General features: G+C 63.3%; 54 protein-coding genes, 1 tRNA gene and 2 pseudogenes (1 of these 57 only partly in view). 33 read left to right on the top strand and 24 right to left on the bottom strand.

From position 1 onward, the window contains the following. Positions 1–1,219: 1,219 nt before the first annotated feature. The 5 genes from trxA to ACPFL9_RS20915 form a co-directional block, all read right to left on the bottom strand. Positions 1,220–1,546, bottom strand: coding sequence for a thioredoxin (trxA, locus tag ACPFL9_RS20935; protein ID WP_426004988.1), 327 nt, complete (start codon positions 1,544–1,546; stop codon positions 1,220–1,222). Positions 1,547–1,579: 33 nt separating this feature from the next. Continuing rightward, positions 1,580–2,536, bottom strand: a complete 957-nt coding sequence (gene trxB / locus ACPFL9_RS20930; RefSeq protein WP_426004986.1) for a thioredoxin-disulfide reductase — start codon at positions 2,534–2,536, stop codon at positions 1,580–1,582. Between the two features lie 239 nt (positions 2,537–2,775). After that, positions 2,776–4,488 carry an ABC transporter substrate-binding protein gene (locus tag ACPFL9_RS20925; protein ID WP_426004985.1) on the bottom strand — a complete coding sequence of 571 codons (1,713 nt, stop codon included), beginning with the start codon at positions 4,486–4,488 and terminating at the stop codon, positions 2,776–2,778. Positions 4,489–4,627: 139 nt separating this feature from the next. Beyond that, positions 4,628–6,631, bottom strand: coding sequence for a murein biosynthesis integral membrane protein MurJ (gene murJ, locus ACPFL9_RS20920; protein WP_426004984.1), 2,004 nt, complete (start codon positions 6,629–6,631; stop codon positions 4,628–4,630). A 26-nt stretch (positions 6,632–6,657) separates the two neighbouring features. Continuing rightward, on the bottom strand, positions 6,658–7,161 hold the full coding sequence (locus ACPFL9_RS20915; RefSeq protein ID WP_090822121.1) for an NUDIX hydrolase: 504 nt from the start codon (positions 7,159–7,161) through the stop codon (positions 6,658–6,660). Positions 7,162–7,357: 196 nt separating this feature from the next. Here ACPFL9_RS20915 and ACPFL9_RS20910 point away from each other — a divergent pair, with 196 nt between their 5' ends. From ACPFL9_RS20910 to ACPFL9_RS20890, 5 genes are all read left to right on the top strand, one after another. Continuing rightward, positions 7,358–8,821, top strand: a complete 1,464-nt coding sequence (locus ACPFL9_RS20910; RefSeq protein WP_426004983.1) for a CCA tRNA nucleotidyltransferase — start codon at positions 7,358–7,360, stop codon at positions 8,819–8,821. Further along, a complete protein-coding gene (locus ACPFL9_RS20905) occupies positions 8,822–9,403 on the top strand; it encodes a histidine phosphatase family protein (protein ID WP_426004982.1) in 582 nt (193 codons plus the stop codon). A gap of 611 nt (positions 9,404–10,014) precedes the next feature. After that, on the top strand, positions 10,015–10,164 hold the full coding sequence (locus ACPFL9_RS20900) for a hypothetical protein (protein WP_426004981.1): 150 nt from the start codon (positions 10,015–10,017) through the stop codon (positions 10,162–10,164). Positions 10,165–10,310: 146 nt separating this feature from the next. Then, complete coding sequence (locus ACPFL9_RS20895; protein WP_426004979.1) at positions 10,311–11,822, top strand: glycosyltransferase family 87 protein; 1,512 nt, start codon at positions 10,311–10,313, stop codon at positions 11,820–11,822. Beyond that, entirely contained in the window at positions 11,815–13,260 is a 1,446-nt protein-coding gene (locus tag ACPFL9_RS20890; protein WP_426004978.1) for a phytoene desaturase family protein, read from the top strand. The genes ACPFL9_RS20895 and ACPFL9_RS20890 overlap by 8 nt, the downstream gene beginning before the upstream one ends. Here the strand turns inward: ACPFL9_RS20890 and ACPFL9_RS20885 are convergent. Continuing rightward, complete coding sequence (locus ACPFL9_RS20885) at positions 13,257–13,862, bottom strand: NAD(P)-dependent oxidoreductase (RefSeq protein WP_426004977.1); 606 nt, start codon at positions 13,860–13,862, stop codon at positions 13,257–13,259. The two genes, ACPFL9_RS20890 and ACPFL9_RS20885, sit on opposite strands and share 4 nt — an antisense overlap. An 84-nt stretch (positions 13,863–13,946) precedes the next feature. On the opposite strand from ACPFL9_RS20885, the gene ACPFL9_RS20880 reads away from it, so the two are divergent. Next, positions 13,947–14,342 (top strand): winged helix-turn-helix transcriptional regulator, encoded by a 396-nt coding sequence (locus ACPFL9_RS20880; protein WP_426004976.1) that lies wholly within the window; start codon positions 13,947–13,949, stop codon positions 14,340–14,342. A gap of 48 nt (positions 14,343–14,390) precedes the next feature. Here the strand turns inward: ACPFL9_RS20880 and ACPFL9_RS20875 are convergent, their stop codons facing one another. Both ACPFL9_RS20875 and ACPFL9_RS20870 read right to left on the bottom strand, forming a co-directional pair. Further along, complete coding sequence (locus ACPFL9_RS20875; protein WP_426004974.1) at positions 14,391–15,089, bottom strand: ABC transporter ATP-binding protein; 699 nt, start codon at positions 15,087–15,089, stop codon at positions 14,391–14,393. Positions 15,090–15,112: 23 nt separating this feature from the next. Beyond that, positions 15,113–16,189, bottom strand: a complete 1,077-nt coding sequence (locus ACPFL9_RS20870; RefSeq protein ID WP_426004973.1) for an ABC transporter permease — start codon at positions 16,187–16,189, stop codon at positions 15,113–15,115. Positions 16,190–16,383: 194 nt separating this feature from the next. Here ACPFL9_RS20870 and ACPFL9_RS20865 point away from each other — a divergent pair, with 194 nt between their 5' ends. Next, on the top strand, positions 16,384–17,694 hold the full coding sequence (locus ACPFL9_RS20865) for a sensor histidine kinase (protein WP_426007628.1): 1,311 nt from the start codon (positions 16,384–16,386) through the stop codon (positions 17,692–17,694). Here the strand turns inward: ACPFL9_RS20865 and ACPFL9_RS20860 are convergent. After that, a pseudogene (locus ACPFL9_RS20860) lies at positions 17,658–17,750 on the bottom strand (LuxR C-terminal-related transcriptional regulator); the annotation flags it as partial. The gene ACPFL9_RS20865 and the pseudogene ACPFL9_RS20860 sit on opposite strands and share 37 nt — an antisense overlap. 166 nt (positions 17,751–17,916) lie before the next feature. Between ACPFL9_RS20860 and ACPFL9_RS20855 the strand changes: the two are divergent. The 5 genes from ACPFL9_RS20855 to ACPFL9_RS20835 all read left to right on the top strand — a co-directional run bounded on the left by ACPFL9_RS20855 (position 17,917) and on the right by ACPFL9_RS20835 (position 27,648). Then, complete coding sequence (locus ACPFL9_RS20855; RefSeq protein WP_426004971.1) at positions 17,917–21,762, top strand: NPCBM/NEW2 domain-containing protein; 3,846 nt, start codon at positions 17,917–17,919, stop codon at positions 21,760–21,762. Positions 21,763–21,880: 118 nt separating this feature from the next. Continuing rightward, a complete protein-coding gene (locus ACPFL9_RS20850; RefSeq protein ID WP_426004969.1) occupies positions 21,881–23,863 on the top strand; it encodes a penicillin-binding transpeptidase domain-containing protein in 1,983 nt (660 codons plus the stop codon). Between the two features lie 43 nt (positions 23,864–23,906). Next, positions 23,907–25,589, top strand: coding sequence for an ABC-F family ATP-binding cassette domain-containing protein (locus ACPFL9_RS20845; protein ID WP_426004968.1), 1,683 nt, complete (start codon positions 23,907–23,909; stop codon positions 25,587–25,589). A gap of 101 nt (positions 25,590–25,690) precedes the next feature. Continuing rightward, positions 25,691–26,458, top strand: a complete 768-nt coding sequence (locus ACPFL9_RS20840) for a DeoR/GlpR family DNA-binding transcription regulator (protein ID WP_426004967.1) — start codon at positions 25,691–25,693, stop codon at positions 26,456–26,458. Then, positions 26,455–27,648, top strand: a complete 1,194-nt coding sequence (locus ACPFL9_RS20835) for an MFS transporter (protein WP_426004966.1) — start codon at positions 26,455–26,457, stop codon at positions 27,646–27,648. Before ACPFL9_RS20840 ends, ACPFL9_RS20835 begins: the two co-directional genes overlap by 4 nt. Here the strand turns inward: ACPFL9_RS20835 and ACPFL9_RS20830 are convergent. The 3 genes and pseudogenes from ACPFL9_RS20830 to ACPFL9_RS20820 form a co-directional block, all read right to left on the bottom strand. Continuing rightward, positions 27,593–28,297: a phosphatase PAP2 family protein gene (locus tag ACPFL9_RS20830; RefSeq protein WP_426004965.1), complete on the bottom strand. Its 705-nt coding sequence runs from the start codon at positions 28,295–28,297 to the stop codon at positions 27,593–27,595. The two genes, ACPFL9_RS20835 and ACPFL9_RS20830, sit on opposite strands and share 56 nt — an antisense overlap. A 35-nt stretch (positions 28,298–28,332) precedes the next feature. Next, positions 28,333–29,255 (bottom strand): annotated as a pseudogene (locus ACPFL9_RS20825) (cation diffusion facilitator family transporter). 101 nt (positions 29,256–29,356) lie between these two features. Continuing rightward, positions 29,357–29,734, bottom strand: a complete 378-nt coding sequence (locus ACPFL9_RS20820; RefSeq protein WP_426004964.1) for an ArsR/SmtB family transcription factor — start codon at positions 29,732–29,734, stop codon at positions 29,357–29,359. A 69-nt stretch (positions 29,735–29,803) separates the two neighbouring features. Here ACPFL9_RS20820 and ACPFL9_RS20815 point away from each other — a divergent pair, with 69 nt between their 5' ends. From ACPFL9_RS20815 to ACPFL9_RS20780, 8 genes are all read left to right on the top strand, one after another. Next, positions 29,804–31,309 (top strand): bifunctional phosphatase PAP2/diacylglycerol kinase family protein, encoded by a 1,506-nt coding sequence (locus ACPFL9_RS20815; RefSeq protein WP_426004963.1) that lies wholly within the window; start codon positions 29,804–29,806, stop codon positions 31,307–31,309. Positions 31,310–31,452: 143 nt separating this feature from the next. Next, complete coding sequence (locus ACPFL9_RS20810; RefSeq protein ID WP_426004962.1) at positions 31,453–32,397, top strand: ABC transporter ATP-binding protein; 945 nt, start codon at positions 31,453–31,455, stop codon at positions 32,395–32,397. Positions 32,398–32,399: 2 nt separating this feature from the next. Beyond that, a complete protein-coding gene (locus ACPFL9_RS20805; RefSeq protein WP_426004961.1) occupies positions 32,400–33,248 on the top strand; it encodes an ABC transporter permease in 849 nt (282 codons plus the stop codon). 18 nt (positions 33,249–33,266) lie between these two features. Then, positions 33,267–34,556 (top strand): sensor histidine kinase, encoded by a 1,290-nt coding sequence (locus tag ACPFL9_RS20800; RefSeq protein ID WP_426004959.1) that lies wholly within the window; start codon positions 33,267–33,269, stop codon positions 34,554–34,556. A 53-nt stretch (positions 34,557–34,609) separates the two neighbouring features. After that, complete coding sequence (locus ACPFL9_RS20795; protein ID WP_426007626.1) at positions 34,610–35,248, top strand: response regulator; 639 nt, start codon at positions 34,610–34,612, stop codon at positions 35,246–35,248. Positions 35,249–35,310: 62 nt separating this feature from the next. Next, positions 35,311–36,201: an intradiol ring-cleavage dioxygenase gene (locus ACPFL9_RS20790; RefSeq protein ID WP_426004957.1), complete on the top strand. Its 891-nt coding sequence runs from the start codon at positions 35,311–35,313 to the stop codon at positions 36,199–36,201. 52 nt (positions 36,202–36,253) lie between these two features. Continuing rightward, on the top strand, positions 36,254–37,561 hold the full coding sequence (locus ACPFL9_RS20785; RefSeq protein WP_426004955.1) for a M18 family aminopeptidase: 1,308 nt from the start codon (positions 36,254–36,256) through the stop codon (positions 37,559–37,561). Positions 37,562–37,797: 236 nt separating this feature from the next. After that, positions 37,798–39,210, top strand: coding sequence for an amino acid permease (locus ACPFL9_RS20780; protein WP_426004953.1), 1,413 nt, complete (start codon positions 37,798–37,800; stop codon positions 39,208–39,210). Positions 39,211–39,315: 105 nt separating this feature from the next. Here the strand turns inward: ACPFL9_RS20780 and ACPFL9_RS20775 are convergent, their stop codons facing one another. Continuing rightward, positions 39,316–39,474 carry a hypothetical protein gene (locus ACPFL9_RS20775; RefSeq protein WP_426004952.1) on the bottom strand — a complete coding sequence of 53 codons (159 nt, stop codon included), beginning with the start codon at positions 39,472–39,474 and terminating at the stop codon, positions 39,316–39,318. A 125-nt stretch (positions 39,475–39,599) separates the two neighbouring features. On the opposite strand from ACPFL9_RS20775, the gene ACPFL9_RS20770 reads away from it, so the two are divergent. Then, positions 39,600–39,682: transfer RNA gene (locus ACPFL9_RS20770), tRNA-Leu, on the top strand. A gap of 76 nt (positions 39,683–39,758) precedes the next feature. Here the strand turns inward: ACPFL9_RS20770 and ACPFL9_RS20765 are convergent. Next, positions 39,759–40,097, bottom strand: a complete 339-nt coding sequence (locus tag ACPFL9_RS20765; RefSeq protein ID WP_426004951.1) for a YnfA family protein — start codon at positions 40,095–40,097, stop codon at positions 39,759–39,761. A 231-nt stretch (positions 40,098–40,328) separates the two neighbouring features. Here ACPFL9_RS20765 and rpsF point away from each other — a divergent pair, with 231 nt between their 5' ends. The 4 genes from rpsF (at position 40,329) to rplI (ending at position 42,051) form a co-directional block, all read left to right on the top strand. Then, positions 40,329–40,634: a 30S ribosomal protein S6 gene (rpsF, locus tag ACPFL9_RS20760; RefSeq protein WP_021473324.1), complete on the top strand. Its 306-nt coding sequence runs from the start codon at positions 40,329–40,331 to the stop codon at positions 40,632–40,634. Positions 40,635–40,683: 49 nt separating this feature from the next. Further along, positions 40,684–41,277 carry a single-stranded DNA-binding protein gene (locus ACPFL9_RS20755; RefSeq protein ID WP_426004950.1) on the top strand — a complete coding sequence of 198 codons (594 nt, stop codon included), beginning with the start codon at positions 40,684–40,686 and terminating at the stop codon, positions 41,275–41,277. Positions 41,278–41,340: 63 nt separating this feature from the next. Beyond that, positions 41,341–41,580, top strand: coding sequence for a 30S ribosomal protein S18 (gene rpsR, locus ACPFL9_RS20750; protein ID WP_003800144.1), 240 nt, complete (start codon positions 41,341–41,343; stop codon positions 41,578–41,580). Positions 41,581–41,598: 18 nt separating this feature from the next. Beyond that, on the top strand, positions 41,599–42,051 hold the full coding sequence (gene rplI / locus ACPFL9_RS20745; RefSeq protein WP_426004949.1) for a 50S ribosomal protein L9: 453 nt from the start codon (positions 41,599–41,601) through the stop codon (positions 42,049–42,051). Positions 42,052–42,194: 143 nt separating this feature from the next. Here rplI and ACPFL9_RS20740 read toward each other — a convergent pair whose 3' ends face one another. Beyond that, the gene (locus ACPFL9_RS20740) at positions 42,195–42,617 is read right to left on the bottom strand and encodes a DUF1801 domain-containing protein (protein ID WP_426004947.1); all 423 of its coding nucleotides are present in this window, start codon (positions 42,615–42,617) and stop codon (positions 42,195–42,197) included. 57 nt (positions 42,618–42,674) lie between these two features. Between ACPFL9_RS20740 and ACPFL9_RS20735 the strand changes: the two genes are divergently transcribed. The 3 genes from ACPFL9_RS20735 to ACPFL9_RS20725 all read left to right on the top strand — a co-directional run bounded on the left by ACPFL9_RS20735 (position 42,675) and on the right by ACPFL9_RS20725 (position 44,934). Next, entirely contained in the window at positions 42,675–43,526 is an 852-nt protein-coding gene (locus ACPFL9_RS20735; RefSeq protein ID WP_426004946.1) for a PhzF family phenazine biosynthesis protein, read from the top strand. A gap of 93 nt (positions 43,527–43,619) precedes the next feature. After that, a complete protein-coding gene (locus ACPFL9_RS20730; RefSeq protein WP_426004945.1) occupies positions 43,620–43,979 on the top strand; it encodes an iron chaperone in 360 nt (119 codons plus the stop codon). A gap of 55 nt (positions 43,980–44,034) precedes the next feature. Continuing rightward, positions 44,035–44,934, top strand: a complete 900-nt coding sequence (locus ACPFL9_RS20725; protein ID WP_426004944.1) for a diacylglycerol/lipid kinase family protein — start codon at positions 44,035–44,037, stop codon at positions 44,932–44,934. Between the two features lie 2 nt (positions 44,935–44,936). On the opposite strand, the gene ACPFL9_RS20720 is transcribed toward ACPFL9_RS20725, so the two are convergent. Further along, positions 44,937–45,809 (bottom strand): hypothetical protein, encoded by an 873-nt coding sequence (locus ACPFL9_RS20720; protein WP_426004943.1) that lies wholly within the window; start codon positions 45,807–45,809, stop codon positions 44,937–44,939. 97 nt (positions 45,810–45,906) lie between these two features. Between ACPFL9_RS20720 and ACPFL9_RS20715 the strand changes: the two genes are divergently transcribed. From ACPFL9_RS20715 to ACPFL9_RS20705, 3 genes are all read left to right on the top strand, one after another. Then, positions 45,907–46,365, top strand: a complete 459-nt coding sequence (locus ACPFL9_RS20715; RefSeq protein WP_426004942.1) for an SRPBCC family protein — start codon at positions 45,907–45,909, stop codon at positions 46,363–46,365. A gap of 98 nt (positions 46,366–46,463) precedes the next feature. Continuing rightward, on the top strand, positions 46,464–47,087 hold the full coding sequence (locus ACPFL9_RS20710) for an FMN reductase (RefSeq protein WP_426007624.1): 624 nt from the start codon (positions 46,464–46,466) through the stop codon (positions 47,085–47,087). Positions 47,088–47,136: 49 nt separating this feature from the next. Next, positions 47,137–47,481, top strand: coding sequence for a zf-TFIIB domain-containing protein (locus ACPFL9_RS20705; RefSeq protein WP_426004941.1), 345 nt, complete (start codon positions 47,137–47,139; stop codon positions 47,479–47,481). On the opposite strand, the gene ACPFL9_RS20700 is transcribed toward ACPFL9_RS20705, so the two are convergent. Beyond that, positions 47,478–48,053, bottom strand: a complete 576-nt coding sequence (locus ACPFL9_RS20700; RefSeq protein WP_426004939.1) for a hypothetical protein — start codon at positions 48,051–48,053, stop codon at positions 47,478–47,480. The two genes, ACPFL9_RS20705 and ACPFL9_RS20700, sit on opposite strands and share 4 nt — an antisense overlap. Positions 48,054–48,059: 6 nt before the next feature. Then, the gene (locus ACPFL9_RS20695; RefSeq protein WP_426004937.1) at positions 48,060–48,515 is read right to left on the bottom strand and encodes a hypothetical protein; all 456 of its coding nucleotides are present in this window, start codon (positions 48,513–48,515) and stop codon (positions 48,060–48,062) included. A 619-nt stretch (positions 48,516–49,134) separates the two neighbouring features. On the opposite strand from ACPFL9_RS20695, the gene dnaB reads away from it, so the two are divergent. Next, complete coding sequence (dnaB, locus tag ACPFL9_RS20690) at positions 49,135–50,517, top strand: replicative DNA helicase (RefSeq protein ID WP_426004935.1); 1,383 nt, start codon at positions 49,135–49,137, stop codon at positions 50,515–50,517. 24 nt (positions 50,518–50,541) lie between these two features. Here the strand turns inward: dnaB and ACPFL9_RS20685 are convergent, their stop codons facing one another. The 6 genes from ACPFL9_RS20685 to ACPFL9_RS20660 form a co-directional block, all read right to left on the bottom strand. Beyond that, positions 50,542–50,916 carry a VOC family protein gene (locus ACPFL9_RS20685; protein ID WP_426004934.1) on the bottom strand — a complete coding sequence of 125 codons (375 nt, stop codon included), beginning with the start codon at positions 50,914–50,916 and terminating at the stop codon, positions 50,542–50,544. 14 nt (positions 50,917–50,930) lie between these two features. Then, positions 50,931–51,311 (bottom strand): DUF1304 family protein, encoded by a 381-nt coding sequence (locus ACPFL9_RS20680; protein WP_426004933.1) that lies wholly within the window; start codon positions 51,309–51,311, stop codon positions 50,931–50,933. 135 nt (positions 51,312–51,446) lie between these two features. Beyond that, positions 51,447–51,905, bottom strand: coding sequence for a ribose-5-phosphate isomerase (locus tag ACPFL9_RS20675; protein ID WP_426004932.1), 459 nt, complete (start codon positions 51,903–51,905; stop codon positions 51,447–51,449). A gap of 10 nt (positions 51,906–51,915) precedes the next feature. Next, positions 51,916–53,658, bottom strand: coding sequence for a dihydroxyacetone kinase family protein (locus ACPFL9_RS20670; protein WP_426004931.1), 1,743 nt, complete (start codon positions 53,656–53,658; stop codon positions 51,916–51,918). Between the two features lie 32 nt (positions 53,659–53,690). Next, positions 53,691–54,464 carry an SDR family NAD(P)-dependent oxidoreductase gene (locus tag ACPFL9_RS20665; protein WP_426004930.1) on the bottom strand — a complete coding sequence of 258 codons (774 nt, stop codon included), beginning with the start codon at positions 54,462–54,464 and terminating at the stop codon, positions 53,691–53,693. Positions 54,465–54,487: 23 nt separating this feature from the next. Further along, entirely contained in the window at positions 54,488–55,330 is an 843-nt protein-coding gene (locus ACPFL9_RS20660) for a sugar phosphate isomerase/epimerase family protein (RefSeq protein WP_426004929.1), read from the bottom strand. Between the two features lie 205 nt (positions 55,331–55,535). Here ACPFL9_RS20660 and ACPFL9_RS20655 point away from each other — a divergent pair, with 205 nt between their 5' ends. Beyond that, positions 55,536–55,607, top strand: partial view of an MFS transporter gene (locus ACPFL9_RS20655; protein WP_426004928.1) — the 5' portion only. 1,266 nt of this gene lie beyond the right edge of the window; the window shows 72 of its 1,338 coding nt (coding positions 1–72); the start codon lies at positions 55,536–55,538; the stop codon falls past the right edge of the window.

Below are 55,607 nucleotides of genomic sequence, written 5' to 3'. Positions count from 1 at the left end.
ATCTCTGGGCTGCCTGCCACTTTTGACCTGACAGTTTTATGAGTGGCTTCGAACTGACGGAAAGAAGCACCTGTCGAAGCATGTACCACGAGAAACATGGGTAGGAAACTCAAACGGGGTGAGTAACCGCCGCTTTCGAGTGCTCTGTAGGTTTAAGTCGCCCCTTCCATCTGAACTGAGGGCTGAGTAGTCAATGAAGAACGCCCTCAGCTGAGCGACCCGCGGGACGAACTACCTAGTGGCGGTGAAGGAGGGATCCTGGAAGTCCGAAAACACAGTCCAACATCAAGGCCATCATCAAGGCGACAAAGACTCGTGGCCGGCGACCCGCAATCTGGCTCCAACCAGGCGAAGGCCCAAAACGAGGTCAAAGGCTGGGGACGTTTGCGTGGGTCAGTGGCTGCCAAAGCGATGTCAGAGGCTTCGAAGCTGAGAATGCCACGCCATGGGCTCATTAGTACGCTCATCTGATGGGCGGGCTTTGCCCGTAAGCGCCGTGGACCCATGTTTCACGTGAAACAGTGGTCTTTGTCGGCGTCCCCCAGCAGTTAGGTGCCCACAGTAGAAAGTAATGGACGTGAAGGCCCAGGCCTTCCTCTTAGGTAGGCGTAGTGGAGGCGGTTGGGGCGAGGGGCACGCAGAACCGGTATCCATCAGCCAAAGCAGGGGCCAGCCGTAATGATCAAGCACCATGTAAAGCAACCCCGCGTGGGCGCCGAGTCCACACCGCCGATCGGCGTATACGCGATCGGCGCAGAAACGCCGGAAGGGCTGAACAACACATTGGTCGCTTGCAAGGGTCGTTGCTGTTTCACGTGAAACATCATTCGCAGCAGCCATCAGCAGCCATCAGCCGTCAGCAACCCAACGCCCAGCCTGGCCAGGTTCTTCTGTACCCAGCTTCTTCTGTACCTTGCCGAAGAGAGCATCACTTCCGCCGCTGCCGGTCAATCGCGAAGCATTTCTCTACTGCAGTAGACTTCACCATACCCGGAGTCCCACACACGAATTCTGCACCGCGTGGACCGTGCCAGTTCCTCCGGACTGGGGAGACAACAGTGCTCCAGTGAGTCGACCCGGGATCAAAGAATGAAGCACGAGCGCGTGGAGGAAATGCACGAGTAACACAACCGGGAGGGGATGCAGAGACAAAAAAGACGACCTCTGCTCCCGGGTGGGAAGCAGAGGCCGTCGGATGTGGGCCCGAAAGACCCCGGAATCAGGACAGGACGTCCGCGAATTCCTTCTCGAAGAACTGCTTGGGCTTGGCGCCGATGACGGTGCTTTTCACTTCTCCCCCGCTGAAGAGGTATACGGCGGGGATGGAGGTGATTCCATACTCAGCGGCAATAGCCGGGTTGTCGTCCACGTTGAGCTTCACGACATCGACCTTGTCGCTGTACTCGACAGAGATCTCATCGAGGATGGGTCCGAGCTTACGGCAGGGGCCACACCATTCTGCCCAGAAGTCTACGATGACGGGCTTCTCGGAACCCAGGACATCTGTGCTGAAGCTTGCGTCGGTTACGTCTTTGGCGTTGCTCATAACTTTCCCTTCTTGGAGTTTGCTTGAAGCAGCTTAGGAGTGCAGGTCTGCAAGGTAGTGCTCGACGTCCAGTGCGGCCACGCAACCCGAACCGGAAGCCGTGATGGCCTGGCGGTAGGTTGGGTCGATGACATCACCGGCAGCAAATACACCCTTGATGCTGGTCTTGGAACTGCGGCCCTCGACGGCGATGGTGCCTTCGGGCGTCAGTTCCACCTTGCCCTTGACCAGGTCGGTACGCGGATCGTTGCCAATGGCCACGAACACACCCGTCACAGCGAGCTCGGATTCCGTGCCATCCACGAGGTTCCTCAGCTTAAGGCCCGTGACCTTGTCCCCGCCCAGGACATCGTCCACTGCGGTGTTCCACACGAAGTTGATCTTTTCATGAGCCTGGGCGCGGTCGCCCATGATCTTGGAAGCCTTGAGGGTGTCGCGGCGGTGGACCACAGTCACGGACTTGGCAAACTTGGTGAGGAAGAGCGCTTCCTCCATGGCGGAGTCACCGCCACCGATGACCGCGATGTCCTGGTCCTTGAAGAAGAAACCGTCACAGGTTGCACACCAGCTGACGCCGTGGCCGGAAAGGCGCTTTTCGTTCTCCAAGCCAAGCTCGCGGTAGGCCGAACCGGTGGACAGGATAATGGCCTTCGCCTGGAAGGTCTCCCCCGTTCCAATGGTCACGGTCTTGATGTCGCCGTCGAGGTCCAGTTCGGTGACGTCCTCAAAGAGGATCTCTGTACCAAAGCGGGCTGCCTGCTTCTCGAAGTTCTCCATGAGATCCGGGCCCATGATGCCTTCCGGGAAACCCGGGTAGTTTTCAACGTCGGTGGTGTTCATCAATTCGCCGCCGGCGGTGACTGAACCGGCGATGAGCAGAGGCTTCATGTTGGCGCGGGCGGTGTAGACGGCGGCGGTGTAGCCGGCCGGACCGGAACCTACGATGATGACGTCACGCACCTGCGATGCGCTGGTTTCTGCAATGCTCACGTGGCGTGAACCTCTTCCTTTTATCGATGCTGCCGCTTTCGGGGCAGCCACCTGACTCAACCCTTGGAAAGCTCCAATTATTCCGTTGGTTTTTGAGGGACGCTGAAGACCCTAAAACCCACCGTCATTCAGGGTACCGGTAGAGGGGCGGCCGAATCGAAGCGGCCAGACAAACCAGGTAGCAGTAGAGGCCGTTCTGATGGTTCAAAACGGCCCCTACTGCTACTTAGTTGGGTGAGTTACTGGACGGTAACCTCGGCCAGGCGGAGACCGAATCCGAAGCGTGTCTTAGGGGCTGCCAGCTTGGGCAGGGTCTTGATGACAACAATGACGTACTGGGCCTGGGTGGGCGCTGCCAGCGGCATGGTCAACTCGGGCGACGTGAAACTGTTGGTCCCCACCAGCTTGGCACCGTCCATGGCGGGGCGATCGTTGGTGTAAACGCTGATGCTGCCGCCGGATCCACCCAACTGGTTGAGGACCACGGACTTGATTTCGGCCGGCTCCTTGAGCTTCACGACCAAGGGCATCTCGTCCGTCAGTCCCCCGCCCCAGTCAGCGGACGCGAATTCCATGTCCGACCAGTAGCTTGCAGCATTGCCGTCGAATGCCTTCACCAGGTCCTTGTCGAATGCAGCGGCGAAATCGAAGTTACCCAGTCGGGTAATGTCCTCGATGGCCGGAGGTGCTGCCGGAGCCGCTGTCTCCGACGGCGTGGGCTCGGTTGTCCCGCTGCCTGTGCCGTTGGATTGCGGCGCCGTGGTGTTCTGGGTCGCCGCAGGAGAGCCGCTGGGGAGCAGGCTTCCGAGGTTAGTCACTGCCAGAACAAGGCCCACGATCAGGACGGCGGCAAGAAGACCGCCCACCAGCCAGCGCATGGACCGCGGCTCACGTTCCGGTGTGTCATCTTCATAGTCGTCGTCGGTCTGGTAGTCCTCAACAGCGGCCGACGCCGGGAAGCTGCTTGCCGCGCGGTCGTATCCGGCGTTGGAGGTACTGGCCGCGGCACCACCGGCAGCAGCGCCACCGGCGAAGCCATAGTCTTCCTCGGACCACAATGAAACCTTCGGCTCCGCAGGTTCCCGTTCCGGCTTGGACTGCGGAGAGGGTTGGCGGGCAGCAGGCTGTGCATTGACTGCCTGGGTAGGCGGCTGCACGGGAGCAGCGGGCGGTTGCGCAGGGGCCGCGGGAGGCTTCGCGGGAGCGGAAGCAGCAGGCGAAGCACCCGCTGCTTGTGCGTTGACGGCCTGTGTTGGCGGTTGGGCAGTGTCAGCAGGAGCAGGAGCAGCCTGGGCTTCCTGGTTCTTGGACCCCGTCCCCTTCTTCAGGGCAGCAGCAGCGGCAACGCCTGCGGCTCCAGCACCCGCAGCTGCAGCGGCGAGTTTACCTGCCAGGCCCCCGCCGCTCTTGGATGATGACGGGTTGGACGCGGGCATGGGTGGGACGTGGCCGGCAGCTGCAGCCGGCTCGTCGGCGTCGTGCTCACGCTGGACGGGGTATCCATCCTGGTCGTACTGGATGTACTCGGCCTCGTGCTCGTCGTCCTCGTAGAGGCCGTCGTAGGTTTCGGGTTCGTAGGTCCTCGATTGGCCGAAAATTTCACTGCCCAGGGTTTCCGTGAAAAACGGTTCGACATAGGGCGGGTTGGTGGCGACCACCAGGTCCAGGAGGTCCGGGGCCGTGCTGTGGTTGGTGATCAGGTAGGTGGTGTTGTCGCTGACGCCGAGGTCCAGGATCTGCACGTTTCCGGGGCGCTCCCCGGTGGCTACCTCGCGGGCGCTTTGAGCTACTTGTTCGGCATTTCCGGGACCGGCTACGAGGATGCTCACGGGACGGTTGAGAACCTGGTCGACGCCGTCGAGCACCAGATCTTGGTCATGCGAGGTCAGTACCGTGGCTGTGACCTTGTAGCGGCCGCCAAGTACTGATCCGACGTCGATCGGGTGGGACACGTGTTCCTCCTAGGCTGTCCGGGAGCTGCGGGTCCTGCATGCTGGCCACCCGCTGAGCCGGGTAAAACCACTTTTGCAACTACCTGTATTGGTTTCTAGCCTAACGGATTGAGGCCCTTCGCCCACGTTGGCGGCGCCGTTACTCCTTGTCGTCCCCGGGGACAGGGAAGTATGGATTCCGTCCGGGGTCGCCTTGGTAGGTGCGGCGCCCAGGCAACGGAACCTGCGGACGGAAGCGGCTGCCTTTGGCCGTGCTGGGCACATCTTCCTCGGGAAGGTAGCTCTCGGCGCCCTCCGCAGGCGCTTCGGGCTCCGGCTGCAAGGCCGGCCCGGCCCTGAAGGAGGCTGCGTCGAATTCGCCCGAGATGCGCGGAATCAGGCCAGTGTCATCCGAGACCGTGGCGCGCGCCGGCGTCGTGGGTGTTGCTGCGGTGGCAGGACCGGCGCTGACGGGGACGCCGCGGCCCAGGCGGCCCAGCAGCGGCCGCAGGAGGTCGCGGAGTTCACTGACGCGGAAGACCTTCAGCAGGAACAGGTAGGCAACCAGCATGACAGGCCCGACGACGACCACGGTCACCAGGGCGGCTGGCCGGCTGCTCCAAGCGAAGCCGTCGGCCCGGTAGCTGCCCAGCAGCCAGAGCGCGAGGGCACCGGCAAGCGCGGAACCGAGGCCTGCGTAACCCATGCGGATGTAGGAATTGGCAATGCGGGGACCATCCAGGTGGCCGAGGAGTCGACGGAGGAACACCACGCTGATCACCACTGACAGGATGTTGCCCAAGGTGTAGAGGATGGCGACCGCGTAGATGATCTGGCCGACGGGGAGGAACTGGATGAAGAATGCGCCCACCACGTAGATCAGGGCCAGCAGGAGCTGGACATACAGCGGCGTGCGGGCGTCTTCGTTGGCATAGAACACGCGCGACATCATGAAGTTCGCGCTCAGGAACGGAGTGCTCAGCGCAAGGATGGTGAGCGTTTGGGCCAGCATGACGCCGTCCTGGGGTTTGCCACCGGAGAAGAACATACCCAGCGGGCCGGCCAGGGCGAACAACGCCAAGGCACCGAACACGGTGGCCACGGCCATGGTGCGCAGGCCGTGGGAGAGGGCATCGCGCAGCTCGGCCTTGTTGCCGTCCTGGGACGCGCGCGTCATGCGGTTAAAGAGGACGGTGGCCAGCGACAGCGCGATGATCGAGTGCGGCAGCAGGTACAGCTGGCTCGCTACTTCCAGGACGGCGTTGCCGGGCAGTACAGCCGCGGCTGCATCGTCTCCGGCGTTGTCCAGGCGCAGGCGCTCGGCACCGGGAATCGTGGCAATTTTCATGACGTAAAGGAACGCCAACTGCCCGACGGCGGCAGTCAGTAACGTCCAGATGCTCAGCTTGGCTGCCTGGCCCAGTCCAACCCCGCGCCATCCGAAGCGGGGCCTCAGCCCCAGCTTCAGGCGAAGAACAGGGATGAGCAAAATGGCTGTTTGCGCCACAACACCGATGGTGGAGAAACCGGCCACAAGGAATGTCTGGGTTGGCCCCCAGTTGTCCAAGGTGTGCGGGTTGGTGACGTTGTCTCCCAGGATCCAGATGAACATCCCCAAACCGGCGATAGCCACCAGGTTATTAAGGATGGGTGCCCACATGGCCGGCCCGAAGGCTCCGTGGGCGTTGAGTACCTGGGTCAGCAGGGCGTACAGGCCGTAGAAGAAAATCTGGGGCAGGCACCAGAAAGCGAACGTGACAGCCAGCGCCTTCTGTTGCTCCGAGTAACCCTGCGTGGTGAGGTCGATGACCAGTGGAGCCGCCAACGTCACAAGTGCAGTGAGCCCGAGGAGAACCAGCACCGCCAGTGTCAGGAGACGGCTGATGTAATCGGCTCCCCTGTCCGGTGCGTTGCTTGCCTTGATGATTTGCGGCACCAGGACGGCGTTGAAAACACCACCGGCAACCAGCAGGAAGATCAGGTTGGGCAGGTTGTTCGCGTTAATAAACGTGTCATTGACCGTTGAACCCAGGCCGAGGGCGGCCCCGAGCATCCAGGTCTTAGCGAAGCCAAGGAACCGGGAAACCAACGTTCCGGCGGCCATGATGGCGCTGGAACGTGCTTCTCCGGATTGAACGGACTGGGTTGCTTTGGCGTCAGACATCGCCTTTATCGTCCCATGAGCCCGCGTCAGAGGTGTTCCGGCAGCACTTCCCGTGCCAGGTCGGCGATGCGGCGTTCATTGGGGAAGGACAATTTGCGGGCAAGTTCCTGGATGGGAACCCAGGCGGCGTCCACGGCTTCCTGGTCGGGATCGTTCTCGATGGTGAGCTCCCCGCCGGTAGCTTGCAGCAGGAAATGATGGACAGTTTTGTGCACGCGGTGGCCGCTGACCGTAAACCAGTAATCGATACTTCCCAGGGGTGCCAGGATGCTGCCTTCGATGCCGGTTTCCTCGGCGATTTCCCGGACAGCTGCTTCCTCATTGTTCTCCCGGCCTTCCGGGTGGCCCTTGGGCAGGCACCACTCCAGCCGGCCACCCCTGTTAAGGCGGGCAATGATCGCAACCCGCAACTCGCCGTCGGACGTGTCCACTACGACGCCGCCCGCGGAGACTTCCTCAACAGTGGGAAGCGAGGCCTGGACCGGGTGCTGCGGGGCGGGCGCGACGTGGGCGCCGATTGCCGACGGCAACGGTGCGTTTGTCCTCCTGCCAGGAGCGCTCGGTATCGGATTGGCCATGAAGTCCACTCTAACGACTCTTGCCCGTGAGTGATGACCGGGACATGGCCACAAGATGGACTGCAGGAGCCGGCTGTTCGGGGACGCCGGGTTTTTGCAGCGATCCGTGACCCAACGCAGGGTAAAAATCTGCCAAGCTTAAGGGACTATGGCGCACGTATTGGACAGTTCTTCAGTTAACTTCACCATCGACCCGGTGGTGCTCGATCTCGGGCAGCGCTTTGTCGACGCCGGATTTGAGCTGTCGCTGGTGGGTGGACCCGTGCGCGACCTTTTCCTGGGCAGGACATCCCCGGACCTGGATTTCACGACTGATGCAACGCCGGACCAGACGATCTCCGTCATCAAGAAGTGGGCGGATAACTTCTGGGAGATCGGGCGTGCGTTCGGGACGATCGGGATGCGCAAGGACGGCTTCCAGATCGAAATCACCACCTACCGTGCCGAGGCCTATGACCCCGACTCCCGCAAACCAGTGGTGGCTTTCGGCAACTCGCTGACCGATGACCTGCTGCGCCGCGACTTCACCATCAACGCCATGGCCCTGAAACTGCCTGGCCTGGAACTCGTGGATCCCTTCGGCGGGGTCCGCGACCTCCATGCCTCGGAACTGGCCACCCCCGGCGCGCCTGAAGCATCCTTTTCCGACGATCCGCTGCGCATGATGCGGGCAGCCCGGTTCGCGTCGCAGCTGGGTGTGTCGGTACATGACGACGTCCGCCTTGCCATGAGCCAGATGGCCGACCGCATCAAGATCATCTCCGCCGAGCGTGTCCGGGATGAACTCATCAAGCTTATTAACGGAGCGCACCCCCGGGTGGGTATCGACCTGCTGGTGGACACGGGCCTTGCCGAGTTCGTCCTCCCGGAAGTCTCTGCCCTGCGGCTGGAGTCGGATGAACACCACCGCCACAAGGACGTCTACCAGCATTCGCTCCAGGTCCTGGAACAGGCTGCAGACCTTGAAACCGGTCCGGACGGCCCGGTGCCCGGGCCTGACTTCGTGCTGCGGTTCGCGGCGTTGATGCACGACGTCGGCAAGCCGGCTACGCGCAAATTCGAACCGGGCGGCGCGGTCAGCTTCAGGCACCACGACGTCGTGGGTGCGAAGCTCACCGCCAAGCGCATGAAAGCACTGAGGTTCGACAACGACACCATCAAGGCCGTTGCCCGTTTGGTTGAACTGCACATGCGCTTCTACGGCTACGGCGATGCCGGCTGGACTGACTCGGCCGTCCGCCGTTACGTTACGGACGCAGGTCCGCTGCTCGAGCGCCTGCACCGGCTCACCCGTTCGGACGTCACAACACGCAACCAGCGTAAGGCCGACAGGTTGTCGTTCGCCTACGATGACCTTGAGCAGCGCATCGCTGCCTTGCTGGAACAGGAATCGCTGGCAGCCATCCGGCCGGACCTGGACGGTGCCCGGATCATGGCGCTCCTCGGAATCAAGCCCGGCCCTGTGGTGGGCCGTGCCTACAAGTTCCTCCTGGAGGAGCGCATGGAACACGGACCGCTGTCCCCCGAGGAAGCCGAATCAAAGCTCCTGGCCTGGTGGGACGCCCAACCCGAGTCCGCCGTCGAGCTTTCAACCGAAACAGAGGAGCCCTAATTGACCGCCGCGACTTCACCGCGTCCGCAGCTCTGGATCCTTCGCCACGGCGAGACTGAATGGTCCAAGAGTGGCCAGTACACCGGCCTGACCGACCTTCCGCTGACTGTGGAAGGCGAACAGCAGGCCGTGGAAGCCCGCAAGGTCCTCGAAGGCATCGACTTCGACCTGGTCCTCACTTCCCCGCTTCGCCGTGCCCGCCGCACCGCGGAACTGGCCGGCTACCCGGACGCCGTCCATGAGCCGTTGGCCGTGGAGTGGAACTATGGCGATTACGAGGGCATCAGTTCCGACCTCATCCGTAAGGACAACCCCGACTACCTCATCTGGACCGATGGCGTTCCCAACGGGGAAACCCTGGACGAAGTCGCAGCCCGGGCCGACAAGATCATTGGCCGGGTCCTGGAATCCGGAATGGACAACGTCCTGGTGGTGGCCCACGGCCATTTCTCCCGCATTCTCACGGCCCGCTGGCTGGAAATGGACGCCCGTGAAGGCCGGCATTTCATTCTTGGAACCGCCAAGGTCTGCACCCTGGGGTGGGACAAGCGAACCCCTGCCATTGTCCGCTGGGGCCTGTAAACCCTCATCCTGCCCACCAACTAATCCTAAGATTTCAAGAAACTTTTGAAAAAAGTGCGAATTAGCTGGTCATGACAGTAATTCATGCTGTAGCTTATATCTTGTTCCCAGAGCGACCCGCCGGGAACCAGGCGTGCATAGGGCAGTCAGTCAGCTGTCCATGCCACAAGCAGAAAAGGAGGTTGGGAAAAATGATTACTTTGACTAGCGGATGGAATGTGACCGTCAATGCCGCCCCGGCCTCTGCTGCTTTGCGACGCCCTTTTACAAAGCACATCTCCAATCACTGATCACTCCTGAATTGCCGGACCGGGCTTGTTGCCGGCGGTTTTTCACTGTCACCTCCGGGTGGCGCTGAGTAGTCAGCTGTAGAGGCAGACCCTGGCAGAACGCCGCGGGTGTGCAGTTTCCCCAAAGATCGGAACCAGCTTCTTGTTGGGGGCCGCTGCAGGAAATCCAAATCTCCTGCGGGACCATTCGAGGTTTTTCCGTTCAGGTCTGCTTTATCCCTTATTTATCCTTGGGTAATTGTGCCCTTTTGCCATGGTTTTTCACTGCATAAATCAGGCTTTATTTGTTGTGCCCAAATGCCCCGTAGTTTATGGAAGGAGGTGATCGCTTTGCGCAAACGCCCGGAAGAACAGCGCTTCTACAAGAGCAGCGACGCTCCCAAAGACCGCACACTGTTCAACGGCCAGCTGCTTGACCAGCGCCGTGAAGACGTCTTCGTTGTCCTGCACCAGATGGGACTCATCCGCTGATGCATCCGTGCCGTGAATGAAGGAGTGTCCGGTGCCGCATATCCAGGCTGAACCCCAGGGAGCCCACGCTGCCATGCGTGGGCTCCCCCTTTTGAAGTCTGTTCCGGGTTGGTACCGCCGGAGCTACCTGACGGTAAGCTCGACTCATGCAGGAGACGAGGCCGCGCCGGCAAAGTAAACGTGCAGGCTTTGTGGTCCCCAGCCGGAATGATTCCCTGCTGCGCAACTTCACTGAGCTCGTGGGCGGTCCCCTGGGCAGGCACACGTCGCCGGGAAGGATCTCTCCCGGTCCGTTCACTGTTGAACGCGTCCTGATCGTCCTCACCGTCATCGCCGCCCTGCTTGCCATCCTGGCCAAGGATTACTGCAGGACCAACGGTTGGCAGACACCCAGCCAGTTCTATGCCACGTGCTACTCGGACTTCCCGGAGCTCTTCCGCAACCGTGGCCTGGGCGATGGTGCTTTTCCGTTCCTCACTCCTGACGCCCTGTTCGAATACCCCGTGCTTATGGGACTCATCGCGGGAGCTACGGCGTTGCTGGTCCCCGGCCAAGGAGTCAGCAACGAACGCATCCTGGGCTACTTCGATGTCAACGCCACCTCGATTGTTGCGGTGTGGATCATCACCGTTCTCCTGACTGCCCGCATGAACAGGCGCAGGCCGTGGGACGCCGCCATGGTTGCTGTGGCGCCGGGCATCATCCTGGCCGGATTCATTAACTGGGATATGTGGGCTGTGGCGCTCCTGGCCCTGGCCATGTACTTCTTTTCCCGCGACAAAGCGGTCCTGGCTGGTATCTGCATCGGTCTCGGCACGGCAACCAAGCTCTACCCCGTGCTGATCCTGGGGGCGGTCCTCGTGCTGGCCCTAAGGAGCGGGCGGATCAAGACCTTCCTGGTGACCACCGCTTCCGCGCTGGCGGCGTGGTTGGCGGTCAACCTGCCCTTCGCCGCCATGAACCCCGCCGGATGGCGGTACTTTTTCGAGTTCACCCAGGACAGGCCGGCGGGGTACAGCTCACCATGGTTCGCCTACAACCTGATTGCCGAGCGGCTCCAATGGGTGCAACTGAACGCGCTCACCATCAACGCCCTCGCCCTGAACCTGTTCGTCCTGGCGTGTGCCCTGATTGCCGTCCTTGCCCTCGTGGCTCCACGCAGGCCCCGGCTTGCGCAACTGGCCTTCCTGATCGTGGCCGCCTTTATCCTGACCAACAAGGTGTACTCGCCCCAATTCGTCATCTGGCTGATCCCCTTGCTGGCACTGGCAAGGCCCCGGTGGCGGGACTTCCTGATCTGGCAGGCAGCAGAAGGGCTGCACTGGGCGGCCATCTGGATGTATCTCGGCCAGGCAACCAGCGGAGGGGCAGCCCAGCACAACATCGACATGTCCGCCTACGTCATGGCCGTGCTGGTTCATATGGCGGCTACGGCCTACCTCATGGTCCGCGTGGTCATCGACATCTGGGACCCCTCGCAGGATCCCCTGCGGTCTTCGGGCGACGATGACCCGCACGGTGGTCCGTTCGCCGGAACACGGGATTGGTTGAGAATCGACCTGTTCCGCCCCACCGCCTCCATTCTTCCCTGGCGCAAACAGGAAGTATCCGTCCCACCCGAAGCACCCCCTGCAAAGGAGGTCGGCCGCCATGGCTGATGTCGCCGTCGTCGGATCCGGTCCCAACGGTCTTGCCGCTGCGGTGGTGATGGCCCGGGCAGGCCTGGACGTGCAGCTGTATGAGGCAGCGGACACGATCGGCGGTGGGTCGCGCACCAGTGAACTGATGGAGCCGGGATACCTGCATGATGTCTGCTCGGCGGTGCATCCCATGGCGCTGGTGTCGCCCTTCTTCCGCGACTTCGAGCTCGCGCGGCGGGTGGAACTGATCGTGCCCGAAGTCCAGCACGGCGTGCCGCTGGACGTAGGTGGTGCCGCTGTTGCCTACCAATCCCTGGTCCGCACGGTGATGGAACTGGGCGTCGACGGACCCACCTACCGCCGCCTTATCGAGCCGCTGCTTGCGCGCGTGGATGGCGTAGTGGACTTTACGTCCAACAAGCTGCTGCGGATCCCCAAGGATCCAATCGCCGCTCTCAAGTTCGGACTCGCGACGCTGGACCAGGGTACGCCGGTGTGGAACCGGCGGTTCAAGGAGACTGCCGCTCCCGCGCTGCTGACCGGTGTCATGTCCCATGCGCTCGGGTCGCAACCTTCGCTGAGCTCCACCGGCGCCGGACTGATGCTCAGCATCCTTGCCCACGCGGGAGGATGGGCTGTGCCCGTAGGCGGATCACAGTCCATTGCCAAGGCCATGGCCGACGATCTCGTTGCCCATGGGGGGACCATCCATACCGGCCAGCGGATAGACTCCCTGGACCAGGTCCGGCCAGCGAAGGCGATCCTGCTGGATGTTGCCCCACCGACGCTGCTGCGCTTGGGAGGGGCGGAAATCCCGGACCGGTACAGGCGCTCACTTGAAGCATTCCGTTTTGGGAATGCAGCGTGCAAGGTGGACTACATCCTGTCCGAGCCGGTTCCGTGGTTGGCGCCCGAGCTCCGGAAGGCCGGTACGGTGCACGTCGGCGGATCGCGCCGGTCGATGGCGGAGTCGGAAAACCAGGTTGATCTTGGGATGCACCCGGATGAACCCTACGTCCTGGTTTCACAGCCCTCGTTGGTGGACTCATCCCGGGCTCCGGCCGGAAAACAGATCCTGTGGACCTACTGCCACGTGCCTGCCGGATCCACGGTGGACATGGCCGAGGCCGTGACCAACCGCATCGAGCGCTACGCTCCCGGTTTCCGGGACGTTGTGGTGCGGTCCAAAACCACGACGGCGGCGGAGATGGCCGAATACAACGAGAACTATGTGGGTGGAGATTTCAGCGCGGGAATCATGGACATGCCGGGGCTGCTCCGGCGGCCCGTGGTGTCGATGGTTCCGTGGCGGACGCCGCTGCGGGGCGTCTACCTGTGTTCTTCTTCCACCCCGCCAGGGCCGGGAGTGACGGGAATGCCCGGGTATCACGCCGCCGAACATGCCTTGAAAGACATATTCGGCAAACGCGTACCAGGGCTGGGCGTTGGCAGTTAGTTCGCCGCGGTGAAGCGTGCCCGGCGGTGTGCCGGGCTTTCGATCTCGTCCAGCATGGCCACAGCGTAGTCCTGCGACGAGATGGAGTTCCCTGCAGGAGTGTCTTTGGCGACCTTGTACTCGCCGGTGCGCTCACCAGGCTGGATCAGGGGTGCAGGTGCCAGTACGGTCCAGTCCAGGGCCTCGGGTGCCTGCCGGACGATCTCCAGGGCCTTGGCACCCGTGGTTGCTTCCGCCTTGTAGGCCTCGGGGAAATCCGGAGAGTCAAGGAGCCGGACGCCGTCGATCTCCAGGGTTCCTGCGCCGCCGACGATCATCAGCCGGGTTCCTTCGGCATTGCTGTAGGCCGTGGCCATGGCGTTCAGCCACTCTGCATGGTCACCGCCGGTGCGGCTGGGACCCGTAGCCAGCACAACGACGTCGTGGTTTTTCGCGATGGAGGAGAAGACCTGGGCGTCGGACTGGTCGGCTGCCTTTGCCGTTGCTCCGGCCACCTCGGTGCCCTTGCGTGAAATGGCGGTGACCTCGTGGCCGCGGGTCAGGGATTCCTGAACGATCTGGCTGCCGACCATGCCGGTTGCCCCGTAGACTGCGATCTTCATAGCTGCTCCTTTAGGTTGGTATCCTTGTTGTAGTTCAAAGGTATCTATTTGATACTGATAGCTTCAAAGGAACCCAGTTACCTGATGGAAACCAACCTCCCCGCCAACGTCCTTGACCCCAACTGCCCTTCCCGCGTGATCTTCCAGCGCATCGGCGACAAGTGGGCCTCCCTGGTCATCCAGGTGCTGGGGGCCGGGCCTGTCCGGTTCTCGGAGTTGCGCAAGATGGTCAACGTAGTCACGCCCAAGGTGCTGACGCAGACGCTCCGAGCGTTGGAACGGGACGGCTTGATCACGCGCACTGTCTACGCCCAGGTTCCGCCACGGGTGGATTACCAACTGACTCCGCTGGGCCAGTCCTTGCTGGAGCCGTTGCGCCTGCTGCGTGAATGGGCCGAAAGCCACGTGCCCAGCATCCTCGAAGCCCGTGACGCCTACGACGAAGCCCAGGACGACGCACTCCTCCCCGAACCCAACTGAGTCGCATTTGTGCGCGTTTTGAGCGGTCTAAACGCGCTTAAGTGCGACTCAGTTGGGTTGTGGGGCGGGGGTCAGGGCAGGGCTGATCCGTCCGTCGCTCATGGTCGCAACAGAATCCGTCAGGGGTAAGAAGCCCGTGTCGTGAGTGACCATCACCGTTGCTGTCGAGAAGTCGTCAGTGATGCGCCGAAGCAGCCGCACGATCGACTCGCTGCGTTCGTGATCCAGTGCCGCGGTCGGCTCATCCACCAGCAGGACGGACGGGCTGCCCATCAGCGCCCGGGCAATGTTGACGCGTTGGCGCTGCCCTCCTGACAGCTGATGCGGCTTCTTGCCTGGAGCGCCGCCCAAACCCACGACGTCCAGCAGATCCTCCGCCTTCCTGCGTCCTTGCCGCGGCGGGATGCCCCGCAGGTGACAGTGGATCAGCAACTGCTCGACGGCGGTCAGTGACGGCAGGAGGTTGGGTTGCTGGAAGATGATGCCCACCTTCTCCCGGCGCAGGGCAGCCCTTTCGGCTTCCTTGAGGCCGGTGACCTCCTGCCCGTCGATGATGACAGACCCTGAGCTTGGCTTGATGAGGGTCGCTGCCACCGCCAGGAGGGAGGACTTTCCCGATCCGGACGGACCGACAAGGGAGAGGAACATGCCGCTGCCGACTGTCAGGTTTACCGCATTCAGGGCGGTCAGCGTCGATTCACCGTCCGGGTATTCGAGGCTGACATTTACGAGTTGGAGGGAGCTCATGTGTATTCCTTTCCGGGAATTCTTTAGTTGCCGCCGAGTGCAAGCAAAGGGTCGATACGGGTGACACGACGGACTGCGAGGACGGACCCGAGCAGGCCCAGGACGATGATTCCGAGCACGGGCAGGACGGTGGTGAAGGGTGTCAGGAGGAAGGGCGCTGCCTGCACGGCGGCGAGTCCTCCCGCCAGCCCCAGCACTCCACCTGTCACAGACCCGGCCAGCAGAACCACCACCGCTTGGGCCAACGCGTCGCGCAGGACGTAACCGGACGAGCCGCCAAGAGCCCGGAGTACCGCGATGTCGCGCGTGCGCTGCACCGTCCACACAGTGAGGAACGCGACGATCACCAGGGCGGATATGCCGTACAGAAATGCCTGCATGAGCATGAGGGATCCGTTCTCGCTCTTGTAGCTGGCCAGGGCCTGGAATGACGCAACAGGGTCGGCGCTGACCGTGCCGGCCGCCGCATTGGCGGCGTCGGTATCCAAGGAGGTACCGCCGTCGTGGGTTACTCCCAGGACCGTGGCCTTGCCCGGTGCCGCGTGGGCAATGGTCCGCCAATCCCCCAGCGTGGTCCACACCACGGAGGTATGTGAATACCACTGGTCTTCCACCACGCTGGAGACGGTGAGGTGCAGGCCGCCCACCTGGACCCGGCTGCCTTCCCGCAGGTCCAGTTCGCGGGCAACGCCCTCGCCGATCACCGCGGTTCCTTCCTGCACCCGCGGGCCAAGCGAGCCGCCGAAGACTGCCACGTTCGCCGTTCCCGTTGCCGCGCCGTCCGCGGCCAGGGACTGGAACCGTGACTGGCTGATGCCGAGCTCCTGGACGGAAGCCACCCCCGGCTGCTCCCGCCAGGTGGTGAGCTGGCCGGTGGAGACCTCGGACTCGGTGAAGGACGCCTTGGGCTCCCCGCCGGCAGGGGCTCCGAACACGATCTGCTGCACCGGCAGAGCGGCGATGGCGGACGTGGACTGGTTGGCAAGCCCCGCCGTCAACCCGGAGAGCATGACGAGCAACAGGGTGATGAGGGCGATCACGCCGCCCATGAGTACGAAACGTCCTCTCGCGAAGCGGATGTCGCGGATGGCTAGAAACATCGGATTCCTTTGGTTCAACCCGGGCTTGTCCCGGCCCTTTCCACTCTTCCGGCCAGCACTCCCGGGCACATCGGGAGCGGGATGGATTGGGCCGGGACAAGGGGTTGAGGGTGCCGTCAACCGAATGGTTGATTCCGGCTGGAGGGCGGGGAATTCCGTCCCGCGCGGTGCGCGCCGCGGATACGCTGGAAGGCGTGCAGGACCAACCCAAGCCCGACGCCCGGGAGACGCCCACCGGTGCGATTCTCCGCGTCCTCCGTGTGAGCTTGCATGTGGGATTTGCCGTCCTGTTGCTGGTGGCCGTGGTCCGGCTGTTGCTGGGAGCCGGCGGCAGCAGGACACCGCTGTCCTTGGGTGCGGGCCTTGTGCTGTCCGGCGCGTTGGCCTTGGTGTATCTTGCCGGGACTTTCCTTGAGAAGCGCCACGCCAACTCCCCCGATGCGTTTGATCCCGCTCCGTACGCGCGCTGGTGGCTGGCCGCGGTAACGCTTCTGTGGCTGCTGCTCCTGTTGGTCAGCAGCGACTTTGCCTGGGTCGCCTTCCCCCTGTTTTTTCTGCAGCTGCATGTGCTGCCGCGCCTGGTGGCGCTGCCGGTCATTGCGGCGTGCACCTTCTTGCTGATCGGGGCGCTCTGGTTCCATGGACAGGGATCGGCCGACGGCGGACTGCAGCTTGCGATGGTCCTCGGGCCTGTGTTCGGGGCCGGGTTCGCCGTGGTCACCGGCATGGCCTACGGAGCCTTGTTCCGCGAGGCCGAAACGCAGAGAAGGGTTGCCGGAGAACTGCTCCGGACCCGCGCCGAACTTGCGCGGACGCAGCATGAGGCAGGCATGGTGGCGGAGCGGGAGCGCCTGGCCCGGGAAATCCACGACACCCTGGCCCAGGGCTTCTCAAGCATCGTCCTGATGGGCAGGTCGGTCGGGAAAGCCATGGACGCCGGCGACCTCGAGTCGGCGAAGGGCCTGCTCAAGGTCGTCCAGGAAACGGCATCCGCCAACCTGGCCGAGGCCCGCAGCTTCGTGCGCGGCCTGCGATCGCCCGACCTCGCGGAGTCCGGGCTGGTGGCCACCCTGCGCGGACTGTGCGAAAAGACGGAAACCGAGGCTGCCGCCAGGGGAACAACAATGCGTGTCCGGTTTCAGCTGGTGGGTGCCCCTGTTGACCTCCCGAACGCCTTCCAAACCACCCTGTTGCGGGCCGCGCAGGCCTCCCTCGCCAACGTGTGGAAGCATGCGCAGGCGCGTGCCGCCGTCGTGACCTTGTCCTTTCTTGAATCCGAGGTGACCTTGGACGTGTTTGACGACGGCGTCGGTTTTGAACCCTCGACGGCGGCCCATGCGGTGCGTGGCGACGGTAGCGGCGTCGGGCTTTCCGGCCTGCGCGAGCGGCTTGCGGCGCTGAACGGGAGCCTGGAGGTGGAGTCGGCGCCGGGTGAGGGGACCGTGGTCGCAGCCCGGCTGCCCCTTCCCGAGGCTGTCCTGTTGTCCACGTCGAGCTTGGCGTAGATGTGCACCAGGTGGGTCTTCACTGTGGCCTCTGAAATGAACAGTTGCTTGGCCAGGGTCGCACTTGTGCGCGTTTTGAGCCGTCATAACGCGCACTAATGCGACTCAGTTGGGTGCGAATTTAGGTGAAACGGTTGACCTTTCGCCTTCAAAGAGTGACGATTAGTGCACGTTTCGCTATGAGTTAGATCACAAACTATCACTCGTCGAAAGAAGTCACCCATGTCCGCACCCCTCAAGGGCTTATCCGGCGCTGCGCCCAACAGCCCACGATGCGCCCCGCTTCCGTTCCTCAGGAAGGCCGCGTCGATCGGCTTGGCAACGCTCCTGCTGGCCGGAACCATCCCCACCCTGGGCTTCACACCGGCCGCGGCCGCCCCAGGCGCCCCGGCAGCGATCAAACCCGTCACTCCTGAAGTCCCCGTTGATTCCGCGGGAGTACCCCTCGGGGCGGTGACCGGATACACCCAGGCGGGAAACGTCGTCGAGCTTTCAGCCGAAAAGGGTGCGATCCGCGTGACGTTCCTCGATGACGGGAACTTCCGCCTGGAGGCCGACCCCAGCGGCACGTTCACCGACCCTGCCAATACTGACCAAGGCGACCCGGCCCGGACCGCGAACATCGTGGTCGGCAAGGACAAGTTCCCGGGCGCTAACCCAGAGGTGACCGACGGCGACTGGATTGTCCTCAAGACGGCCAGGATCAGTGTCCAAATCAACAAGGCCACTACCCGGTTCCGTGTTGTGAGGGCGGACGGATCTTTGGTGCTGCAGGAAACCGCGCCCATCACATTTGGGGCGACCACGGCAACGCAGCACCTGGCCCAACAGGACGGTGAACAGTTCATCGGCGGCGGCATGCAAAACGGCCGTTCCGTCCACACCGGGGCCCTGATCAACATCGCCAGGAACTTCGACTGGGATGACGACGGCTACCCCAATGCCGTCCCCTACTACATGTCTTCCAAGGGCTACGGCGTCCTGCGCAACACCTTCGCGCGCGGTTCCTACAACTTCGCCGGCCAGCCCACCACCACGCACGAGGAAAAGCGGTTCGACGCCTACTACTTCGTGGGCGACTACAAACAGTCCCTCGGGGCTTACACCACGCTGACCGGCAAGCCGATGATGCCCCCGGTCTACGCGCTGGAATACGGCGATGCGGACTGCTACAACCGGTCGAACCCGGGCTACTCCTCCTCAGGCTACGGCGATCCCGACGGAGCCAAGCAACGCACTCCGGATGCCATCAAAACCGCGCGGAAGTTCGTGGAAAACGACATGCCGGCCGGATGGATGCTGGTCAATGACGGTTACGGCTGCGAATATCAGCAACTCCCGGAAACCGTGGACAACATCGAGGAAGAGACTGACCTGAAAGTTGGCCTCTGGACCCAGCGTTCCCTGACCAACCAGGAATACGAGGTAGGCGAGGCCGGTGTCCGCCTCCGCAAGCTGGACGTCGCGTGGGTGGGCCAGGGCTACCGCCAGGCGCTCACCGGATGCGAAGCCGCCCACAGCGGAATAGAGCAATACTCGAACGCGCGCGGCACCTCGCTGATGGTTGAAGGCTGGGCAGGTTCCCAGCGGTGCGGCATGCAGTGGACCGGTGACCATTCAGGAAACCTCGACGCCGTCCGCTGGCAGGTCCCGGCACTCACCGGAGCCGGGAACTCGGGTCTGGCATTCTCCACGGGCGATGTCGACGGAATTTTCGGCGGCTCACCGGAGTCTTACGTGCGCGATCTCCAGTGGAAAGCCTTCGCTCCTGCGCTGTACTCCATGTCCGGATGGGCCGCGACTGACAAGCGTCCGTGGTTGTACGGCGAGGAAGCAACCGCGATCAACCGCCATTACCTGCAACTCCGCCAGCAGCTCATGCCGTTTATCTATAGCCTGGCGCAGGAGTCTTCCACCACAGGTGTTTCCATGATGCGCTCCATGGCGCTCGAGTTCCCGGACCAGGAATGGTCCTACGGCGCGGAGGCCAACAACCAGTTCATGCTCGGATCGGATTTCCTGGTCGCTCCGGTTTTCACCCAGACAGATGTCCGCAACGGAATATTCCTGCCGGCAGGCTGGCAGTGGGTGGACTACTGGTCCGGCAAGCTGTACCAGGGCGGCCAGATCCTCAACGGCTATGACGCACCCTTGGACAAACTTCCTGTCTTCGTGCGGGCGGGCGCGGTGATCCCGCAAGGCATCGTGGCCAGGAATGCTTCCCTGGTTCCCGAAGATTCCATGATCACGCTGGACGTCTATGCCCAGGGCAAGGACAGTTTCACCCTCTACGAAGACGACAAGGTCACCCGGGAATACAAAGAGGGCAAGTCCTCAAGCCAGCTCTTCGAGGTGGACGCCCCGGGCAAGGGCAACAGCAGCGTGAAGATTTCCATCGGCGAACGGAAGGGCGACTACACCGGCAAGGCAGCAGCCCGCCCCTACCAACTCAAGGTCCACGCCGGTGCTGCACCCAAGGAGGTGAAGATCGGCGGCGCGAAGCTCACGCAGCTCAGCACCAAGGAGGCGTTTGACGCGGCAAACGCCGGCTGGTTCTTCGACGAATCCACCAACGGCATCGTATGGGTGAAGACCGGAACCATCGCATCAAACCAGTCCGCGACAGTCCAGCTGCAGCAGGCCGGCCCGCTGGGTGGAAACAGCCAGGACGCGGTTGCGGCCGAAGTCCGCGTTACCACCGGGCAGCAGGTCTTCCAGGATCAGCAGACCACGGTGACAGCCGAATTCGTGAATACCGGCGCCAAGGCCAAGACCACCGTGGAACTGGCTCCGGTCCTTCCCGAAGGCTGGACCGTCATCTCCTCCGCCGGGACGACGGCGGTCACGGTGGAGCCCGGACAGACGGCAACCGCAACGTTCGTCGTCTCACCCGGCTCCAGTGCGAAGGCGGGTCAACAGACCGTGCGGGTGTCGGCGTCGTACGCTGCTGCCGACTCAACCACACAGACGGTGACCGGAGGCAACTCCCTCTACGTGGCTTATGGGTCACTGGCCGCGGCCTACAACACCGTCTCGGTCACCACCGTGGCGGGCAAGGCGCTCGGAAACTTCGACGGCGGTGGCGCCACCTTCGCGGCCGAACAGCTGGCTGCCGCACCGGTACCGTCGGGCGGCGTCCGGCCAGGCAGCACGGTGACGGTGGATGCGGGGAAGCCCACCCAGGTTGATTACACATGGCCGTCCGTTGGGCCGGATGTACCCAATTCGGTAGCACTCTCCGCCCAGACCATCGCGGTCAAGGGCAAGGGAACGCACTTGGCTGTGCTGGGCTCGGCAGCCGTCGGCAACGGCACCAGTCCCGTGCTGACCTTGACATATGCCGATGGGAGCATGGAAAAGCAGTCCGTCTTCTTCCCCAACTGGCTGCAACCTTCAGTCCTGAACGGTGCCGTGGTGGCGGTCTCTGAGCAGGGCCGCAACAACGCCAACGGACCATCTCCGGAGTACACGCAGTACAAGTACCAGGCCTTCTCGAACACGGTCCGGCTCAACCCCACCAAGGAACTGGCCTCGGTCACGCTGCCCACGGACACACGCGTGAAATTCTTCGACTGGAAGGTGGTTTCCCAGCCGCTGCCGGATGTTCCGCGAGGTTCCGTGTACGCCTCGGAAACGCCTTGGGTGCAAGCCATCAACGGCTATGGCGTGATCGGCAAGAACGTGGCGAACAAGGACAGCGCATCATCCCCGGACAAGCCGCTCGCCATCAACTACACCGATCCCGCCACAGGCCAACAGCCCGTCTTCACCAAGGGCCTGGGTGTGCACGCGGCCTCGAAAATCACGTATTACCTGGGTGGAAAGTGCACATCGTTCACGTCCCAGGTGGGCTTGGAGAGCGGTTTTGGCGGCAACATCATCTTCAAGGTCAATACCGACGGCGTGAACAAGTACCAGTCGCGGACCTATACTCCCGGTTTTGCGCCCGAGTCCGTGAAGGTGGACCTGTCCGGCGCAGCGTACGTGGAGCTGGTGGTTGATCCCTCCGGTTCCATCAACGGGGCACACGGCGTATGGGGTGATGCCAGGTTCACCTGCGCGCCCTAGCTGATTCCCTGGCCCTCCGGCCCGCAGCATCGTTGACCACGGCTGCGGGCCGGCGGCGTCCCGTCCGGGGTGTGGGCGCAGCAGGAAACTGTCAGGGGAACCCGGCATAATGTCGCAAATGGGGAAACTTAGGAATCTGGTCCTTGGACTCGTGGCGCTGGTGATGGCTGGATCGCTGGCTGCGTGCGACGACGGCCGCTCAGGAGCGGAGAGCGCTGCCCGGCAGCTCGCGTCCGCCCTGGAAGCGCTCGACGTCGGGCAGCTCGCCGTGGAAGGCACGGACGCTGCCGCAGCCAACGAGGAACTTAAAGCAGTATTGGGAGGCTTGGATGCCAAGCCGTCTGTCCAGTCCGGTGACGTAAAACTCGACGGCGACACCGCCACGTTCCCCCTCAACTACAGCTGGAATATCGGTTCCACCACGTGGGACTACAGCCTGGACGCCACGCTCAGGAAATCCGGTGACAAGTGGGCGGTCCAATGGAGCCCCCGCCTGCTGGTTCCTGACCTGGGTGATGGCGAAACCCTCTCCGTCAAAACCGTCCCGGCCCAGCGGGGACAGATCCTCGGTGCAGGGGATGCTCCTATTGTGGAGGACCGCCCGGTCTTCCGCGTGGGAATAGATAAGACGAAGGTGCCCGCCGAGCAAGCGGATGCCTCGGCACGGGCCATGGCTGCGCTGCTGGGGTTGGACGTTGAGGAGTACGCCAAGCAGGTAGCTGCCTCCGGTCCCCAGGCGTTCGTAGAAGGCATCGTCCTCCGTGCTTACACAGCCGAGATCACGGAGGCCAGGATCAAGGCCATTCCCGGCGGCGTCAGCATCCTTGATTCCATGGCACTGGCTCCCACCCGGACCTTTGCCCGGGCTCTTCTGGGCAGCGTTGGCCAAGCCAGTGCGGAGCAGATTGAGAAGTCCAACGGTGCGCTGCGGGCCGGTGACGCCACAGGAACGGGAGGCCTGCAGCAGAAGTACGACTCCCTGCTCCGGGGCAAGGATGGCGTTGAGGTTGTTGCCACCGCCAAGCCCGCGTCCGAAGGCGCAGAGTCCCAAACCAAGGTGCTGTTCTCCACAGCCGCTGAAGCCGGCACAACGCTCAAGACCACACTGGACATCGAGCTCCAGCAACTTGCCGAGCAAACACTGGCAGGGGTGGAGCCTGCATCCGCCATCGTCGCCATCAAGCCGTCCACCGGGGCTGTGCTCGCTGCCGCCTCCGGGCCGGGAAGCAACGGCTACAACACGGCCATGCTCGGCCAGTACGCTCCCGGTTCCACCTTCAAGATCGTGGATTCACTGGCCATGTTCCGCAACGGCGCCACACCGGACTCCAAGGTAGAGTGCCCGTCCACATTGACCGTGGACGGCCGGACCTTCAAGAACGCCGAGGGCTACCCCGAAAGTTCGCTGGGTTCCCTTGCCCTCCGGGATGCGTTCGCCCACTCCTGCAACACCGCTTTCATCAATGCCCGTACCACCGTCTCCCAGGACCAGCTTGAATCCGCCGCCCTGGCATTGGGCGTGGCGGTGGAAGCGCCAAAACTTGGGGCCGATGCCTTCCTGGGATCCGTCCCGGCCGAAGCCGAGGGCACAGAACATGCCGCTTCCATGATCGGTCAGGGCAAGGTTCTGTTCTCCCCGCTTTCGGCAGCGGTCATGGCTGCTTCGGTGGCCAACGGAGCGCCCGTGTCACCGCAGCTCGTCCTGAACGCCGATGCTGCAAGTACGCAAACACAGAACCCCGACGCCGGTACCGCCCCTGCGGAAGGCGGCACCGCATCGCCGTCGTCCGCTGCCGCTACGGTTCCGGCCTCACCAGCCTCAACCACCCCGATCACCAAGGAAGAAGCCGCAGGATTGGCGGACATGATGCGGGCAGTGGTGACCTCAGGGCACGCCGGCTTCCTCGCCGAGGTCCCCGGGGCACCGGTCGGTGCGAAGACGGGCACTGCGGAGTTCGGCAACGAAAACCCGCCAAAAACCCATGCGTGGATCGTGGCAACCCATGGGGACCTCGCAGTCGCAGTGTTCGTAGAGGACGGCGGCCTGGGTGCCACTACCAGCGGTCCTTTGCTGAAGAAGTTCCTGACAGCAGCCGGCTGACAGGCGTTCGGTGGGCTGAGAGCCTGCATGGGAAGATGGGGCAGTGGCCCATATTGACGTTTCCGGCATCGACTACTTCCTCTCAGACGGCACCCAACTGCTGAACGGCGTGACGTTCAAGGTGCCGGACGGCACCAAGACAGCCCTGATCGGACCGAACGGCACCGGCAAAACCACGCTGTTCAAGATCATTTCGGGGGACCTCACCCCGGACGAAGGCGCCGTGGGCCGTTCCGGGAACATGGGAATCATGCGGCAGTTCGTGGGCCAGGTGCGGGACGAATCCACAGTCAGGGACCTTCTGGTTTCAACGGCGCAGCCCGGCCTGGCAGCGGCTGCGAAAGCCGTGGAGGAAGCCGAGCTCGCCATGATGGAGCGGGATGATGAGCCCACCCAGATGAAATATGCCCAGGCGATCGTGGACTGGGGCGACGCCGGCGGTTATGACGTGGAGACAGTCTGGGACGAGGTTTGCATGGCTGCCCTTGGGATCTCGTTCGACAAGGCCCAGTTCCGCCGGGCCTCCACGCTGTCCGGTGGCGAGCAGAAGCGTCTGGTCCTGGAGGCATTGTTTGCCGGACCGGATGAGTTGTTGCTGCTGGACGAACCGGACAACTACCTGGATGTCCCTGGTAAGCGCTGGCTCGAGTCCAAGCTCAATGAATCCAGGAAAACGGTGCTGTTCATCAGCCACGACCGCGAATTGTTGAACAACGCCGCAAGCCGCATCGTGACTTTGGAACCGGGGATCAATGGTGCCGGCGCATGGATCCATGGTGGCGGGTTTGGTTCCTACGTCGACGCCCGTGCCGACCGGAATGCCCGTTTTGAGGAACTCCGCAAGCGGTGGGACGAGGAGCATGTCAAGCTCAAGGAACTCGTCAACATGTACAAGAACAAGGCTGCGTTCCGTTCCGACATGGCCAACAGGTACCAGGCCGCGCAGACCCGTTTGGCCAAGTTCCTGGAGGCTGGCCCGCCGGAGGCCTTGCCCATCGAGCAGAACGTGCGGATGCGGCTCAAGGGCGGGCGTACCGCCAAGCGTGCCGTGGTTGCGGAGAAGCTCGAACTGACGGGGCTCATGAAGCCGTTCTCCACGGAAATCTGGTTTGGCGACCGCGTGGGTGTCCTGGGGTCCAACGGCTCGGGCAAGAGCCACTTCCTGCGCTTGCTCGCCACCGGCGGCACGGATCCTGAGCGGGAACACCTGCCCGTCTCGGACGTGGTGATCGCTGAGGTCCCCCACCAAGGCACCGTGAAACTGGGTGCCCGCATCCGGCCCGGTTTCTTTGCCCAGACCCACGTCCGCCCCGACCTCCTTGGCCGCACGCTGCTGGAGATCCTGCATCGGGGTGACGAGCACCGCTCCGGCCTGCCCCGGGAGGCTGCGGCCGGAGCCTTGGATTCCTACGGCCTGGCCGGTCAGTCTGAGCAGAAGTATGAGTCCCTGTCCGGTGGCCAGCAGGCGAGGTTCCAGATCCTGCTCCTGCAGCTTTCCGGTGCCACCCTCCTGCTGCTGGACGAGCCCACTGACAACCTCGACCTGCACTCCGGCGAGGCCTTGGAGCGGGCCATTGATGCGTTCGAGGGCACCGTCCTGGCGGTGACGCACGACCGCTGGTTCGCCAAGTCCTTCGACCGCTTCCTGGTGTTCGGCTCGGACGGCAAGGTGTACGAGTCGGAGGAACCGGTCTGGGACGAGAAGCGCGTGGAGCGCACCCGCTGATCCTCTCCCACATCCCGTCGTGTTTGGGCGCATCCGAAGCAGGGATGAGCAAATGATCACAGTTGGTGATCAATTGCTCAAATCCATGCTACGGTTGAAGCATGGGAACTGCTGACCGTCATCGCCTCATTGGCGAACTTCTGCGCCAGCGCGAGGAAGTCTCCGTGGAGGAGCTCGTTGCGGCGTGTGGTGCCTCCGGTGCCACTATCCGCCGGGATCTCGAAATTTTGTCAGCCAATGGTGTCCTCCGCCGCGTCCATGGGGGCGCCCGCAGCCTGCTGGACCGTGGCGACAACCCCGGCTATGGACAACGGGAACTGGAAGACCATGACGCGAAGCTCCGGATTGCCAAAGCGGTGGATTCCCTCATCAGGGACCGCGCGCACGTCTGGCTGGACAGTGGATCCACGGCTACGGAGATCGCCCGTTGCCTGGGCAGGCGTACGCTGACCGTCATGCCGATGTCCCTGCACGGCGTCGATGCGCTGATGGACAGCAAAACAGGTGGGCGCTCTGACCTCATCCTCCCCGGCGGCGAACTGATTCCTGGCGAACAGTCCTTCCGTGGCCCGATGACTGAATCCAATATCCGCTCCCTCCGTTTTGACACCGCCGTCGTCACACCGTGCGCCATCAACGTCAAGGACGGGCTCCTGGCCCATGACCTCAATGACGCCGCGGCCAAACGCGCAGGCATGGAATCGGCGTCGAAGGTGATCGTTGCCGCCTCCGGCGCGAAATGGCTTGCCAGCGCGGTGGCATTGGTGTCCGCCCTGGACGCCGTGGATGTGATCGTGACCGACCTGGAACCCTCCCCTGAAATTTCTGCCCGGCTCAACAAACTCTCCGTGGAAGTTGTGATCGCATGACCACCAGCACCAAGGCCGCCCCGAACGTCAAGGCAGCCGCCGTGGCTACGTTCCTGATCTTTGGCATGAACGGCCTGGTATTCGCCAGCTGGGCCGCGCGCATCCCTGCGGTGACTGAGGCATTGAGCCTCACGTCCGGCCAGATGGGCACGTTGCTGCTGTGCGCCGCCGTCGGGTCCCTGTTGGCGCTGCCGTCCGCTGGCTGGGTGGTGGGCCGGATCGGGACCGCCAATACGGTGCGTGCGGCGGGAATCGTGGCGGGCGCTGCCGGGGTGGCCATTGCTGTTTCGCTGATTGCGGCGTCGGTCCCTGCCACCGCGATTGCGCTGTTCTTCTTCGGTATCGGCATCGGCCTGTGGGATGTCGCCCAGAACATCGAAGGCGCAGACGTCGAACACCGCCTCAAGCGCACCATCATGCCCCAGTTCCACGCTGCGTTCAGCGGTGGCGCCTTTGTGGGCGCGCTGATTGGGGCGGGACTTTCCCAGCTGGGAGTGGGGCTTCCGGTACACCTCATGGTGATCGCGGCGATCGCCGTGACGCTGGCCCTGACGGCGCCACGCTACTTCCTCCCGCACGTGGCTGCGGCCTCGGAAACGCACGACGGCGAGCGGCCGGCTTCCAAGGGGCCGTCGGCTTGGCGGGATGGACGGACGCTGCTGATCGGTGTGGTGGTGCTGGGTGCCACCCTTACCGAAGGCGCCGGCAACGATTGGATCGCGAAGGCCGCAGTCGATGGATTGGGAGCCTCGGAAGCCACCGGTGCGCTTCTGTTTGCGCTCTTCGTGGCCGCTATGACGGCCATGCGCTTCCTGGGCGGGAAGGCCATCGACAGGTTCGGTCGTGTGGCGGTGCTTCGGGCCAGCATGGCGGCTGCGGCAGCGGGCCTCGCTCTCTTCGTCTTTGCGGGCAACGTGGTCCTTGCCGGATTCGGCGCGGCCCTGTGGGGTATCGGTGCAGCGTTGGCGTTCCCCATGGGCATGTCCGCCGCGGCTGACGATCCCAAGCACGCGGCCGCCCGGGTTTCGGTGGTGTCCACCATCGGTTACGTGGCCTTCCTGGCTGGACCGCCCCTGCTGGGATACCTCGGCGACCACACCGGGATCCATCTGGCACTGCTGGCGATCGGGGCGCCTATTCTGGTTGCTCTCCTGCTTGCCGGCGTTGCAAAGCCTTTGCCTGCCAAATAGTCATGCCGTCCGCTTCGGCGTTCTCTTTGATGCATGCTTTGCGGAAAGCCACCCAAAAGAGCAGCACGGTGCCGGCGGCAAGGCAGGCGCCGCCCAGGACATCGCTGAGCCAATGAGCCAAGAGGTAGGTGCGGCTCACCATCATCGCCACGATCCCGATGGCCGCCAGCACCTTCATCCATGCGCGCCCCATCAACAGGCTCAGGATGACGAGGAAGGCTGTGGTTGCCGATACATGCCCGGAAGGGTATGAACCAGTGTCGGTGAGAACCCTGGCTCCTTCCGGCCTGTCGCGCCCGACCACTGCCTTGGCAAGCTGGGTCAGCGCCAGGGCAGTCAGTCCTGAGGTGCTGGAAAAGATGGCAGCTTTGGGTCGACGCCAGATGAAGAGGACGGTCACCAGGACGACGTGGAAGAACAGCATGCCCGCATAGCCGGCCCAGTTGAGGAAAGCGTTCACGGCATCTCCTGCCGGCGACTGCAGGGTGAAGATGTAAGCCTGCCACTGGGTATCCGCGCGGTTGAATGCCGGTTCCCCCTGCCCGGCCATGAGGATGACAGCCGGAACAAGGAAGGCGCACAGCAAAACGGTCCCTGCCGTGATCAGTTGCCAGTCCGGCCTGGTACTTGGTGACAGGACTCGGATCATCCATTCATCGTAGCCACACCGCCGTCGGCTGGGCCTCAGGCGGTGTGGAAGCGAGGTACGACCGTGACGGGACCCACGTTGTCCAGCGTGCGCCGGACTGTCTCCTCCACGTTGTGCGTCTTTCGTGCCAGACCTTCAAGGGTCACGGTGTTGTCCACGGGCAGGGTGACTTCGGCGTGGAGGGCATGGCCGGACCACCGGAGCCTGGACGAAGCTCCGGGATATCCTGCTTCCTTCAAGGCACAGGCCAGTCGTTCCGTCAGGCGGGGATCCACGCCGTCCATCAGCCTCCGGCCGACATCGCGCACAGTCCCCCACAAGAGGACGCCGATCGCCGCGGAAATGAGAACCCCTACGATCGGATCCGCCAGGGGGAAGCCGAGCCAGATCCCCACCACTCCGGCTACGACGGCGAGGGACGTGAAACCGTCCGTACGGGCATGGACGCCGTCTGCCACCAGTGCCGCGGAGCCGATCCTGCGCCCCACCCTGATCCGGTACATGGCCACGAGCTCGTTGCCCAGGAAGCCCACCAGCCCCGCAGCCAGGACCCAGCCGAGGTTCTGCACGGGTTGGGGTTCAAAGAACCGACGGACGGACTCGACGGAGGCCACTACTGCGGAAAGGGCGATCATGGCGACGATGAAAAGCCCGGCCAGGTCCTCGGCCTTCCAAAACCGTAGGTGTACGTGGAGGTGGCCTTCCTCCGGCCAAGCAGGAAAGCAATCCAGAGGGGAACAGCCGTGAGGGCGTCCGAGAAGTTATGGACCGTATCCGCCAACAGGGCGACCGACCCGCTGACGAGGACAATGCCGAGTTGGAACAGGGCAGTCACGCCCAGTCCGAACAGTGAAATCTTGACCGCACGGATGCCCTGCGCGCTTGAAGTGAGTGCAGCATCCATCGAATCGGCCGGATCGTGCGAGTGGGGAGTCAGGACGTGCTTCAACCAGCCCATGAAACCGCCGCTGTGATGGTTCCCGTGGTCATGGTGGTGATGTGGGTGTACGTCAACGGACCGCTGATTGTCACGGTGGATTGGTGCCGTATGGTCTATGTTCACTGGCCGGCCGCTTCCCGGGGCGGGTGTGGCTGGATCCGGTGGTGTGGTGCAGTCCCCAAGGCGTGCTCAGCCTGGTGGATGGCATCGGCCACAAGTTCCCATGCATGGCCGTCCTGCAGCCTATAGAAGACCTTGGTGCCCTCCTGCCGGGTGCCCACCATGCGGGCCAGGCGCATCTTGGCCAGGTGTTGGGAAACTCCGGCCGCGGGCTTGCCGGTCTTTTCGGCGAGTTCGTTCACCGACAGCTCACCGTGGCGCAAGGCAAGGATGAGCCTCACCCTTGTGGCATCGGCCAGCATGGCAAACACCTCCACGGCCAGTTCCACGTACTCACTGTCAGGCGAGAGGGTGCAAGCCCGCTTATCTGCATTCATACGCAGATAATCGCACACCTCTGCCTCCACGCTCAAGCAATGCCGCTGGCAGCGCGCTACTGTGGTCGAATGCGACGCTTCCTGGGCAAGGGCCCACGCCATGTGGCACGACTTGACCAGTTTCTCGTGCGCGCGGTGTCACGGCAGCCCCAGGGAGACCACGACGATTTCTTCCGCCAACTGTCCGCAGCAGCCACCAAGGGCAAGTTGTGGTTCGGCGTGGCCGGAGTACTCGCTTCCTTCCCTGGCCGCCCTCGCCGCGCAGCACTCCATGGGCTGCTGGCCCTTGGCGTCGCATCAGGCGTCACCAATCTGGTCTTTAAGACAGCCCTGCCCAGAACCCGCCCTCAGCCCGAGCACCTGCCGGTCTTCCGCTTCGTGCACCCGCAGCCGGTCAGTTCCTCCATGCCGTCCGGGCACTCTGCGTCAGCAGTTGCCTTTGCCGTGGGTGCCGGAATGGTGTGGCCCGCGCTCGGGATCGGCCTGGCTCCGGTCGCTGCCGGGGTCGCGTATTCGAGGGTCCATACGGGTGCGCACTGGCCGTCGGATGTAGTGTTCGGTTCTGCGCTGGGGGCCGGCGCTGCTCTTCTGACCAGGAAGTGGTGGCCGGCAAAACCCCTTGAGCCGAAGCCCCGCCGTACTGCCGCGGAGGTACCGGCAATCGCCGACGGCGAAGGGCTGAGTATCGCCGTCAACACCCTGGGCGGGTCGTACACCCCCGCAACGGGCGAACTCCTCCGGCAGATATTCCCCAAAGCGCATATTCACGAGATTGCCGAGGGCGACGACGTTGCAGCCGAGATCGACGCGGTCGCGACGCAGCCTGGCACCGTAGCCTTGGGCGTGTGGGGCGGTGACGGAACGGTAGGCACCGCGGCCGCTGCCGCCGTCGGGCATTCATTGCCACTGCTGGTCCTGCCGGGCGGAACGCTCAACCACTTCGCGCGCGACCTCGGGACCAACTCGATGGACGACGCCCTCGCCGCACTCACCAGGGGTGAAGCTGCTTTGGTGGACCTGGGACACGTGGTGGTGGAGCGCGGGTTGCCTGAACTCCCCGAAACCACGGAAATGGCCATGCTGAACACAGCCAGTGTGGGCGTTTACCCCAATCTGGTCCGCAGGCGGGAGCGGCTCCAGCCCGCCCTCGGCAAGCCGCTGGCCGGATTGCTGGCGTCGCTGAGGACATTCGGCGCCAACTCCCCCACCACGCTCACCGTCGATGGCCGCAGGCACAAGCTCTGGATCCTCTACCTGGGCCGAGGCCGCTATTACCCCAGTGACCACGCGCCACTGCGCCGTCCAATACTGGACGACGGCGTGTTCGACCTGCGCATGATCAGTGCCGATGAGCCCTTCGCCCGTGCACGGCTGCTGTGGGCAGTGGTGACCGGGACGGTTGCGGCTTCCAAGGTCACGCACTTGTCCGAGGCCACCGAGATCACCGTGGAATCCGTGGGGCAACCGCTGGTGCTTGCCGTGGACGGTGAACCGAAGCCGGGTGTGCGAAAAGCCGTGTTCTCCGTCCGCAGCCGGGAACTGCGCGTGTACTCGGCCTTGCCCGAGGTCGACTGATGACCCGGATCATCCGTGAGGACTACCCTGACCGGACCCTGAATCATCCCTGAGACAGGCGAATTACGCACCCTCCGTGACTAGCGTTGTAAGTACAGTCAACGCTCATCCGCACGCAGGTGCTCTGAGGAGGGAACGCTTCCATGATCGAAGCAAAAGGCCTGACCAAGGTCTACGGCGAGAAGACCGCCGTGGGCGGCGTCAGTTTCACTGTCCAGGCCGGACGTGTGACGGGCTTCCTGGGCCCGAACGGTGCCGGCAAGTCCACCACCATGCGCATGATCATGGGGCTCGACACCCCAACCTCAGGTTCGGTGACCGTCAACGGCGAGCCGTTCGCACGGCACAAGGCACCGCTGCGCGAAATCGGCGCGCTGCTGGATGCAAAAGCAGTCCATACCAGCCGCACCGCCCACAACCACCTGTTGGCCATGGCCGCTACGCACAGCATCCCCAAGGCCAGGGTCCGCGAAGTCATCGAAATGACCGGACTGGGTGATGTCGCCAGGAAGAAGGTCAAGGGGTTCTCGCTGGGCATGGGGCAGCGCCTGGGCATAGCCGCTGCGCTGCTGGGCGATCCACAGACCATCATCTTGGATGAGCCGGTCAACGGCCTTGATCCGGAAGGTGTGGTCTGGGTCCGGAACCTGGTCAAGTACCTCGCCTCGGAGGGGCGGACGGTTTTCCTGTCCAGCCATTTGATGAGCGAGATGGCACTGACGGCGGACCACCTGATCGTGATCGGCCGAGGCAAGATCATTGCCGATGCTCCTATTGCGGACATCATCACCGGCAAGGGCCAGGTCAGGACCCGGGTGCGGACGGACCAGCCGGAGAAGCTCATGCAGCTTCTGGCCGGTACCGGCGTGTCAGTGGAAGTCCACGAACGCGAACTGCTGGAAGTGACAGGGCTGGATCCGCGCGGCATTGCCCGCACGGCGTTGGACAACCAGGTCATGGTCTATGAGCTCACACCGCTCCAGGCAAGCCTCGAAGAGGCGTACATGGAATTGACCAAGGATGAGGTCGAATACCACTCGCACATCACCGCCGGGGCCCAGGTTCCCGCCCAGGCTGGAAGGAAGTAAACATGAGCACCGCAACTTTGGACCGCCCCATCCGCAACTCGGTTGGCCCGGGACCGGCCTTCCACCGTGTGCTGAACTCGGAGTTCATCAAGTTCCGCACTCTCCTTTCCACGCTGATCCTGCTGGCCTCGACTGCCCTGGTCATGGTGGGGTTTGCTGCACTGGCAGCCTGGGGAACCGGCCAGTTCTCCCAGGAAATGGCCAACGATCCCGAGGCTGCAGCAGCCATGGCAGCCCAAGGCGGAGACCTCGCCGTCAGCATTCCCACCTCGGGCATTTCCTTTGCGCAGCTGATCCTTGGCTCACTGGGCGTGCTGTTGATGAGCTCGGAGTTCACCACCGGCATGGCCCGCTCCACCTTCGCGGCCGTGCCCAACCGGATTTCGCCGTTCCTGGCAAAGCTCATCGTGGTGGTGGTCAGCGCCTTCCTGTTGACTGCGGTTTCCACGTATGTGGCGGGCCTGGTCGCCTTGCCGATCGTTGATAACTACGATCTCAAGCTGGATCTGGGCAGTTCCCAGTCGATCAAACTCCTGCTGGTCAACAGCATTTACGTTGCAGCGGTGGCCGCCATCGGCATGGCTTTGGGAACCATCGTGCGTAACTCTGCAGGCGGCATCATGAGCCTCGTGGGCCTGTTCTTCGTGGCACCCATCGCCTTCCAGCTGATCCCCGGGGACTTCTTCAAGGAAGCCAGCAAGTACCTTCCCACCAACACCCTGACGCCACTGACCGCCGTCGAACATGTCCCGGACACCCTGGAGGCCTGGCAGGCAGCCCTGGTCCTGGGCGCCTGGGTGATTGTTCCGGTCGCCATCGCCATGGTCCTGCTGAAGAAGCGGGACGTATAAGCCCTCTAGGCTCGAACCATGACAGATGTTCCACCAGCGAAAGACGCGCCGGCACCCACTGCCGACGCGTCTTTCGCGGAAATAGCCCAGCGCCGCAGGGGCCGGGTCCGCCGCTGGTTCTTTGAACGGCCGCGTGCCATGGATGCCGTGGTGGTGCTGTGCTACGTCCTCCTGGCCCTGCCCACCATCATTGGTTCCATCACCGAGGGCAAATGGCTGGTGGTGGCGCTGCTGCTGATGATCGCGGCGGTCCTGGCCTTCAGGCGGCGTTTCCCGCTGCAGGTAGTGATCGCCGTAGCGCTGTTGGAAGTGTCAGCCACCATCCTGAACCCGTGGGGCTCCAACGTGTCCGCGGGCCTGTGGTTCGCCCTCTACGCACTGGCCTCCATCAGGAAGCGGTCGGTGTCCCTGGTGGTCTTCGTCGCCGCAAGCCTGCCGCTGAGCCTGCTCTACCTCTTTATGTGGACCAGCCCCAGCGAGATGGACAACCTTCAGGATGTGCCGGAGAACTTCCACCTGATCAACAACATTGCCACGTCCGTGACCATCATGTTGTCCAACCTGCTGGCCACCGGAATCGGCATATCGGTCCGGCAGCGCCGCGAGCATGAAGCGGAGATCGCGGCGTGGGCGGCACGGACAACACAGCTGGGGAAGGTCACCGAACGGAACCGGATTGCGCGCGAGATGCACGACGTCGTGGCGCATTCGCTAACGGTCATGGTCAGTCTCTCCGATGGAGCCGCGGTGGTGGTCAAGAAGGACCCCGCGCGTGCCGGTGAGGTACTGGGTGAACTGTCCCGGACCGGCAGGGCTGCCTTGGCCGACATGCGCCGCGTCCTGGGCGTCCTGCGGGACGATTCCGGGCGGCCGGCGCCATTGACGCCCTTGGAATCGGGACACAACCTGGCCAAGCTCCTGGACGGTTTCCGCACTGCCGGGCTGCCGCTGCACTATGCTCACACCGGTCCGGCGCTGCCGTCCGATCCCGCCCTGGAGTTGACGGTCTACAGGATCGTGCAGGAATCGCTCACCAACGTGCTGCGGTACGGCCGTTCGCTCAGCCGGGTGGACGTCCAGGTGACCAACGACGGCGATCTGGTCACCATTGACGTGCTCGACGACGGCCGCGGCACCCGGGATGGTGGCGCGGAAGCCGTGGGCAGCCTGGGTACGGGCCAAGGCATCGCGGGGATGCGGGAACGTGCCGGAATCTATGCTGGAATCGTTACTGCCGGTCCAAGCAAGAGGGGAGGCTGGGCTGTCCATGCCCAGCTGCGCTTGAACGGCGACAAGGGGGAACTGTGACAGAAGACGGCATCATCAAAGTCCTGTTGGTGGATGACCAGCCACTGCTGCGGATGGGTTTCAGGCTCATCCTCGAAGGCGAAGACGACTTCTCGGTGGTGGGGGAGGCTTCCGACGGAATCGAAGCGATCGGTTTGGTGGCTGAGTTGCAGCCGGACGTGGTGCTCATGGATGTCCGGATGTCCGGCATGGACGGAATCGAGGCCACGCGGCACATCTCGTCTTCCGGGTCCGAAGCCAGGGTCATCATCCTCACCACTTTCGACCTTGACGAATATGCCTTCTCAGGTCTGCAGGCAGGAGCCTCGGCGTTCCTGCTGAAGGACGTGGCCCCTACCGAACTGGTTCATGCCGTTCGGCTGGTAGCCAGCGGGGATGCGGTGGTGGCTCCCCGCGTGACGCAGCGCCTGCTGGAAACCTACGTACGCGGCGGGCATGCCCCGGGGCATGCTGCGCCAACCCACAGGGATCCACTGCTGGACGAGCTCACGCCGCGGGAAACGGAAATCCTCACCACCATCGCCGAGGGTCTGTCCAACGCGGAGATCGCCCATAAGTTCTTCCTGTCCGAGGCCACGGTGAAGACGCACGTCCGCAGGATCCTCAGCAAGCTGCAGTTGCGGGACAGGGTGCAGGTTGTGGTTTATGCGTACGAAACGGGCCTGGTGGTCCCCAGCAATCCGGATTACTGACGCACAGCCCCGCCACAGTTCCGCCATGTACAAGCCATAGCTGTGGCGCGTTTCATGGATGCATGACCTCCTCCAACCAACCCCACCCACATCATGACCGAGGCCTCGAGTTCGACCTCTCGACGCTCCTGAGCAGACGTCGCACGCTCGGTGTCCTGTTGGGCGCCGGCACCTCAGCAGCCCTGGCCGCCTGCACGCCGGGCACCGGAGGCGGCTCCGCAACGCCGTCGTCCACTGCCAGCGCTGCCGCCACGGCAACGCAAGGTACGACGCCGGCCGCCTCGCCTTCGCCAACGGGGACGGTGACCCGTGCTTTTGCCGAATGCGGCGTGGAGATCCCGGAGGAAACCCTGGGGCCGTACCCAGGGGACGGTTCCAACGGACCAAATGTGCTGGAAGCTTCAGGCGTGGTGCGCCGCGACATCACATCGAGCTTCGGTACCTCCACGAGGAAAGCCGAGGGTGTTCCGCTCACCGTCACGCTGACACTCCTGGACAACGCGAACGGTTGCGCTCCCTTGGCCGGCGCTGCCGTGTATGCGTGGCATTGCGACCGGGACGGCAAGTACTCGCTGTACGACGACGGGGTGGAGAACGAGAACTACCTCCGCGGGGTGCAGGAAGCGGACGCGAACGGCCAACTCACCTTCACCACGATCTTCCCCGGTGCTTACTCCGGGCGCTGGCCTCATATCCACTTTGAGGTCTTTGAATCGATGGGCAACACCACTGCGGCCGGGCAGGTGCTGGCCGTATCGCAGATCGCGCTGACTGAGGCGGCGTGCAAAGACGTCTATGCCTCGGCCGGGTATGAGGCAAGCGCCCGCAACTTCCCCAGGACAACCCTGAAGACCGACATGGTGTTCCGCGACGACGGGGCCATCTACCAGTTGGCGACCATGTCCGGTTCGGTGACCGGAGGCTACACGGCGGCACTGAACGTCACCGTATAGTCCCCGCGGTCCGTTCCGGTGCCTTCCGGGCCCATCTCGTAGACTCGGGGTCATGTCCTCCTCGAACCAGTCCGCAGCCCGTGACCACATCCAGGACCTCGGAAGCTTTGTGTCGGCTTCGCCGTCGAGCTTTCACGCCGTCCATGAGGCAGGGAGGAGGCTGGATGCAGCAGGCTTCACGGCTTTGGACGAGAGGCAGCAGTGGGAGGGGGGTCCGGGAAGGTACTACGTGATCCGGGATGGTGCCCTGATTGCTTGGGTTGTTCCGGGGAACGCCACAGCCGCCACGGGTTTCAACATCCTGGGCGCACACACCGACTCGCCGTCTTTCAAACTCAAGCCCAAGCCGACCACCGGCAGGTTCGGGTGGCTCCAGGCCGGCGTCGAGGTCTACGGTGGGCCGCTCCTCAACTCGTGGCTGGACCGGGAGCTGCAACTGGCCGGGCGGCTGGTGCTGCGCGATGGCTCCGAGCATCTGACGGCAACCGGCCCGCTCCTGCGTTTCCCGCAGCTGGCCATCCATCTGGACCGTGCGGTGAACGACGGCCTTGCGCTGTCCAAACAGCAGCACATGAATCCGGTCTTCGGGTTGGGTGACCCTGCGGGTGAGGATCTGTTGGGCCTGCTCGCCGCACGCGTGGAAGGCGCCTCCGTGGATGCTGCGGAAATAGGCGGGTACGACGTCGTTATTGCGGACACGCAGGCACCTGCGGTTTTCGGGGCCAACAGTGAGTTCTTCGCATCCGGGCGGTTGGATAACCTGTCGTCCACGCACGCGGGGCTGACGGCATTGATCGATCATGCCGAAGAGGTTCCCGCCGATGGTCCGATCGCTGTCCTGGCTGCTTTCGACCACGAGGAAATCGGATCCAACTCGCGTTCCGGTGCCTGCGGACCTTTCCTCGAAGACGTCCTGACCCGGATCGCAGACGGGCTGGGAGCGTCGGTGAGCCAGCGGCGGCAGGCGTTGTCGGCGTCGTTCTGCGTTTCCGCCGACGCGGGGCATGCAGTGCATCCGAACTATGCGGAGCGGCATGATCCTGCCAACCGGCCGCTGCTTAACGGTGGTCCCCTCCTGAAGATCAATGCCAACCAGCGATACGCCACCGATGCCCCGGGGGCGGCGTTGTGGGCGCAGCTCTGCCATGAGGCCCAGGTGCCTTACCAGGAGTTTGTCTCCAACAATGACATTCCGTGCGGTTCGACGATCGGCCCGCTGACTGCAACACGGCTGGGGATCCGCACCGTAGACGTGGGTGTGCCGCTGCTGTCCATGCACTCTGCTCGTGAACTTTGCGGTGTGGAGGATCCCTACCACCTGACGGTGGTGGTTGGTTCTTTCTTCCGGCGTCATGTGTGACCGGAAGCACCCGCGTCCTTCTCAAGCAGTCATTTCAGGTGCATTTCAAAATTTATCTTGGTGCAACAGTTGATGCCTTGAGCAATACATTTTGTGCAGCTTCCCTTTTTGGCGGGCGTCAAAATGTACGGGCGCACAGCTTGGAGCCCCATCGCGGTAGCTAGTGTGGGAAAGCCATGTGGCCCGGTGCACACACCAGGGCCGTTTCCAGCCAGACTCGAAGGACGGCGCGATCCATGCACGCTGACCAACAGCTTTCCAAGTCGCTGAAGCCCCGACACCTCTCCATGATCGCCATCGCAGGCGTGATCGGTGCGGGCCTGTTCGTGGGCTCCGGTGCCGCGATCCAGCAAGCCGGACCGGGAATTCTTCTCGCCTACCTGGCAGCCGGCCTCGTCGTCATCCTCGTCATGCGCATGCTCGGCGAGATGGCCGCAGCCAACCCGGAAACCGGTTCGTTTTCCACCTACGCGGACAAGGCCCTGGGCCGCTGGGCAGGGTTCAGTATCGGCTGGTTGTATGCGTGGTTCTGGATCATCGTCCTTGGCATTGAAGCAACAGCCGGTGCGGCCATCATGCACCGGTGGGTCCCCGGCGTCGATCAGTGGGTGTGGGCGCTGATCCTCATGGTGCTGCTGACCCTGACCAACCTGGGTTCCGTGAAGTCCTACGGCGAGTTCGAGTTCTGGTTTGCCTCCATCAAGGTAGCGGCGATCGTGATCTTCCTGCTCGCGGGCATCGCGGCCATCTGCGGACTGATCCCGGGCGTATCCGCCCCCGGCGTGGCCAACCTCCTGGACCAGGGCGGCTTCATGCCCAACGGCCCGGGCGCGGTCCTGGCCGGCATCCTTGTGGTGGTCTTCTCGTTCTTCGGCGCCGAAATCGCCACCATCGCCGCCGGCGAGTCAGCCAACCCCGTGGACGCAGTCAAGAAGGCCGTGAAGTCCACTGTGTGGCGCATCCTGATCTTCTACATCGGCTCCATCGCGATCGTCGTAACCCTCCTGCCGTGGAACAGCGCCTCGGTTGCCAAGAGTCCGTACGTCGCGGTCATTGAGCTCTACGGAATCCCCGGTGCGGGAACCATCATGGACGTCGTTGTCCTGACCTCCGTGCTCTCCTGCCTCAACTCCGGCCTGTACACGGCCAGCCGCATGCTGTTCTCGCTGTCCCGGCGTGGTGATGCTCCCAGGTCCTGGACCAGGATTTCCAAGCGCGGCGTCCCTGCAGCGGCAGTCCTTGCCTCAACCGTGGTCGGCTTTGTCACCGTGGGCCTCAACTACATCGCCCCGGACACTGTCTTCCTGTTCCTCGTGAACACCTCCGGTGCCATTGCCCTGTTCGTGTGGCTGGTCATTGCCGCGTCACAGCTGGTCCTCCGCAAGCGCATGGGTGCCGCCGCCAAGGATCTTTCCCTCAAGATGTGGTTCTTCCCGTACCTGACATGGATTGCCATCGCCAGCATCGTGGCCTTGATCATCGGAATGGTCATCCTGGAGTCCACCCGCGAGTCGCTGTTCCTGTCGCTCGCACTGGCCGTGGTGGTTGTTGGCATCGGCGTGTGGCGCTACCGCAAGGGTGGTGCCGCACACCAGGCGACCGAAGCGGAACGCAAGCCCGCAGAGGTAGGTTCCGGCCCGGCGTCGTAAGCGTTCCTTGGCTGCGGGGCAGCTGCCGCCAGAGTTCGACGGCGGGTGCCCCGTTGCGCTTCATGGGGCCGCCCGGGTCAGCCGCGCCGACTCAGCGGCGGGAACTCAGAGGTCGCGTGTGGCGGGCTGCTGGCCGGCCTGGGCGCGTTTCCGGTCCGCCTGGATGATGCCGTCGCGGACCCCGGCCCGGACAACGAAATACAGCGCATACAGGACGACGGACGCGCTGAGGATGGTCAGGACGAGCGAGCTCAAGGGATCCATGCTTCCACCCTAACGGGATGCTGACCGCACCCTGGTGGAGTCAAAATCAACACTTTGGGCATTCTCGTGCTAGTGTCTTTGACGCTGTTACGGAGAAAAAGGAAACCGCTTCTCCGAATCACCCTGCGCGGGTGGCGGAATGGCAGACGCGCTAGCTTGAGGTGCTAGTCCTCGAAAGGGGGTGGGGGTTCAAGTCCCCCTCCGCGCACACAGGAAACCCCTGGAAGATCAAAGTCTTCCAGGGGTTTCGTTGTTGGTGGAGCCCACGCTTCCCGGGAGGCTCCCTACGCCCCGGGGCGGGGAGCAAACATGATGACGGCGACGCCCACCAGGCAGATGACTGCTCCCATGACATCCCACCGGTCCGGGCGGAAGCCATCCACCAGAATCCCCCACGCGAGGGATCCTGCGATGAACACTCCGCCGTAGGCGGCGAGTACGCGGCCAAAGTGCGCGTCCGGCTGGAAGGCTGCGAAGAATCCGTAGATACCCAGGGCTGCAACGCCCAGTCCGGCCCACCACCACGCCTTGCCCTCGCGGACTGCCTGCCAGATCAGCCAGGCGCCACCGATCTCTGCAATTGCGGCCAGGATGAAGAGCACAACAGACTTTGCGATGGTCATCCCATCAGTATTCACTGCCTGGGGGAGCCGTTTTCCACATAAGCACTTCCGGAGCTTTGGGTGGGGCAATGGGTCGAATAGCTTTGAGTGCGGGGGATGCACTAAGATATTGAAGTCTGTGCTGCGCCCTCCTTCCGAAACTTCGGCGGGGGAGCGATGCACAGCATCGCAAATGAACCTCCTGTTACGGAAAGACCGTAACCGCTTAGCCCAAAGGAGGTGGGTTCACATATGCGTCCTTACGAATTGATGGTAATCATCGACCCCGAGGTCGAAGAGCGTACCGTAGAGCCGTCGCTTCAGAAGTTCCTGAATGTCATCACCACCGATGGTGGAACCATCGAGAAGGTTGACATCTGGGGCCGTCGCCGTCTGGCATACGACATCAAGAAGAAGTCTGAAGGTATCTACGCAGTGGTGAACTTCACCGCTGAGCCGGCTACCGCCAAGGAACTTGACCGCCAGCTGTCTCTTAACGAGACGATCATGCGCACCAAGATCATCCGCCCCGAAGACCAGAAGGTTGTTGCTGAGTAATCAGCCCTTCAAGCTCTTTACCCCGTAGGAACGAACAAGGAGGCAGTAGATGGCAGGCGAAACCACTATTACCGTCATTGGCAACCTGACCAATGACCCGGAGCTGCGGTTCACGCCGTCCGGCTCGGCAGTAGCGAACTTCACCATCGCTTCTACTCCCCGGACCTTTGACCGCCAGTCGAACGAGTGGAAGGACGGGGAAACCCTGTTCCTCCGCGCATCGGTATGGCGCGAAGCCGCTGAGAACGTGGCCGAATCCCTCACCAAGGGGATGCGCGTCATTGTCTCCGGCCGTTTGAAGAGCCGTTCCTACGAAACCAAGGAAGGCGAAAAGCGCACCGTCATCGAGCTTGAGGTCGACGAAATCGGCCCGAGCCTGCGTTACGCAAATGCCAAAGTCAACCGCACCCAGCGCTCCGGCGGCGGGTTCGGCGCCGGAAACGGTGGCCAGGGTGGCTTCGGCGGCGGCAACGCCGGTGGCTTTGGAGGAGGCGCTGCAGCTGGTGCACACCAGGGCGGCGGCAACTCCGGTGGAGGCTGGGGCGGCAACCAGTCCGCACAGCAGGATGACCCCTGGGCTACGCCCGGTGTCAGCAATGCAGGCGGCTGGGGCAACGGCCCCGATTCCGAACCTCCCTTCTAAACACCTAAACACCACCATCCCGTGGATCTCTATCCACGGGCTCCATAGAAAAGGAGCTCCACGATGGCTAAGGCTGAACTCCGTAAGCCCAAACCAAAGTCCAACCCCTTGAAGGCCGCTGACATCACTGTCATCGACTACAAGGACGTAGCACTGCTGCGCAAGTTCATCTCCGACCGCGGTAAGATCCGCGCTCGTCGCGTCACTGGCGTTACCGTTCAGGAACAGCGCAAGATCGCCCAGGCAATCAAGAACGCCCGCGAAGTTGCTCTGCTGCCTTACTCCGGCGCTGGCCGCGGCTAAGGGAAGGGATTAACTAACATGGCAAAGCTCATTCTGACCCACGAAGTAACCGGTCTCGGTGCTGCTGGCGACGTTGTCGAGGTCAAGAACGGTTACGCACGTAACTACCTCCTGCCCCGCGGCTTCGCTCTGACCTGGACCCGCGGTGGCGAGAAGCAGGTTGAGTCCATCAAGGCTGCCCGCGCTGCCCGCGCCCACGCTTCTGTTGAAGCTGCACAGGCACAGGCCCAGGCTCTGTCCTCCAAGAAGGTCAAGCTCGAGGTGAAGGCCGGCGAGTCCGGTCGTCTCTTCGGCACGGTCAAGCCGGCTGATGTTGCTGCTGCTGTTGAAGCTGCCGGTCTCGGCTCCATCGACAAGCGCAACGTTGAACTGCCGAACCACATCAAGTCCGTGGGTTCGTACCAGGCCAACGTCCGCCTGCACGAGGACGTTTCCGCTGTCATCGACCTCGAGGTCGTTGCCAGCAAGTAGTCGCCGACTGCACCTGAAGGACCCCCGTTACCGGATTCCGGTGGCGGGGGTTCTTTCGTCCGCGGCTTGCGTGCGCCGAGATGGCAGTTAATCGCAGTGTTGACGCTCGGGATTGTCATCAAATGCCATCTCGGCGGGGTAATTTATGGCCGATGGATCTCCGTCATCACATGGTGGTAGCCGAATCGGATCAGTTCCGCGAGGACGTCCCGGTCTACGTCACCCAGCTTGTTGACGTAGAGGCAGGCAACGCTGGTCTTGTGCTTTCCAAGGTCCGGAAGCAACTTGTCCGCAGCGGGTCCCTCGGTCAGTCCGTAAAGCACCAGGTTGCCCTTCCGGGGCGAGAACCCTACGGCCGGTGCGTCTCCTTCGCGTCCGGTGTCGTATTTGTAGTGATAACTGCCGAAACCGACGATCGACTCCCCATACATGTAGGGCTCCTGGCCGGTGATTTCACGCATCATCTCCAGCAGCTCGAACCCATCGGCCCGCCGTACGGGGTGTTCCACGGCGGTCAGGAATTCTTCCACTGGCACGTCAGTGGGCTGGGTCTTGTTCTCTGCCATGACCGTAGTCTGGCAGGTCCGGGGAGTGTCGGCCAGCAGCGGTGATAGCCTGCCCCGGTGACTTCCAACAGCATGCGCAGCCGCCCCTTCCATCAAGTCGATGTCTTCTCCGGCGAGCCGTACAAGGGCAACCCGCTTGCGGTCGTCGTCGACGCCGAGGGCCTGAGCAGCCAGGCCATGCAGGGCTTTGCCAACTGGACCAACCTGTCCGAGACAACGTTCCTGCTGCCTGCTACGCACCCGGACGCGGATTACAGGGTGCGTATCTTCACGGGCAGCGAGGAGTTCCCTTTCGCCGGCCATCCCACCCTCGGCTCGGCCCACACCTGGCTGGAGGCCGGGGGAGTTCCCAAGACGGACGGCCTCCTGGTCCAGGAGTGCGGTGCGGGTCTGGTCAGGGTCAAGCACGACGCCGGGCGGTTGGCTTTTGCGGCGCCGCCCCTGACCCGCTTCGGTCCGGTCGGGGAGGAAGTGCGGGCACAGTTGATGGCCGGGCTGCAGCTGGCCGACGGTGCACTCCTGGATGCGTCGTGGCTGGTCAACGGTCCCCGCTGGATCGGGGTGCTCTTGGGCTCGGCCGACGACGTGCTGGCCATCGAGCCCGACCTCGCTGCGCTCGGTGAGTTGAACGTCGGGGTGATCGGCCCCCATAAGGAGGGTGCCGGCGTCGACTTTGAAGTCCGGACGTTCTTCCCGGGCGATGCCATGATCGAAGACCCAGTCACGGGCAGTTTCAACGCCGGGGCGGCGCAGTGGCTGATCGGAAGCGGACGTGCGCCGACAGAGTACGTGGCTGCCCAGGGAACCGTTCTGGGCCGGGCAGGCCGTATCCACGTGAGGGCCGAAGGCGACGACATCTGGATTGGTGGTGAATCCACCACCTGCATCCAGGGAACCGTGGTGTTGTAGGGCAGGGAACGCAGTCCCGGGTGCGCGGGACCTGCGTTGTCGGCACCCGTTGCTGTTGTTAAGCTCAAGCATGCCGCACCAAAAGGGATCCCCATGAGCGAATACTCCCCGGCCGTTGATGCCTACATCGCGTTGCAGCCTGACGACGTGCAAGCGGTCCTGCATGAAATCCGGAGGACCATCCATGATGCGGTGCCCGACGCCGGCGAGATGATCAGCTACGACATTCCCACCGTCACGTTGGGCGGCCGGTACGTGGTGTATTTCGCGGCGTGGAAGCATCACATCTCCGTCTACCCCGTTCCGCACGCGGACAAGGAGCTCGCATCGGAGCTTGAACCCTACCTGGCAGGAAAGGGCACGTTGAAGTTCGTGCTGGCCAAACCCATCCCATACGGCATGATTGGCAGGGTGGCTGCACAATTGGCAGCGGAGAAGGACCGCCGGGGTTGATTGACGCGCGCCGCCAAGGGTACTGAAGGTATGGGCGCACACAGGAGGACAACGCATGGTTTCCGCACGGACATTTGAGTCGATCGTCATCATCTTCAACCCCAACAGCACGGGAGACGCACCGGAACTCGCAGAGCAACTGCAGGGGAAGTTGACGGAGATGCTGCCGTATTCGCCCGAACTCGTCCTCAAGCCGACCCAGCACGCCGGCCACGCAGTGGACCTGGCCCGTGAAGCGGCATCGGCGGGCGGCGACGTCCTGGTGGTGTCCGTGAGTGGCGATGGCGGCTACAACGAGGTGGTGAACGGCGTCATGCAGGCGCAGAACCACAAGGCCGTGGCTGCGGTCATGGCAGCGGGAAACGCCAACGACCACCGCCGGACTGTGGGCACCAAGCCGCTGGAAGAAGCCATTGTGGAAGGCCACGTGCGGAATATCGACCTGCTGCGCATCCACACCGGCCAGCAGGAAAACGAGCCGCTGGAGTACGCACACTCGTACATCGGGTTCGGACTCACTCCCGTGGTGGCGACCGAGCTGGAAAAGGGCAGCAAGGGCGCCCTGAAGGAGATGGTTTCCGTCATCAAGACCTTCTCCGAGTTCGAGCCGTTCGAGATCCGGCTGGACAACGGAAAACGCCAGAAGGTGGACAGCCTGGTCTTCGCCAACATCCCGGAGATGGCCAAGTACGCCACACTCAGCGAGGCGGAGGACACGCCCAGGGATGGCAAGTTCGAGGTAATTTTCTTCCCGCACATGCCCAAGTGGCGGGTGGCGCTGAACGCCCTGCGCGCAACCACCCAGGGCCTGGGTGACCAGCCGAGCGTCAGCAGTTACGAGTTCACCACCCTCAAGCCCTTGCCGTACCAGATGGACGGCGAGGTCAAGAATGTCGAGGCAGGCATCAAGGTCCGGGTTGAGAGCGCTCCGGCAGCTTTGCCCACCATCGGCTGACCTCAGCCGCTGCACGCCTTAGCGACGAAGTCGTACAACGAGCCGCGAAGTCCGGTGGGGGCAGCCACTTTGAGAATGCCCCGGCGTTCGCCCACGGCTATCCGGACCGGCAGCAGCGTTCCCACTTTGTCTTCCGCTACCGCATGCGGATCGCAACGCGCAGCCCGCATCGGCAGCCGCAGTTCCGTGGCATCGCCGCCGGCCTCGATGGTCACGTTCCTGGGCCACGCGCCTTCCACGGCCTCGGCCAGAAGCGTCGTTCCGTCGATTGACTCGATGGTCAGGCTCTTCTGCGAACCTTCCAGCCCTGTGGGGGTGACCAGCAAGCGCACGACGGCGGTACGGCCATCCGCTGCAGGCTCCAGTCCCGGATCCAAGGACAAGGCGGCGACGCCTGCCGCTTCAGCTGCCAGGCATAATTCGCCTGAAGTGCGTGCAAGGATTCCGAAGGGGTCGTGCGCGTCTGCGGCAACCTCCCGGTCCTGTCCGTTGACGCTGTAGTGAACCGTCGCCACAGGGGTCGCAGTGTCCACGTCGCCGCATGCCGGCCCAGGCAGGACGGCGGGGAGCGCTTTGGGCTGTCCGGGTGGCAGTGCCAGGGGAGTGTTTGCCGACGTCCAGCTGATGCTTCCCTGGAACAAGGGGGACTCTACGCGGGCCCCGGTGACGCTGAGCTCTTCCGTTGTGCTGTTGGTGAGTTCGAGCAGGATGGCCTGCGTTCCGTACTGGTCCCTTGACTGGTTCAGTGCCACGCTGACGGCGGCTGCGGGTGTGCTTCCGGCGGGCTCGGGAACCGCCGTTCCACACCCGGCCAACGCTGTAGCAGACATCAGAACCAGACAAACCGCGGCGCGACGCCGGTGAAGGGACGCCATGGGCTCAGTCTAGGAGCAGTCCCTATGGCGATCAAATAATAAGCATGCTTAGCTTAAGGACAATACGCCCGGTTTTGTCACGCAGGAAGGAAGCCACATGTCCACCGTGACCCAGCTGTTCCAGTCCCCGCCAGCAGCTGTCTGGAAAGTCATTGCCAATGGTTGGCTCTATTCGGGCTGGGTGGTGGGCGCCTCGCGGATCCGCGCGGTGGACGACCATTGGCCTGAGGTTGGCTCCCGCCTGCACCACTCCGTGGGCTCCTGGCCGTTCCTGATCGACGACAGCACCAGCGTCACTGCCGTTGATCCGGGCCGCTCTTTGGAGCTGCAGGCACGCGGCTGGCCCATGGGGGAAGCCAAAATACTGATCACGCTCGAGGACCTCGGGGCTGGTAACTGCCGGGTCTCCATCTCGGAGGATGCGGTCCGCGGGCCCGGAAAATTCGTGCCAAAGGTGCTGCGGGACCCTGTTATTGCCGTCCGTAACCGCGAAACGCTAAGGCGCCTGGATCTCTTGGCCCTTGGCGGCGCCGGAGAAAGCAGGCCCGCCATCTAGGCCCCGCGGCGCCGGGAATAGATCCATCGCCTGACCTGTTCAGTCATGTAGATGCATATGCATGTATGCTGGAGATGAACAAGCAACAGGAGAATGCCATGGAAACCCGCCGCATCACCGTCCTTTCCGCCGGGCTCGGCGTACCGTCGTCCAGCCGCCTGCTCGCAGACCAGCTGGCTGCTTCGGCAGGGCGGCAATTGCGCGAGGCAGGCGTCGAGGCGAGGATCGACGTCGTTGAACTCCGCGACCTCGCCGTGGACATCGCCAACAACTTCGTCACCGGGTACGCCGCACCGCGCCTCGCTGAGGTGATTGCCGGCGTCGAGGACTCCGATGGAATCATCGCCGTCAGCCCCGTCTTCAGCGCCTCCTACAGCGGACTGTTCAAGTCGTTCATCGATGTCCTGGATCCCAAGTCTCTGGACGGCAAGGCCGTCCTTCTGGGCGCTACCGGCGGCACCGACCGCCACCAGATGGTGCTGGATTACGCCATGCGGCCGCTGTTCAGCTACCTGCGCACCCGGATTGCGCCAACCGCAGTCTTTGCCGGGCCCCAGGACTGGGGAAACGACGACGGCGGGTCCCCGCTGTCCGCGCGCGTTGACAGGGCCGCCGGCGAGCTGGTGCAGATGCTGAAGGGACCGCAGCCGGGCCGTAAGCCGCAGGCGCTTGAGTCGCTGCCGTTCGAGCAGCTCCTCGCTGGAATTTCAGCGGGCCGGTAGGGCGAACTTTTCACCGCGGCCAGTCGTTGTGGCAGGCATGAAGTGTCCTGTGGATTCTGTCGACCTGGTGATGAGCGAACGCAGCGGAGTGGAGATTGACTACTGCCCGCAGTGCAGGGGCGTGTGGTTGGACCGGGGGGAGCTGGACAAGATCATTGATCGGGTCAATTCCGAGACCGGCCAGATGCCCCCGCGGCCCGCTGCTGCCCAGCAGCCGCCCATAGCCCCGCCGCCTTTGTACAACCCGTTCGAATCGCGTCCGCGCTACGACGACCGTGAACGCCGGGACTACGACCGGAATGACTACGACCGCCGCGACGGCTATAACCGCGATCAGTACGGCCGGAAGCGCAAGAAGAAGGAAGGCTTCCTGGGCGACCTGTTCGACTTCTAGTCGTCCAGGAGTTCGATGAACTCGCGCGCCTGTTTGATGGTGATGTCGGAATGGCGCGTGAGGGCACGTGCCGCGCCCTCCACGTCGCCGCTCTTGGCCAAGGTGCGGATGCGTCCGTAGATTTCGTCGTTGAGCATGTTGCTGCTTACTTCACGCGTCACGTCGCCTTTGCTGACGATGGCGCGGTAGCGGTAGGGAAAGCGCTCGGGTTCGTCGTCGTCGTCAGCCAACAGGTCCTTGGGCGGTGTCTCCGGGGTAAACGGCTGCGGGTGGGCGGCGAGTGCTCCCACGGCGTCCCTTGAAGCGCGGAGTCCCTCGCCGGTCGCTTGCAGGTACAGTTTGATGGCTGCCATGCCCTGCCCCTGGGCGATCAGCGAATAGAGCCTCCGGTGCTGCTCCTCGTTGAGCTTGGCGGCCGAATCCTTGGCCAGCTGCACGGGATCCTTCGGTGCCTTGGCTGCGGCGGCATCGGCCCTGGTGACGGCCTGCCGTTTGGTGAAGGAGCGGATAAGGAGCAGTACGCCCGCGATGACCGCTAAAAGGATCACGAGCGGGATGAGGAGCGAATCCATGGCGTTTCAGAGCCGATCTATGTAGTTCTTGGCGGTGGCTAGGTCTGTCCGGGTGGCCTGTCTGAGGACCTTGATGGCTTGAATCTTGTGGCCGCTTCGCACCAGGTTCTGCAGCTCGAAGGCGAGCTGCGGATTGAGCTGTCCATTGGGAAGGACTGCCGGTGGCTGCTGTGCAGGGACGGAGTGCCCACCGCCGCCCGGCTGGTTTACGGGCGCAGTCCGCTGCTGACCGGAGCGGTTGCGCTGGGTGGTCTCCTCGATCCTGGCACGGGAGGCCAGGGCGGCCTGAACCTGGGACGCCTGATGAGCGGCGGAGCGCGCTGCCAGTTCGCGTTGGTACCGTTCGGCGTCGGAGATCCCCGTGTCGCGGGGTTTCAAGGCCGCAGAAAGAGCCCACAGAAGTCCGACGACGATGATGAGCGGAAGAGCAATCGTCAGCACGTCGCCAAGGTTCGTCCCCATGCTTAGAGCTTATGCCAAATGTCGGTTATCCACAGCACATTCCCGGGTTGGCATAGGGTGGTGATAGAACGCTGTCAAATCCGGGCGCCATTTGTAAGATGCATCACAATTTCGGCATGCTTATCCCCCAAGAAGCACTTGGATTGATGCCGGGTCGACTCGAGGCTGTGGATGGTTTTCCACTGTAAATTTCTTTAACCCACAGCTTGTGGGGAGCGTTTCCGCAGGTCAGGGCATGGTTACGTGGAAAAGAAATTCTCTATCCACAAGGTAACGCACAGGCTGTGCACATCCGTGAACACCTATTCCACAGGTTATCCACAAGTGTGCGTGGGAGTCGGCTTTGCGACAGGGCGGACCACCGCTAACGTGGCTCGGGTACCTGTTTCAGGAGGAATCCGTCCGTGGAGATCCGACTTTAGGCACGCACTTGTGCGGCCGCGGAAAGATCCTGTGGATAAGTTGTGGAAAATGGGGAAGTCCCTGAATTGTCAGACCCCGGAGATACAACTGGAGCACTCGGCTGGTCCGTAGGCTCGGACAATCCGTCCAGGTTCAACTGCGCTTGACGCACCGCTGAGCAAGACTCTCTGCAGCGGTACATATTTGGAGGACGGCTTTGTCAGTTACGCACTTGGACTCGATCGAGGGCACCCGCGCTTCCGACTCAAGCAGGAAACCTCCCCAGGACATTGCTGCCGAACAATCTGTGCTCGGCGGCATGATGCTCTCCAAGGACGCTATCGCGGACGTCGTGGAGATTGTGCGGGGCCACGACTTTTACCGTCCTGCCCACGAGACCATCTACGAGGCCGTCATCGACCTCTATGGCCGCGGCGAACCTGCCGACGCCGTGACGGTCTCGGACGAGCTGACAAAGCGCGGAGAGATCAACCGCATTGGCGGACCCGCCTACCTGCACGAGCTGATCCAGACCGTTCCCACCGCTGCCAACGCGGGATACTACGCCGAAATCGTGGCCGAACGGGCTGTCCTGCGGCGCCTGGTGAATGCCGGAACCAAGATCGTGCAGATGGGCTACGGCCAGGACGGTGAGGTCGAGGACCTCGTCAACCAGGCGCAGGCGGAGGTTTATGCGGTAGCCGAGAAACGCACGGCAGAAGACTACGTGGCTTTGAAGGACGTCATGGAGTCCACCGTGGACGAGATCGAGGCCTCCGGCCACCGTGGCGAGGGCATGGTGGGCGTCCCCACCGGCTTCTACGAGCTGGATGAGCTCACCCACGGCCTGCACCCTGGCCAGATGATCGTTATCGCCGCGCGTCCGGCTGTGGGTAAGTCCACGTTCGCCTTGGACTTCGCCCGTTCGGCGGCCATCAAGCACAATCTGGCTACGGTCATGTTCTCCTTGGAAATGGGCCGGAACGAGATCGCCATGCGTCTTCTCTCGGCAGAAGCCACCATCAGCCTCCAGGACCTCCGCAAGGGCACCATCAAGGACGAGCAGTGGTCCAAGATCGCCACCACCATGGGACGCATGAATGATGCCCCACTCTTCATCGACGACAGCCCCAATATGTCCCTCATGGAGATCCGGGCTAAGTGCCGCCGTTTGAAGCAACAGCATGATCTCAAGCTCGTGATCCTCGACTACCTCCAGCTCATGAGCTCCGGTAAGAAAGTGGAGTCCCGCCAGCAGGAAGTCTCCGAGTTCTCGCGTGCCCTTAAGCTGCTTGCCAAGGAACTCCAGGTCCCGGTCATCGCGCTTTCCCAGCTGAACCGTGGCTCGGAACAACGCCAGGACAAGCGGCCCATGGTGTCCGACCTCCGTGAATCCGGCTCGATCGAACAGGACGCCGACATGGTCATCCTGCTTCACCGCGAGGACGTGTACGACAAAGAATCACCCCGTGCCGGCGAGGCCGACATCCTGGTGGCCAAACACCGTAACGGCCCCACCAAGGACATCGTGGTCGCCTTCCAAGGCCACTACTCGAGGTTCGCCAACATGGCCGGCGACTCCGGCGGCGGCGGGTTCTAAACCGTAGGGCTTGCGGCGGTGGTGCTACTTCAACTGCCTCCGCAGTAGGCAGAACTCATTGCCCTCGGGGTCCTGTAAAACGTGCCAGTTTTCGTCGCCGGTTTGTCCGACGTCGGCGGGTCGGGCTCCAAGGGACAGAAGGCGTTTCAGCTCCGCTTCCTGGTCCCGGTCAACAGGGTTGACGTCAATATGCAATGGAAGACGACCCCTGCGGGGGTTGGTGCTTGGGCTCAGGATGATGGTGGGCTGCAGCCCGCCAAAACCCACGTCTGGTGGCCCGATTTCAATCGCTCCATCCTCGCGGTCCAGTTCAACGTAGCCAAGGACGTCGCTCCAGAACCTGGCAAGCAGTTCAGGGTCTGCACAGTTAAGGACCAGTTCGCTGATGCGGCAGGACATGGAGGCCAGTGTACTCAGTGAAGCAGCAGGTAAAACAGCACGACCAGGCCGGGTATCAGGGCTTGGCCGATGGCGCTTGTCAGGAGGCGCCGTTCCGTGACCCACAGCCAGAAGCCCAGGAACACGTGGCTTGCGCAGCAGAACAAGACGATCGCCACGCCTCCGTCAGCATTGCCGAAGTTGACCATCCATAATCCAACAGCGATGCCAATCCCGTAGACGATGTTGTAGGCGCCCACATTCATGGCCCACATCCGGACGGCCGCCACGTCCGGCGGTTTGATGAGGAAAAACCGGTGGAAGCGTTGATCCCCGTGGAAGAAGATCTCAAGCGTACCGACGCTGAGCAACGTCAGGGCGGTGAGCCCGGCAAGAAGCTGGCTTAAGAGGTTCATGGTGGGCTCCTGACCATGTCCAATCCCGCTGTTTCCGTGCAGAATACGCCCGCGGGGATGCACTCTCAAGGTTTCCCAGGAACAGAAGGCCAGGACTCCGCGCAGATCGCGGAGCCCTGGCCTTGAGCCGAAAAGTCAGCAGCCCTCGAAGTCGCTCAGCACCTTCACTTTCGCCGCGGAGCCGGACGAGGGGTCGAAGGCGTAGCCGACCCATTCCTTGGCCAACCGCCGGGCGAGTTCCACGCCCACCACGCGCTGGCCCATGGTGAGCACCTGGCAATCGTTGGACAGGATGGAGCGTTCAACGGAGAAGGAGTCGTGCGCCGCGGTGGCACGGATACCGGGAACCTTGTTGGCAGCAATGGCTACGCCAATGCCGGTGCCGCAGAACAGGATGGCCCGGTCGGCCTTGCCGTCGCGGATCATTTCACCGGCCGCGATGCCAACGTACGGGTAGGGCTTGGTGAAATCCTCATCGGCACGGTTCACTCCGATGTCGATCACCTCGGTGATCCGGGAGTCGGCCTGAAGGTCGGCGAGGATCCGGTCTTTGTACTCAACGCCGGCTTCGTCGGCGCCCACGATGATGCGCATGGTCGTTCTCCTAGTGGGTTGCTGCGGCAGTTGCGGGAACTGCGGTGAAGTGGGGTCCGACGGCGGTAAACACCATGGCGAGCGACGTCGCCCCGGGGTCCGGCGTGCCGACGCTCTTTTCGGCGAGGGGCCGGGCGCGGCCCTTGAGCGGCCGGAGCTCGGCGGTCGCTGCGGCAGCTTCGGTGGATGCGGCGGCGGCGGAAGCCCAGGCTTCCTCGACCGAAGAACCGGAAGCCACACCCTCCGAGAACGAGGACGTAAACGGCAGCAATGAATCCACCATGGTCTTGTCACCGATGTCGGCCTTGCCAAGTCCTGTGATTCGCTCGGCGAAGGCGCGGACAGCCTCGGCGAGGTCTGCCGGCGTCGGGATTTCGGCGTCGCCCAGCCGTTCGCCAAAGGCGCGCAGCCCGGCTCCCCACAGGACGCCGGAGGTTCCACCGGCCTTGTCTGCCCAGGCGTCGCCACCGGCGATCAGCACGGATCCGGCGCCGGCACCGGCGGAGTATGCGGCAGCGGCTGCTTCGAGTGCTGCCGAGGACCCGCGGACCATACCGCGGCCGTGGTCGCCGTCGCCGGCTATTGCGTCCATCTCGCCCAACTTTGTTTCTGAATCACGCAACAAAGAGGCAGTCTCTTCCAGTGCGGCGAGGCACTGGCCGGCATAGGCACGCGATTCTTCTGTGGAGGAGTAGTTGGCGGCAGCCTCGGCTACAGCGTCGTCCACAGCAGTGTCAGCGGTGGCAGCGTCGAATCCCACGGAACCGCGGCGGTATGCGGGGGTCAAAGCAGGAGCCGTCCAGTACTCCTCGAGTTCATCGTCCAGCCACGTTACGGTCAGCGACACACCTGCCATGTCCAGACTGGTCACCAATTCGCCGACCTCAGGCATCACCAGGGTGTAGCCAGCCTCGCGGAGGAGAGGAGCAACCGTACGCCAGAGGACGAACAATTCCTCGTTCTTGGTGGAGCCCAGGCCATTCAGGATGACGGCAGCACGTCCGGACGCGCCTGCGGGTGCTTCCTCCAGAACGCGGCGGACCAGTTCCCGGCCGAGTTCGACGGCGGTGGGCAGCTCGGTATCGAACAGCCCAGGCTCGCCGTGGATGCCGAGGCCCAAGCCCATGTGTCCTTCCGGAAGGCTGAAAAGCGGGGTATCGGCACCAGGAAAAGTGCAGCCGCTGAACGCGGTTCCGATGGTCCGGGTGGAGTCGTTGGCCTTGCGTCCCAGCCGGACCACGGAGTCCAGATCCAATCCGGCCTCGGCAGCGGCCCCCATGACCTTGAAGACCACGAAGTCACCGGCGATGCCGCGGCGCTTCTCGATTTCGGCCAGGGGAGCGCTGGCAATGTCGTCCGTGACCAGCACGTTCTCGGCGCGGATACCCTCGGCGTTCAAACGCTCGCTGGCCATCCCGAAATTCAGGACGTCTCCAGCGTAGTTGCCGTAAGTGAACACGACGCCGGCGCCGGAGTTGGCTGCCTTGGCCACCGAGTAGGCCTGCTGGGTTGAGGGCGAGGTGAAGATGTTGCCCACCACGGCACCATCAGCGAAACCCGGGCCGATGATGCCGGCGAACGCGGGGTAGTGGCCGGAGCCGCCGCCGGTAATGACGGCGACCTTCGGCGTGGCAGGCCGGTTGCGGCGTACCGCTCCGCCCTCAACCTGGCGGACCAGGTCCGAGTGGGCGTCGCAGAAGCCAGCGAGGGCTTCGTCGGCAAAATCGGCGGGATCGTTGAAGATTCTGGTCATGGTGGGTCCTGGTGTTCCTTGTGAAGCAGGGACTAGTGGATGTGGCTGCCGCCGTTGATGTCGATGGTGGTGCCGGTGAGGTAGGCGGAGTCCTCGGAAGAGAGGAACGTGATCACGGCTGCCACTTCCTCGGTGGTGGCGTTGCGGCCCAGGGGGATGCCGGCGTTGATGGCGTCTTCCTGCTCCTGGGTGCTGCCAACGCGGATGTTGGTGTCCACGGCGCCGGGGGTGATGGCGTTGACGGTCACGCCGGTTTCACCGATTTCACGGGCGAGTGCCTTGGTGAAGCCGAGGATCGCTGCCTTGGCTGCGGAGTAGGGAACCTTGCCGAAAACGCCGCCACCGCGCTGGGCGGAAACGGAGGACATGTTGACGATGCGGCCCCAGCCATTGGCGATCATGTCCGGCAGGAAGGCCTTGGTGACCAGGTAGGTGCCGGTGGCGTTGACGTCCATGACCTTGTGCCACAGTTCAAGCGTGGTTTCGAGGAACGGGATGGGGGAGGTGATGCCGGCGATGTTGGCCAGCGCGCCAACGGGGGGCAGGTTCCCGCCGGCAACTTCAGCGGCAACCGCGGCCTGGGCGGCGGTGACGGAGGCCTCGTCGGCCACGTTGATCTCGAAGCCGAACGCAGGGACGTTGAACTCGTTGCCGATTTCGGCGGCAACCTTGGCGGACTTCTCGCCGTCGAGGTCCAGGATGACGATTCCCCAGCCCTGGGCGGCGTAGCGGCGGGCGGTGGTCAGGCCGATGCCGCGCTCGGAGGTAGCTCCGGTGAGGACTGCGGTGCGCTGGATGGTGGACATGGTGCTCCTTGGAATGGTGGTTGTTAGATGAGGTCAGTGATGAAGCTGCCGGCTTTGGCGGTGGCAGCGGGGCGCTCGTCATGGGTGACGTCGCGCGTTTCAAGTTCAAGCGAGAAGTGGCCGGTGTAGCCGGCATCCCGCAGCTTGGACAGGCCGGTGGCGAAATCCGCCTGGCCATTGCCGATGCTGAGGTTGATGTTCCCCGGCTCGGTTTCGGTGGCGGGCACTGCATCGCGGAGGTGGACGTGCGTGATGCGGCCGCCGAAGCGGTCCACGAAGTCCACGGGATCGCCTCCGGAGGCAACGACGTGGCTGAAGTCCATGACAATTCCGACGTCGGAACCGGCCAGGCGGTCGGCGAGCAGCTGCGCGCGTTCGGTGTTCCAGCAGAGCCGGAAGTAGTGGAGCGACTCGGTCCACAGTTCGACGCCGAACTCCTTGGCCCGCTCCGATGCGTGGATCAGCTGCGAAGCAACAGCGTCGATGTCTTCTTCCAAACTGCGGACCGGTTCGTGGTCGATCGCGCCACACGGAAGGACCAACGCCTTGGCACCTGTCTTGGCAGCAAGGCTGAGCAGCATCCCAAGGTGACGTTCGCGCTCTTCCGCGGCTCCGGCGTCGAGCGTTGCATTCAGGTCCCCGACGTCGCCGTTGACCGAGCGGACGCGCATTCCCGAGTTATTGACGACGGCGGCAACCGCCTCGACCGCCGCGGCGTCCAGTACATAGGGCACGTGGTCGCAGACGCCGGGGAGGGCGCCCAGGTCAATCTCGTCGAAACCGAGGCTGCGCATGGTGCGGAGGGCAGTGTCCAAGTCCTGGTGGCGGAAGCTGATGGAAGAGCAGCCCAGTCGTGAATGGAACATCGTCGTTGATCCTCAGAGTGCGACGCCTCGTCGTAGAGGCGTTTTAGTGATGGACACCACGGTAGCTCCGTTAACTGTCGACAGTCAACCTTTGGAGTTGACTGTTGACATTGCTGGTGTCACCCGTCACAGTTGACGTATTATGTTGACTGTCGACAGTGAGGTTGCCGTAGACGCGCCCCACTCATCGAAAGGGAAAGACAAGATGAGCAATGAAGCTCTGACCATGCGTGGTCCGGTTCATGGAACCAAAGAAGCAAAGCGCGTCGCCGTCGGC

It is taken from the genome of Paenarthrobacter sp. NyZ202 (assembly GCF_049860755.1).
GTDB lineage: Bacteria > Actinomycetota > Actinomycetes > Actinomycetales > Micrococcaceae > Arthrobacter.
This window is presented reverse-complemented; position numbering and strand designations above follow the sequence as displayed.

Coding starts and splice junctions, on each gene's coding strand:
- trxA (WP_426004988.1), bottom strand. CDS start 1,546: ATGAGCAACGCCAAAGACGTAACCGACGCAAGCTTCAGCACAGATGTC.
- murJ (WP_426004984.1), bottom strand. CDS start 6,631: ATGTCTGACGCCAAAGCAACCCAGTCCGTTCAATCCGGAGAAGCACGT.
- ACPFL9_RS20910 (WP_426004983.1), top strand. CDS start 7,358: ATGGCGCACGTATTGGACAGTTCTTCAGTTAACTTCACCATCGACCCG.
- ACPFL9_RS20895 (WP_426004979.1), top strand. CDS start 10,311: ATGCAGGAGACGAGGCCGCGCCGGCAAAGTAAACGTGCAGGCTTTGTG.
- ACPFL9_RS20890 (WP_426004978.1), top strand. CDS start 11,815: ATGGCTGATGTCGCCGTCGTCGGATCCGGTCCCAACGGTCTTGCCGCT.
- ACPFL9_RS20885 (WP_426004977.1), bottom strand. CDS start 13,862: ATGAAGATCGCAGTCTACGGGGCAACCGGCATGGTCGGCAGCCAGATC.
- ACPFL9_RS20880 (WP_426004976.1), top strand. CDS start 13,947: ATGGAAACCAACCTCCCCGCCAACGTCCTTGACCCCAACTGCCCTTCC.
- ACPFL9_RS20875 (WP_426004974.1), bottom strand. CDS start 15,089: ATGAGCTCCCTCCAACTCGTAAATGTCAGCCTCGAATACCCGGACGGT.
- ACPFL9_RS20870 (WP_426004973.1), bottom strand. CDS start 16,189: ATGTTTCTAGCCATCCGCGACATCCGCTTCGCGAGAGGACGTTTCGTA.
- ACPFL9_RS20855 (WP_426004971.1), top strand. CDS start 17,917: ATGTCCGCACCCCTCAAGGGCTTATCCGGCGCTGCGCCCAACAGCCCA.
- ACPFL9_RS20850 (WP_426004969.1), top strand. CDS start 21,881: ATGGGGAAACTTAGGAATCTGGTCCTTGGACTCGTGGCGCTGGTGATG.
- ACPFL9_RS20840 (WP_426004967.1), top strand. CDS start 25,691: ATGGGAACTGCTGACCGTCATCGCCTCATTGGCGAACTTCTGCGCCAG.
- ACPFL9_RS20835 (WP_426004966.1), top strand. CDS start 26,455: ATGACCACCAGCACCAAGGCCGCCCCGAACGTCAAGGCAGCCGCCGTG.
- ACPFL9_RS20830 (WP_426004965.1), bottom strand. CDS start 28,297: ATGATCCGAGTCCTGTCACCAAGTACCAGGCCGGACTGGCAACTGATC.
- ACPFL9_RS20820 (WP_426004964.1), bottom strand. CDS start 29,734: ATGAATGCAGATAAGCGGGCTTGCACCCTCTCGCCTGACAGTGAGTAC.
- ACPFL9_RS20815 (WP_426004963.1), top strand. CDS start 29,804: ATGCGACGCTTCCTGGGCAAGGGCCCACGCCATGTGGCACGACTTGAC.
- ACPFL9_RS20810 (WP_426004962.1), top strand. CDS start 31,453: ATGATCGAAGCAAAAGGCCTGACCAAGGTCTACGGCGAGAAGACCGCC.
- ACPFL9_RS20805 (WP_426004961.1), top strand. CDS start 32,400: ATGAGCACCGCAACTTTGGACCGCCCCATCCGCAACTCGGTTGGCCCG.
- ACPFL9_RS20800 (WP_426004959.1), top strand. CDS start 33,267: ATGACAGATGTTCCACCAGCGAAAGACGCGCCGGCACCCACTGCCGAC.
- ACPFL9_RS20795 (WP_426007626.1), top strand. CDS start 34,610: ATGGGTTTCAGGCTCATCCTCGAAGGCGAAGACGACTTCTCGGTGGTG.
- ACPFL9_RS20790 (WP_426004957.1), top strand. CDS start 35,311: ATGACCTCCTCCAACCAACCCCACCCACATCATGACCGAGGCCTCGAG.
- ACPFL9_RS20785 (WP_426004955.1), top strand. CDS start 36,254: ATGTCCTCCTCGAACCAGTCCGCAGCCCGTGACCACATCCAGGACCTC.
- ACPFL9_RS20780 (WP_426004953.1), top strand. CDS start 37,798: ATGCACGCTGACCAACAGCTTTCCAAGTCGCTGAAGCCCCGACACCTC.
- ACPFL9_RS20775 (WP_426004952.1), bottom strand. CDS start 39,474: ATGGATCCCTTGAGCTCGCTCGTCCTGACCATCCTCAGCGCGTCCGTC.
- ACPFL9_RS20765 (WP_426004951.1), bottom strand. CDS start 40,097: ATGACCATCGCAAAGTCTGTTGTGCTCTTCATCCTGGCCGCAATTGCA.
- rpsF (WP_021473324.1), top strand. CDS start 40,329: ATGCGTCCTTACGAATTGATGGTAATCATCGACCCCGAGGTCGAAGAG.
- ACPFL9_RS20755 (WP_426004950.1), top strand. CDS start 40,684: ATGGCAGGCGAAACCACTATTACCGTCATTGGCAACCTGACCAATGAC.
- rpsR (WP_003800144.1), top strand. CDS start 41,341: ATGGCTAAGGCTGAACTCCGTAAGCCCAAACCAAAGTCCAACCCCTTG.
- rplI (WP_426004949.1), top strand. CDS start 41,599: ATGGCAAAGCTCATTCTGACCCACGAAGTAACCGGTCTCGGTGCTGCT.
- ACPFL9_RS20740 (WP_426004947.1), bottom strand. CDS start 42,617: ATGGCAGAGAACAAGACCCAGCCCACTGACGTGCCAGTGGAAGAATTC.
- ACPFL9_RS20730 (WP_426004945.1), top strand. CDS start 43,620: ATGAGCGAATACTCCCCGGCCGTTGATGCCTACATCGCGTTGCAGCCT.
- ACPFL9_RS20725 (WP_426004944.1), top strand. CDS start 44,035: ATGGTTTCCGCACGGACATTTGAGTCGATCGTCATCATCTTCAACCCC.
- ACPFL9_RS20720 (WP_426004943.1), bottom strand. CDS start 45,809: ATGGCGTCCCTTCACCGGCGTCGCGCCGCGGTTTGTCTGGTTCTGATG.
- ACPFL9_RS20715 (WP_426004942.1), top strand. CDS start 45,907: ATGTCCACCGTGACCCAGCTGTTCCAGTCCCCGCCAGCAGCTGTCTGG.
- ACPFL9_RS20710 (WP_426007624.1), top strand. CDS start 46,464: ATGGAAACCCGCCGCATCACCGTCCTTTCCGCCGGGCTCGGCGTACCG.
- ACPFL9_RS20700 (WP_426004939.1), bottom strand. CDS start 48,053: ATGGATTCGCTCCTCATCCCGCTCGTGATCCTTTTAGCGGTCATCGCG.
- ACPFL9_RS20695 (WP_426004937.1), bottom strand. CDS start 48,515: ATGGGGACGAACCTTGGCGACGTGCTGACGATTGCTCTTCCGCTCATC.
- ACPFL9_RS20685 (WP_426004934.1), bottom strand. CDS start 50,916: ATGTCCTGCCGCATCAGCGAACTGGTCCTTAACTGTGCAGACCCTGAA.
- ACPFL9_RS20680 (WP_426004933.1), bottom strand. CDS start 51,311: ATGAACCTCTTAAGCCAGCTTCTTGCCGGGCTCACCGCCCTGACGTTG.
- ACPFL9_RS20675 (WP_426004932.1), bottom strand. CDS start 51,905: ATGCGCATCATCGTGGGCGCCGACGAAGCCGGCGTTGAGTACAAAGAC.
- ACPFL9_RS20670 (WP_426004931.1), bottom strand. CDS start 53,658: ATGACCAGAATCTTCAACGATCCCGCCGATTTTGCCGACGAAGCCCTC.
- ACPFL9_RS20665 (WP_426004930.1), bottom strand. CDS start 54,464: ATGTCCACCATCCAGCGCACCGCAGTCCTCACCGGAGCTACCTCCGAG.
- ACPFL9_RS20660 (WP_426004929.1), bottom strand. CDS start 55,330: ATGTTCCATTCACGACTGGGCTGCTCTTCCATCAGCTTCCGCCACCAG.